We start from the raw sequence: 57,671 nt of genomic DNA on the forward strand, positions 1-57,671 counted from the left end.
CGCGACGCTGCGGGCGGGCGCGGGCGCGGGCGCGGGCAGGGGCGGGAGGTCGGGCGCGGGCGAGTGTGGGCAGGCGCGGGCTGCGGGCGGGCCGGTGGGGGACTAGAGCGCGTCGAGCCGGGCGGCCACGTCGGCGGGGAAGCCGCCGGTGCCGATCGGGCTCCAGCGGGTAGGCACGATGCGGATCAGCGACTTGTCCTGCAGGGCCATGGCGGCCCGGTACTCGGCCCAGTCCGAGTGCTCGCCGGCGATGCAGCGGAAGTACTCGACGAGACCGTCGGCCGCCTCGGGCATGTGCAGCACCTCGGCGTCGCCGTCGACCTGGATCCAGCCGCCGTCCCAGTCGTCGGAGAGTACCAGCACGGAGGCGTGCACATTGCGCTCGGCGTTGCGGGTCTTGGCCCGGGACGGGTACGAGGAGATCACGATCCGGCCGTCGGGGTCCACCCCGCCGGCGACCGGCGAGATCTGTGGGCGGCCGTCGGCGCGGGTGGTGGCCAGCAGCATCCGGTGCCGCGGGCGAACGAAGTCGAGCATGCCGTCACGGTCGACGACGGTGGAAGTTGCGATGTCTCTGGCCATGCGTCCAAGGCTACGTCAGCGTCGGGCCGGACCGGACCGGTCTCGCCCGGGTGCGTCCGGCCCCCGATCGGGACTCGCTATGCTCGCAGCGTGAAGGTCATCCAGGAACTCGAAACCCGCATGCACCCCGACTCCATCGCGGGCTTCCGGCTGGTGGTGGCGGAGGCCCGGGTTACCGACACGATTCTGCTGCACGAGCGGGCGATGCGCCGGATGGTGGGGCATGTGCAGTGGATGCTGCGCCGCGTCGGCGCGGACGGCATCCGTTTGACCGCGGCCGGCTTCCTCCCTCCCGCGATCGTGGTCGAGGCCACCACCGAGCTGGACTGGGGCTGGCCGGTGGCCGTGAACCGGGAGGTGCACATCCTGCCGCTGCGGGAACTGCGCGAGCACCTGGTCAGGGTCGGCCTGCTGCGGGTGACCCGGGGCAGCCTGCTGCAGACCAGCCGGGGCCGGGCGCTCGCCGAGGCGCCGCGTGAGCTGTGGTGGCATCTCGCCCGCACCATCCACGTCAGCCGCTCCGCGGTGGAGACGGATGCGATCAACCTGCTGCTGCTGCTGATCGCCCGGCGGGGCTTCGACGAGAGCGAGCTGTTCAAGGAGATGCTGGCCCTCAGCCTCGAAACCGTCGGCTGGGTGCAACCGGACGGGGAGCCGCTCTCCGGCGCTGCCGCGTTCGCCCTCGTGCTGACGAAGTGGCGGCTGCTCCACCAGTTGGGCGTGATCGACCGCAGCGACGATTACCTGCGGTGGGCCATCACGCCCGGCGGGGCCGCGTTCGCGCGGGCGGCCCTGCAGACAGAGGTGTGAGGCAGACCGGCAGACCGGCAGACCGGCAGACCGGCAGACCGGCAGACCAGACCGGGCTACCGCTGCACGTCGGAGACGCCGGCGGCCTGGTCTGCGGCCTGCTGCGTGGCGGCATTCTCCATTCCCGCCAGGTCCATCCAGAACGCCTCCCAGAGGTGCCCGTCCGGGTCCTGGAAGCTGCGACTGTACATGTAGCCCTGGTCGTCGGGGGGATTGGAGGCGCTGCCGCCGGAGGTGAGTGCCTTGTCGGCGAGGGCGTCGACCGCCTCCCGGCTGTCGGCGCTGAGGGCGAGGATGGCCTCGGTGCCCTCGCGTGCGTTCACGATCGACTTGCGGGTGAATCGCTTCATCATCTCCGTGGTGAGCAGCATCGCGTAGACGTGGTCCTGGTCGATGACCAGGCAGGCGGCGTTCTCATCCGTGAACCGGGGGTCGAAGGAATAGCCGAGTGCGCTGAAGAAGTCGGTGGACCGCTTCAGGTCGGCGACGGGCAGGTTGACGAAGATCATCGTGGACATGGTTTCCTCTCTTGGCGTCCATGGGTGGAGTCGGAACGTATGAAGGTGAAGTCCCCTCCAGTACACGCCGGGGTGCGGGTGCCTGCAAGGCCCGCGCAGCATCCGCCGCAGCCTCGGACCAGGGTCGGCCGCTAGGGTCCGAGCGGGAAGTCGCGGGTCTGTCCGGGGGAGAGGATCGCTTCGCGGCCCTCGACGCGCACCCGGATCGGGGTGGCGCCGCCGGCGTGCAGGTGCAGCCTCAGATTCGTGGGCGTCAGCTCCAGCCGGATCGGCTGCTCCCGGTAGTTGATGCCGAACGCCACCCAGGTCAGTTCAGCCGGGAGCACCGGGTGCAGCCAGAGCATGTTGTCCCGGATCTCCAGCCCGGTGTAGCAGCGCACCACCATGTCGACCGAGCCGGCCATCGCCCCGAGGTGGATGCCTTCGTGCGTGGTGCCACCCTGGATGTCCGCGAGGTCGCTGTCGAGCGCCTGGTTCAGGAACTGCCAGGACCGTTCGCGGTCGCGGCGGGCCTCCAGCCAGGAGTGCACGACATTGCTCAGGGTCGACCCGTGGGTGGAGCGGGCGGCGTAGAAGTCGACGGTGCGCACCACGGCCTCGGGCGGCAGGGAGTAGCCCATGCCGCCGAGCAGCTCGCGCAGTTCCTCGGCGGAGAACAGGTAGAGCAGCATCAGAACGTCGGCCTGCTTCGATGCCCGGTAGTTGTTGGTGCTGTCGCCTTCGGCATTGAGGATGAGGTCCAGGCGGCCGATCGAACCGTACCGGGCCCGGTAGCCGGCCCAATCGAGCTCGGGCAGGGCCTCGTAACCCTCGAACTGGCTGAGCACCCCGTCGGCCATGAACGGGACCCGCAACCGTGGGCTGATGTGCTCCCAGCGCCTGACCTCCTCCGGCCGCAGGCGCAGCCGGCTCCAGAGCGGGCGGCAGTATCTTCGTTCGAGCAGGGAAACCGTTTCCGCCGCCCGGAGCAGCACCCACGCCGCCATGACATTGGTGTACGCGTTGTTCCGGAGGCCCTCCCCGGGGGCGTCCGGGTAGCCGTCATGGAATTCGTCCGGCCCCATCACGCCCACGATGTCGTAGCGGTCGTCGGCCTCGTCGTACCGGGCCAGGCTGGCGAAGAACCGCGCCACCTCGAGCAGAAGCTCGGCGCCCTGGTGGATCAGGAAGTCGGTGTCGCCGGTGGACTGGTAGTACTGCCAGACGCTGTACGCGACGGCGAGGCCCACATGCCGCTGCAGCCGGGTGTTGTCGGGCATCCACTCGTCGGTGCGCACGTTGAGGAATTCGGTGGGGGTCACCTCCCGCCCGTCGATCCCGCTCTGCCACGGGAACATCGCCCCCTCGAAACCGGCTTCGCGGGCCGCGGCCCGCGCCTCGTTCAGGCGGCGGTAGCGGTAGCCGAGCAGCACCCGGCTGAGGTCCGGCCGACGCAGGGTGAGGATCGGGTAGACGAACAGCTCGTCCCAGAAGATGTGTCCGCGGTACGCCTCGCCGTGCAGGCCGCGGGCCGGGATGCTGGCGTCCAGGTCGGCGTCGACGTCGGCCAGGGTCTGCAGCACGTGGAAGGTGTTCAGATTGAGCGCGAGCGACTGGCGCGTGCCCGTTTTCAGCTGCACGGCGAACTCGTCCCAGAGGATCTCCCACTCCCGTTCGTGCGCGGCGAGGAGCTCGGCCGGGTCGGTCAGCCGGCGAAGCCAGGTCGTCACCGACCGGGCCGGGGAGGCGATCGCCCGGTCCCGTGAGGTGCTGACGCACACGATCTTCTCCACCCTGACCGGCCGGCCCGGGCTCAGCTGCAGCTCGAATTCCTGCGCGACCCAGCCCGCGTCATCCGTCTGCACCCGGCGTTCCGGGGCCAGGATTTCGTCGCCCGCGAAGGCCCGGGTGCGCGCCGCCATGGCGATGTGGATGCCGGACTGGGTGGTTTCCATCTCCAGCAGCAGGGTGTCCGCGTCGATGGCCACGTTCGTGCGGGGGATGAGGTGGCGGCTCGCGAGGAGCCGGTCTGCGGCCACGTTGCGGTTCGCGATCCGGCCGTCCAGGGCGGACCTGACGGTGATCGGCCCGGACCAGTCCTCGGCCTCGAACGTCGTCTCCAGCACGGCGGCGTGCGGGGCGGCCTGGGAGACGAAACGGCGGGTGGTGACCCGGGTGGTGCGGCCGGCGTCGTCGCGGAACCGCACGACCCGGGTGAGCAGGCCGCGCCGCAGGTCCAGTTCCTGCCGGTAGGTCTGCACCTGGGGGCTGCTCGGCCGGAACCAGTCGTCGTCGGCCACCCGGAACCAGAGCGGCAGCCAATTGGGGGCGTTGACCACGCTCTCGTCCTCGACCCAGTGGGTGCCCAGATCGGTGCGCAGCCGGTTGTAGACGCCGGCAAGGTAGGTGCCGGGGTAGTGCACGTCATCCGCGTCGGTTTCGGGTGCCGCTCCCCGGGTGCCCCAGTAGCCGTTGCCGAGCGTGCAGAGCGCTTCGCGGAGCCCCTCGGTGGCGGGGTCGAAGCCGTCGTATCGGAGCAGCCAGGGGTCGCTCCCCGACTCGCCGCCGGCCCAGCCGCCGGTGGGATCGGTCGTGGGGTCGGGCGTGGGGTCGGCTGCCGGGTCGGCCCGGTCCGCCGGTTCATCCGGGTTGGCCGGCTGGCCTGGTGGCTCGGTGATCGTGCCGTTGAACTCGGCCAGGTCCAGCCCGGCCGGGTCGAGGTCGCCGAGCCCGGAGACCACGAGGTCGGCGCCTGCGTCCCGCAACCGGTCGCCCGTGTTCGTGCGGTCGAGGCCGATCACCAGTCCGAAGCCGCCGCGCGCCGCGGCCCGGACGCCCGCCTCGGCATCCTCGATCACGGCCAGCAGCGGCGGAGGCACGCCCAACCGGCGGGCGGCCTCCACGAAGAGGGCAGGATCGGGTTTTCCGGGCAGCCCCAGGCGGGCCGCGTCGGCGCCGTCGACTCGCACGTCGAACAGGTCTGAGATTCCCGCGGCGGCGAGCACGGCAGCGCCATTGCGGCTCGAGGACACCAGTGCGCGCGGAATCCCCTCCGCGCGAAGCCGACGGATCAGGGTGACCGCGTCGGGGAAGGCGAGCACCCCCGAGACCTCGAGGAGCTCGTGGAACAGCTCCTGCTTGCGCTCGGCCAGGGCGGCCACCGTCAGCCCGGCTTCGGCCCGGTCTGCGGGCCGTGCTGCGGCCGCCGGCCCGTCGGGCGCTGTCAGGCCGCGGGACGCCAGGAAGGAACGGATGCCGTCCTCCCGCGGGCGCCCGTCGATGAAGCCCCGGTAGTCGTCGGAGTCGAACGGGCGCTGGGGGGTGGCGGAGAGGCCGGGCAGCACCTCGTCGAAGAGGGCCTTCCAGGCCGCCGCGTGCACCGACGCCATGTCGGTGACCACCCCGTCGAGGTCGAAGATGACCCCGGCGCACGCCACCCGGGGCGGTGGGCTCTCAGTCACGGGTCTCCCAACGGTCGGGGTGCTTGCGGTGCTTCGGTGCTTCGGTGGAGAGAATCGCACCTTTCCGGCCTTTCCGCACCTGACGGAGGGGATGCGGCGGGGACCGGGCGCCCGGCCCGCCCGCCCCAGTGGTTGGATGGATGCATGACCTTCCCGCCAACCAGCGTCGCCACCCACACCGACGATTTCGCCCGCTTCATCACCGCCTCCCCGTCGTCATACCACGCGGCCGCGGAGGTCGCCCGACGCCTGGACTCCGCCGGCTTCAGCCGTGTCGACGAAGCCGAGGAGTGGTCCGGTGAGGCCGGACGGCGCTACGTCGTTCGTGACGGCGCGGTCATCGCCTGGGTGCAACCGGCCGGCGCGGGCCCGACGACGCCGTTCCGCATCCTGGGCGCCCACACCGACTCGCCCGGGTTCAAGCTCAAGCCGAAGCCGACCATCGGGGCCCACGGATGGCTGCAGGCCGGCGTCGAGGTCTACGGCGGCCCACTGCTCAACTCCTGGCTCGACCGCGAGCTCGAGCTCGCCGGCCGGCTGACCACCATCGACGGCTCCGAGCACCTGGTGCGCACCGGACCGTTCTGCCGCATCCCACAGCTGGCCATCCACCTCGACCGTGATGCCAACACGGGCCTCACCCTCGACCGGCAGCGACACCTGACCCCGGTCTTCGGTGTGGGGGAGGCCGGCCAGGCCGACCTGGTCGGGCACCTTGCCGGACTCGCCGGGCTGCGGGGTGAAGAGGTCGCGGGGTACGACATCCTCACCGCCGACACGGCGGCCCCCGCCCGGTTCGGCCTGGACGACGCACTGTTCGCCGCCGGCCGGATGGACAACCTGTCCTCGGTGCATGCCGGCCTGGTGGCGCTGCTCGCCGCGCCGGAGCCCAGTGATCAGATCCTGGTGTTCGCGGCCTTCGACCACGAGGAACTCGGTTCCCAGACCCGCTCCGGCGCGAGCGCACCGCTGCTCGACGACATCCTGACCCGGATCGGGGCGGGGCTCGGGGCATCCGTCAGTGAGCGGTTGCGTGCTTACGCCGGTTCGTGGTGCCTATCGGCCGACGCCGGTCACTCCGTGCACCCCAACTACCCGGAGAAGCACGACCCGGCGAACCGGCCCGTGGCGGGCGGGGGGCCGTTGCTGAAGATCAACGCGACTCAGCGTTACGCGACGGATGCCGGCGGTGCGGCACTCTGGGCAGGTGTCTGTGCCCAGGCCGGCGTGGAATATCAGGAGTTCGTGTCGAACAACAACGTGCCGTGCGGCTCGACCATCGGTCCGCTGACGGCGACGAGGCTCGGCATCCGCACGGTCGACGTCGGAATCCCGCTCCTGTCGATGCACTCGGCCCGCGAACTCTGCCACGTGAACGACCCGTTCGCGCTGAGCGCGGCCATCGCGGCCTTCTTCGCGCCCGTCCGGTAGCCGTTACTCGGCTGCCGCTCGTCGCCCGTTGCCTCGTCGCCGGTTTCCTCGCCGCCGGTTTCCTCGCCGCCCGTTTCATCGCCGAACCGTGAGTTGCGCCCCTGTTTCCGTTCCGGAAACAAGGTCTTCTCACGGTTCGGCGAGGGGCACCAGGGGTAAGAGGCGGTGTTCTGCGACGGGGTCAGTGCGCGAAGGCGCCGGGGTCAGCGTGCGAAAGTGGGCTGCCGGCCGTACACCGACTCGCCGTGCCTCGACTCCACAAGATCCTGCGCGTCGGCGAGTTCGCAGTTGGACTCGTGCACGATGAGCGGCCAGACAATGCGGCGGTCGTTCCCGACGTGGGCTGTACCACCGATTCCGCACTCCCGGCAGTGGACGTTCAGGACCCAGTCGTTTTCTCTCATTCTCAGAGATTTCCTCAAATACGTCCGTGCGGCAAGGGGGTGTACCTCCGCGCCGCAGTGTGCGAGGCCCGGCGGTGTGCACGGCCCGGCATCCGGGCATCCGGACGTCCGGTCCGAGGCTAGGCGGGGTTCGCGGCGGCGAGACGTTTGATCCGGGCCCGGGCCGCGTCCTCCGAGGACGACGAGCGGCCGAGCAGGAACCGCACCGCGCCGAGCACCGCGCCCGTGGCCCAGACCGCGGGCAGCATCGACCGCCGGAGGCCGAGCAGGTCACGGTATTCGCGGGGGATCGACGCGACCGCGCCGGCGAACATGACCCGGTAGAACGGCATCATCGCGGGCCGGAGCGGGGGGTTGCGGATGAAACGCACCGCCTCGGCGACGCGCTCGTCGCTCTTGAGCACGCCGGCATCCTTGAACGCGTCGAGTTGTTGCTTCAGTTCGGCGGCCGACAGCGGCGGGTTTCGCACGCCGACCAGTTCTCCCGCCTTCGCCCATTCGCGCACGTAGCCGTCGGCGCCGCCCGGAATGGCGTCACCCCAGATCGTGTGGGACTGCAGGAAGGCGTCGGTGAAGACGATGTGCACCCAGGCCAGCAGCTCGGGGTCGCCGGCCGCATAGGGGCGTTCGATGCCCTGGGCGTCGCGGTAGGTGCCCGTCACCCGGTCATGGAAGCGCCCCACCCGGGACGATTCGAGCTCGGCCAGCTTGGTGTCGGCGAAGGTCACCGTGACCAGCCACTGGATCGTGCCGGCGAGACGCCCGAGGGGGTCCTCCTGATAGCGCGACCAGTCGTGCACGCCGGCCATGGCGCCCGGGTGCAGGGTCTGCATCAGCAGTGCACGGATGCCGGCGACCATCGTGGCCATCCCGCCGTGAACGGCCCACGAGGCCGAGCCCGGGCCGAAGAACCCCGCGTCGTCGCCGAGCTCGATCTTGTCGACCCAGTTCGGCCGGCCCTCGCTGTTCCCGGAAAATGTCACCAGGAGATGTGACCGCCAGCTGTCTACGAACCTGCCCATGGAGAGAGGCTAACCCGTGGTTGCTGGGCATCGGCTTCGAAGCTCGGCGCTGCTCCTCGAGGGTCGGGCGCGGCGTCCGGCGCCGAACCAATTCGACGGAGATTCTGATCCAAAAACAGGGTTTCAGGCGGTTTGGGCTCCATTCGGGCAAAATCTCCGTCGAATTCGTTGGGGCACTGAGGTGAGCGCCGGCCGCCGGGCAAGGGCGCGTGCAGCGAGGGTGGAGTGGATGCCCGGCGAACCAATTCGACGGAGAAACGGCTCTAAAAAGTGCGATTGCGGGTGTTTGATCCCGATTCGGGCAAAATCTCCGTCGAATTCGTTGGGGCACGGGCACGGGCACCGGCACCGGCACCGGGACCGGCACCGGGACCGGGGGCCGGTGGAACACGGGGCGGGCTCGGCGACCATGGCAGGGCGGGACCGGGTGATCTAGGCTCGGAATCACCATGCCGCCACGCTTCCTGTTTGCCGATCAGCTCGGTCCCCACTTCGATGACGGCGGACCGCTGGTGATGGTGGAGGCCGTGGGGGTGCTCGGGCGCCGCCCGTACCACCGGGCCAAGGCGCACCTGATCCTCAGCGCCCTGCGCCACCGGGCCAGGGAGCTGGGCGACCGGGTGGAATACCTCCGCGCCGATCACTACCGGGACGTTCTCACCGGTCGTGAGCTCGAGGTGATCAATCCCACCTCCTGGGGTTCCCGCGCCCTCGTGCAGGAACTCGGCGCGCACGTGTTGCCCAGCCGCGGCTTCGTCACCAGCGAAGCGGACTTCTCCGCCTGGGCGGCGGGGCGGCCGCCGTCGCGGCTGATCATGGACCAGTTCTACCGCCAGGTGCGCACCGACACGGGACTGCTGATGCGCGGCCCCGACCCGGAGGGCGACCGGTTCAACTTCGACCACGACAACCGTCAGCCGCCGCCGAAGGGCGCGGTGAGCCTGGGCCTGCCCGACCCGTATCGCCCGGTCGAGGACGACATCGACGAACAGGTGCGCGCCGACCTGGACCGGTGGCAGGCGGAGGGGCGCATCCGTCTGATCGGGGACGACGGCCCACGCCGGTTCGCGGCGACCCGCACGGAGGCGCTGGCGGCGCTCGCCGACTTCGTCGAGACGCGGCTGGGCGACTTCGGACCGTTCGAGGACGCCTCCCTGCTCGGCGACGACGCCATGGCCCACTCGCGGTTGAGCGTTCCCCTGAATCTGGGGCTGCTGCATCCGCGCGAGGTGATCGACGCCGTTGTCCTGGCCTACGAGACCGGGGGAGCGCCGCTGCAGAGCGTGGAGGCAGTCGTGCGGCAGATCATGGGCTGGCGGGACTGGGTCTGGCACCTCTACTGGCACCTCGGCGAGGATTACGTGCGGCGCAGTAATTTCCTGGATGCGCAGGTGCCGGTGCCGCGGGAGTTCCTCGAACTCGACGGACAGGGCGTGCGGGCGAAGTGCGTGAGCCACGTGCTCGACCAGGTGCGCCGCACGGGACATGCCCACCACATTCAGCGCCTGATGGTGCTCGGCAACTGGGCGCTGCAACGCGGGTACCGGCCGGCGGAACTCACCGACTGGTTCACGAACGCCTTCGTCGACGGCACGCCGTGGGTGATGCCCGCGAACGTCGTCGGGATGTCCCAGCACGCCGACGGCGGAATCGTCGCCACCAAGCCCTATGCCTCCGGTGGCGCGTACATTTCGAAGATGAGCGACTATTGCGGCTCGTGCACGTTCAACCCGAAGAAGCGACTGGGCGAGGACGCGTGCCCGTTCACCGCCGGGTACTGGGCCTTCCTCGACCGGGTGGAGCCGCGCATCCGCGGAAATCACCGGATGGCGCAGCCGCTCGCCGGTCTGCGCCGCCTCGTCGACCGGGACGAGGTCGTCGCCCAGGAGCGCGAACGCACCGACTGGTGAGGCTAAGACTGGTGAGGCTCAGAGTGGTGAGGCTCGGGCAAACGGTCAGTCGAATTCGGCCACCCGCAGGCTGAGCCACAGGGTCAGGGTGTCGTCCGCGTCATCGAGGTCGATCCCGAACAGCTCCTGAGCCCGGCGTAGGCGGTACCGGAGGGTGTTCTGATGCACCGACAGCCGGCCGGCCGTGACGGCCGAATCGCGCGAACAGTCCAGATAGGTACGCAGGGTCTTGGCGTAGTCGGTGCCCGTGCGGGCATCCGTCTCGAGCACCCGATTCGCCTGCTCGGAAACGAGCCGCGGGGTGCGGCGGAAGATCTCCGCGAGTTCGAGGAGCGTCAGCCGGCTGCGCTCGTCCCTGGCGCTCGCCACGGAGCCGGCTCCCGGGAGAGTCCCGACGAGCAGCAGCACCAGGTCGGCGTCGTGCCGCGACCGGGCGATGCCGGCCAGGGCCGAGACCACCGACCCCACGGATGCGCGCACGGTGATGCCGAATGCCGTGGCCGAGCGGCCCGCGACCCGGGCCGCCAGGGCCTCGACGCCCGTCGGGTCTGACCCGGCCGCGCCGCTGAACAGCGCGTAGACCTCGCCGCCGATCACGACGCATTCGGCGTTGTGCTGGTGGGCCTCGCACTGGATCGCGATCAGGTCGATCAGTCTCAACAGCCGCAGCTCGTCGCCGGTTGCCGCCAGATCCGGCTGGAACGCCAGCACCACGAACGGTCCGGCGGCGTCCAGCCCCAGCTGGGTGGCGAGGAGCCTGGAATCGTCTCCGCCCTCGAGCAGCCGGCGCAGCAGTTCGGCGCGCTGCTGGCGGGCCAGGTCCGCGGTGCTCCGGGCGCGCAGCAGGTGCAGCGCGGCGATGTCGGCGGCCCGTTCGAGCGCACGCAGGGCATCGCTGTCGAGGTCTGCGGCTGCGTCGACGACCCAGATCGAGCCGAGCGGCTGAACGCCGGCCCGGACGGCCACGGCCAGCCGGTCCAGGCCCGGAGGCAGGCCGGGCACCCGCACCGCACCCGGAGCCCGGAACACCGACGCATACTGCTCGGCGTTCTCCGGCAGGTCCGGCACCTGCCGGCCGAGGATGCCCTCCCGTCGATCGTCGTCGATCACCTGTCCCGGCACGGTCGAATAGGCGAGGATGTGCGTCTGGAGGTCCTCGATCGCGGTCGCACCGCCGATCAGGGCGGCGATCGCGTTGGCCAGCGCGAACAGGTCGCCGACCGGGGTGGCCGAGAGGGAGCTGTCGGCCTCACTCGCCGTGGTCAAGGCGGAATTCATGAGCGAGTCCACCTGGCGCCACTCGAGCTCGTCGTCCACGACCAGCAGGGCGATTCCCTCGGCGTCGGCGACGGCCGCGAGGGTTTCCACGCTCAACCCGAGCGACTTCACGACGACCGCGCCGAATCCCCGCCGGGCCGCGTTCCGCACGGCCTCCGCGGATTGCGGCGCGGCCGGGTGCAGACCGATGCCCAGGAGGATGCCGCTGCGCCGGCCGGTCTCGGTGCCGAGCGGGTCGTGCAGCGTCGGACTGGTCAGGGGCAGGCGGATCCGGGTCAGGTGCGAGGCGAGGCGCAGGCCGGAGCCGTCGAGAATCTGCAGCAGTTCGGCGACGCCAATGCCAATGCCCGGTCCAGGCGGATTCGATTGCATCACCCGGCAACCGTAGCGGCTTATTGTGCTGCACGACAATGAATTCACCCAAGCTTCGTGCTGGTCGACGAGGATCGAGCGCCGGGTTCTGACCACACTTGGACCATGTCCCTCAGCCTCGAAGTCAGTCCGCTCGTCCGCCAGGCGCGAGACGCGTCGGCCCGGGCGGCATCAGCGGCCCGGATCCGCGTCGTCGACGAGTCTGACCTGGATCGGCTCCGAGACGTGGAAGCCCTGCTGATCACCGTGTGGGGAACGTCGCCGCACGGAGCGCCGATCCCGACGGATCTGCTGCGCAGCATCAGCCACGCCGGCTGCAACGTCACGGCCGCGTACTCCGAGAACGGGACGCTCTGCGGGGCGGCCGCGGCGATCGTGTCGCCGGGGAACGCGTCCATGTACTCCCTGATCGCGGGCGTGCTGCCGGGCCTCGCCGACAACGGTGTCGGATTCGCCCTCAAGCAGCACCAGCGGGCCTGGGCCCTGATCCGGGGGATCGAGACCATGACCTGGACCTTCGACCCCCTGGTCAGCCGTAATGCCCGGTTCAACCTCACGAAGCTGGGGGCGCACGCCGACGAGTACCTCGAGAACTTCTACGGCCTGATGGAGGACGACATCAACGCCGGCGACCAGAGCGACCGGCTGGTCGCCGTCTGGCCTTTGACGAGCCGCGAATCCGTCGCCTGCAGCGAGGGCGTTCCCCTGGCCACCGTCCTGCCCGGCTTCGGCCCCGCCGACGTGCGCGGCATCGGGCCCGACGGCCGGCCGAGCGTCGCCGAGAGCGCCGGCTCACTGTGGTGCCGCGTGCCCACCGACATCGTCGCCCTCCGCGGCCGCGATCCGGAGCAGGCAGCGGCCTGGCGGGCGAGCGTGCGGGACATCTTCAGCACCGAATTCGGCCGGGGCCGTTCGGCCGTCGGAGTCACCCGAGGCGGCTGGTACCGGCTCGAAACAGGAGGACAGCAATGAGAATCGAGAACATCGAACTGCGCAGGGTCACCCTGCCCCTGGTGAGCCCGTTCCGGACATCGTTCGGAACGGCCACCGAACGGGAGACGACGCTGGTGCGGGTGAGCACCGCCGACGCCGAGGGGTGGGCCGAGTGCGCCGCCGAACCCGACCCGCTGTACAGCTCCGAGTTCCTCGACGGCTGCGACCTCGTCCTGCGTGACCACCTGATCCCGAGGCTCCAGGCGCTCGGCGACCGTTTGACGGCCGAGCACGTTGCCACGGCCCTGGCGCCGGTGAAGGGGCATCCGATGTCCAAGGCCGTGCTCGAAACGGCCATTCTCGACGCCCAACTCAAGGAAACCGGGGTGTCCTTCGGCGGTTACCTGGGTGCGGTGCACGAGACCGTGCCCGCCGGCGTCTCCGTGGGAATCATGGACTCGATCGAGGAACTCCTCGAAGCCGTGGGCGGCTACCTCGACGAGGGCTACCTGCGGATCAAGCTGAAGATCGAACCCGGCTGGGACCTCGTCCCGGTCCGCGCCGTGCGGGAACGCTTCGGCAACGACATCCTGCTGCAGGTGGACGCCAACACCGCGTACACGCTCGCGGATGCCCGTCACCTCGCCCGACTCGATCCCTTCGACCTGCTCCTGATGGAGCAACCCATGGCCGAAGACGACATCCTGGGGCACGCGGCCCTGGCGAAACTGATCAAGACCCCGATCTGCCTCGACGAGTCCATCGAGTCCGCCCGAGACGCCGCCGCGGCGATCACTCTCGGCGCCTGCAGCATCATCAACGTCAAGCCCGCGCGGGTCGGCGGCTACCTCGAGGCCCGCCGCATCCACGATGTCGCCGCGGCGCACGGGGTTCCGGTCTGGTGCGGGGGGATGCTGGAGACCGGCATCGGCCGGGCCGCGAACGTCGCGCTCGCCGGACTGCCGAACTTCGTGCTGCCGGGGGACACCTCCGCATCGAATCGTTACTATGCGCAGGACCTCACCGCCCCCTTCGTGCTGGAGGATGGTCACTTGCGCGTGCCCACGGGTCCCGGCATCGGCGTCGAGGTGCTGCCCGATGTGCTGGCCGACCTCACCACCTCCACGGTGGACATCGCCTTCTAACCCCCCCCGAACATCCTGGACGCACCCGGTCCCGGCCAGCCCGAGCAACACCCCAGTCTGGAGAGCACGAATGAACACTGAAAAACGCACCGGTCCGTCGTGGCTGATGGTGGCATCGATCGGGATCGCGGCGACGCTGGCGCTCTCCGCCTGCGCCACCGCCGACGCGGCGCCGTCCACCGAGAAGGCGCCGTCGACCGCCGACGTGGATGCGACGGCCGCCGCAGCCCTGCCCGCGAAGTACAAGGACGCCGGCATCATCAAGGTCGCCTCCGACATCCCGTTCCCGCCGATGGAGATGTTCGACGAGAACCAGAAACTGACCGGTTTCGACTACGACCTGGCACAGGCCATCGGCGCGAAACTCGGCGTCACGATGGAACTGCAGACTCAGGCCTTCGACAGCATCATTCCGTCCCTGCAGTCCGGCAAGCACGACGTGATCATGTCGGGGATGAACGACACCCCCGAGCGCCAGGTGACCGTCGACTTTGTCGACTACCTCCACGCCGGCTTCTCCATCCTCGTTCCGGCCGGCAACCCCAACAAGATCGCGACCGTTCTGGACCTGTGCGGCCAGGAAGTCGCGGTGCAGAAAGCCACCGTGCAGGCCGAGATCCTCCGCGGCTACGACAAGCAGTGCACGGATGCCGGCCCCGGCCCGATGAAACTCTCCGAACTGCCGCTCGAGACCGACGTGCAGACCGCCGTGCGGGCGGGCAAGGCCGTCGCGGACGTGGTGGACTCCGCCGTGGCCTCCTACGCCGCGCAGACCGCGGGCGACGGGAAGTTCTTCGAGGTCGTGCGCGACCCGGCCAACCCGGCCGGCTACGACCCGGTGTACACCGGCATCGGCGTGCTGAAGAAGGATGCCGCGCTGAGCAAGGCGCTCATGCTCGCGCTGGATTCGGTGATCGCGGACGGGTCGTACGCCAAGATTTTGGGCAAGTACGACATGAGCGACTTTGCCGTTGACGCGGCCGGAATCAACCTCGGGTCCTGAGCGTTGGCGCACGCGACACTGGCGACCCCGGTCGGGGCCGGGCCGGCCACCCAGATCGATCCTGACGACATCGTCGCGGTTCCGCTGCGGCATCCGTGGCGCTGGTTCCTCGCCGTCTTCCTGCTGATCGGCTTCGTCAGCCTCGGGATCTCCCTCTGGCAGAACGAGAACATCAACCACCCCACCATCACCGAGTTCATCTTCAACCCGCGGATCCTAAGCGGCGTCGTGCTGACCGTGGTCCTCACGGTCGTCGCGATGCTGGTGTCCACGGTTCTAGGGGTGCTCCTGGCCGTGATGCGGCTCTCGAACAATCCGGTGATGAACACGCTGGCCTGGCTGTACGTCTGGGCGTTCCGCGGCACCCCGCTGCTGATCCAGATCGTCTTCTGGGGCTACCTCGGCCTGCTCTACGCGCAGATCTCGGTGGGCATCCCGTTCACGGACTTCACGATCTTCTCCATGGAGACCAACACCCTGATTCCGGCGCTAACGGCGGGGCTGCTCGCCCTGACCCTGAACCAGGCGGCCTACTCGGCGGAGATCGTGCGCTCGGGCATGCTCTCGGTCGACGAAGGCCAGTACGAGGCGGCGTACTCGGTGGGAATGAGCCCGGTGTTCACCCTGTTCAAGGTGGTGCTGCCCCAGGCCATGCGGGTGATCATCCCGCCGATGGGCAACGAGACGATCTCGATGCTGAAGAACACCTCGCTGTTGTCGGTGATCGCGGTGCTGGAGCTGTACACGGTCGCCACCCAGATCTCGTCGCAGAACCTTCGCCAGGTCGAGCTCCTGCTCGTGGTCAGCTGCTGGTACCTCTTCCTCACCTCGGTGCTGTCGATCCCGCAGTACTACCTGGAGCGGTATTACGGGCGCGGCAAGGCCCGCACCCTGCCGCCCACGCCCTTCCAGCGGGTGCGCGCCCTGCTCGGACGCCGCCCGATCACCGTTCGCCGGACCGAAAGCCAGGACGCCTCATGACCATCGAAGCTCCCGCCTCAGCGCCCGTCTCAGCGCCCGTCGAACCGTTGCTGAGCGCGCTCAAGGTGCGCAAGAGCTACGGCGGCGTCGAGGTGCTCAAGGGCATCTCCCTCGCCGTTAACCCCGGCCAGGTGATGTGCTTGCTCGGGCCGTCCGGGTCCGGCAAGTCGACCTTCCTTCGCTGTATCAACCACCTGGAGCGCATCGACGGCGGCCGGATCTCGGTCAACGGTGAGCTCGTCGGCTATGCCCAGCGCCGGGACCGGATCTTCGAGATGAACCCGCGGGAGGTCGCCCGTCAGCGCCGTGGGATCGGGATGGTCTTCCAGCGCTTCAACCTGTTCCCCCACATGACCGCCCTGGAGAACATCACGGCCGCTCCGATCGGGGTGCGCCGCATCAACAAGCAGAAGGCCAGGGACCGCGGGCTGGAACTCCTCGACCGGGTCGGCCTCGCCAATCTGGCCCAGTCCTATCCCGCCCAGTTGTCCGGCGGCCAGCAGCAACGCGTCGCGATTGCGCGCGCGCTGGCGATGGACCCCAAGCTGCTCCTGTTCGACGAGCCGACGAGCGCCCTCGACCCCGAGCTGGTCGGCGATGTTCTCGACGTGATGCGCACCCTGGCGTCCGACGGGATGACGATGGTCGTCGTGACGCACGAGATCGGGTTCGCCCGGGGCGCCGCCGACGTCGTCGTCTTCATGGACGGCGGTGTCGTGGTGGAATCCGGACCGCCAGAAGTGGTGCTGGACAACCCGCAGAGCGCGCGCACCAAGGCGTTCCTCGACAGCGTTATGTAGGCGACTGCGACGGCGACGGCGCGGCGACCGGCCCATCGGGGCGCGGCGCGGCGCGGCCCGGCCTGGCCGCGGCGACACCTCGACCTGCGCGGCGACCCGGGGTACCGTGACAGTGGCTGCGGCCCCCGCGGCCGGAAGCCGGAGCCACTATGTCCTCCCTCACCAACTACGGCCAGGCCATCGCCTCGACGACGGTCGCGCTCCTGCAGATGCTCTCCTCGCCGCCGATCGGGCTGGAGGTCACCGCGTACCCGCTCAACGCACCGCGCACGGGCGTGTCCGGCCCGTCCGTCAACCTGTTCCTCTACTACGACAGCCTGATCACCTATCGAGAGGAAACCCAGCGGGGTCCCAGCCGCGTGATCGCGGAGCTGCACTACCTGGTCAGCGCCTACCCCGGCGACGACGGCGACACGGATGCCGGCAGCCACCGGGCATTCGGCACGGCGCGGGCGGCCATCGAGCGCCACCCCGTGCTGAGCGTGCCGCTGGGGTCGGCCGACGTCCTGCAGGTCTGGCTGTCGCCCTCGCCGCTGACCACGGAGGTTCTCACCGCACTCTGGGCGGCCGCTGCCGAGCCACTCCGGCTCTCCTTCGCCGTGATGGCCTCCTTCACCCTGGACGCGTCCGAACGGGTCGCGGTCGTCGGAACCGTGCGCGACGTGGTGAAGCTGGCCGGCGCGGGAGCCATCGCGGTGCTCACGGGAGCGGACGCCGCGGGGAAGGCCGAGGCCGCCGCATCCGTCGCCCGGGAACTGGGCAAGCCGCTGGTGACCGTTCCCGTCACGGACATCGTCGGGGCCACCCTGGCCGAGACCGAGGAGAAGCTGACCCGGCTGTTCGAACAGGCGGAGCACCGCGGGGCCGTCCTGCTGATCGAGGAAGCCGACGCGGTGTTCGGGGTGCGTCCCGAGGTGCTCGATGTCGACGACCCGTACGCCGGGCTGGACATCGGGTCGGTCCTGGACCAGCTCGGGCATGCGCCCAGCGTCGTGATCATCGGGTTAGGTCATCTGGCCAGCGACGAGCTGGCGGACCGGGCGAAGGTCGAGGTGCGGTTCCCGGCCGAGGAAGGGTCGGCTGCTGCTCGGACCTCGGGTTGAGCGCATCCGGCGCGTTGACCACGTCGAGCGAGAGCAGCACCAGCACCAGTTCGAGCAGGCCGAAGCCGAAATAGACGGCCTGCAGGACACTGAACGGGATGATCACCATCTGCACGAACACCCAGATCAGCAGGCCGAACCCGGCCGCCGCGGCCGCTGCCGCCGCCGCCCGGCCGTTGCGGCGCCACAACAGCAGGAACGCGGCGAGGTGGGTGCCGCCGACCACCAGGAACAGGATCAGGCCGGGCACCAGATATGAGTCGAAGGGGGTGCCGGCCAGGTACTCCGGCGGGGGCGTGATGCCGAGCCCGCCGATGGCCGGCCCCAGGATCAGGGCCAGTCCGCCCGCGAACGAGGTGACGGCCAGGAAGGACTGGAGCACCAGGAGTGATCGGCGCCAGATCATGATGTGCCTCGATTCTTCAGATAAATCCAGTGAACAGTGAACCCCTCTTCGCGCCCGGTGGCCACCCGGGGGAGCGGGCACCCTACGCTGGCAGGATGCCTTCGTTCCGCATCACCCTGATCATCGGGGCGCTCCGCCCGGGCGTCACCCCGGACTCCGTTCTGCCCGGCATGACGGCCGCGGCCGCCGAGTTGACGACCGTGGAGGCCTCCGACCTGGCCGTGGTCGCCGGATCGGCGCGGGCGACGGTCAGGTTCACGGCGAATGATACGGGCATGGCTCTGCGGGTCGGCCGCCAGGTCGTCGCGGCGACCCAGGCCAGAGCCGAGCCGTTGTCGTGGCAGGTGACCGAGCGGGTCAAGGCCCGCTGGTACCCGGTGCGCTAGAGCCGCACGGCGTCGACTGTGACGGCGCCGCCGACAGGACGACGGCTTCGCGGCGCTGTTCCGGGCGGGCCGGCGCGATGATGGTGGGCCGGTGCCCGTCGTCCGAGACGGCGTCCCGGGCACCCAGAACCTGGCAGCGCCGGGTGCCCTCCCGCCACCAGAGTGACGCCGTCCAGGCGCAGAGCAGGGCGTCGATCAGGTCTTCGCGGTGCTTGTAGGCCGTGTCGAGCAGGGGCGAGGCCGTCGTGATCAGGGCGTCGGAGACGGGATGCGAGCCCAGATCGAGCGGCGGGGTGGCGCCGGTGAGCCCCCACATCCGCTGGATCAGGTCATCGCAGACGATCGCCCGCTCGGTGCGGCGTTCCCCGAGCGGAAGCGAGGTGCCCATGCGTTTGTACCGGGGACGCCTGTCGGAGTAGCCCAGCTCCTCCGCGCCGACCAGGGTCGTGTACGGGTAGCACTCGAAGAAGCTCGCGGCGGCCGGCGGCACCGCGGAGAGGCCGTCAGTGTAGGTCCAGCCCGCGGCCTCGAGCCGGCGCCGCACCGCGACCCCGGCGAGCCAGGGGAGACCCAGGTTGGAGGCGTTCGCGGCGACGTGCCAGCGACCGTAGCGGCTGCCGGTCTCCCGCTCGCAGAGTCGCATGCCGGAGGGGTTGTCGACCACGAGGGGCGCGTCGATGGCGAGGACGGCCCCCGGTTCCCACATCCGTTCGATCCACCGCACCACGGCATCCGTGCCGCGGGCCCAGCCGGCGTCGAGCACGCGCCCGTTCTCGTCGACGCAGGCGAGGCCGGATTCGTTGGCCTGTTTCGTGGCGCTGCCCTCACCCCAGGCCAGATCCACTCCGAGGAAACGTGTCATGGGTCATGACTAGCACACGGTCATGACCAGCACAGGGCCGTGACCAGCACAGGGCCGTGACCAGCACAGGGCCGTGAACGGCGCTGCGGGCGCGGTGGCCGATTCATCGGTCAGATCAGACCGCGCAGCAGCTCCTCGACGCTGACGCCGAGCGTGGCTGCGCGCCGGGTCAGGCGGGCGTGCGCCTCCGGAGAGAGCTCCAGCGACACTGTGTGCGAGCCGGCCGGCTCGTCGTCGAACGCGAAGAGCTCCGGATGCGCCGGCCCGGCCGGCGGCTTCCGCGCGGCCGGCAGAGCGGTCACGGCAGCCGGCTTCGTGGCCGGTGCGGTCAGGGCCGGCCGTCGCGGCGGCGGGGCGTCGCCCGCCCGCACCCAGCCGGGGCCGGGGTTGATCGGAGCACTGCGTTGGAATGCCTCTGACACGGCGCGGGCGCGGGTGTCCGCGGCCTCGTTGAGGGGATGGTTCGCGTGCCCCTTGACCCACTCGAACCGGTATTTGCGCCCCTTCAGGGCCTCATCGAGTTCCTGCAGCAGGTCGAGGTTCATCACCGGCTTGCCGTCCGCCTTGCGCCAGCCCTTCGCCTTCCAGCCGCGCATCCACTTGGTGATGGAATTGATCACGTACTGGCTGTCGCAGAGCACGAGCAGGTCGTCGTCCAGGTGCGCGGTGGCCCGGAACAGCTCGAGCACGGCCTTGAGCTCGCCCTGGTTGTTGGTGGCGTGCTTCCACCCGCCGGCGGCCCAGCAGGAATCGTCGACGAACCAGGCCCAGCCGGCGGGGCCGGGGTTGCCGAGAGCGGAGCCGTCTGCGGCGGCGATGATAGTCATACGGGCCTTTCGTGGTGCCGGCTTCTGCGGGACCCGTCTAGTCTGCCATCGTGACGAGGGGCCCAGCCCAGCCTCGCGGCTCAGGTTAGGGCCGCCGGCGCAGGCTACAAGCTCCGCCGGCGTCGCTAACCTGCGCCACGAGGCCCGACCACGGGTGCGGGCGGCCATCGTGACGCGGGGCTGCTATTCGCTGATGCAGGCTCCGGAGGACACGGGCGCACGCAGCGCCGCGGCCTGCTCCACCACGGGGTCGACCTCTTCCATGGCGAGGGCGTAGCCGAGGTTGGCGGTCACCGTCGACTTCGCGAAGATGACACCGGAGACGAGACCGGCCTCGCTCAGCAGGGGGCCGCCCGATTCGCCGTGCTGCACATCGGCGGCCAGCGTGTAGATCTGCCGTTGGGAGGGGTCCTGGCCGTAGATGTCGGCCACCAGGGCGGGCGCGACCGCGACCACCTCCGCGGGCCCGGACTCGAACGGGCCGCCGAAGGGATAGCCGTCGCTGACGGCCGGGCTGCCCGGCGCGAGGTTGTCGCCGAGCGGCAGCGGAGGAGCGTCCAGGCCGGAGACGGCGATCACGGCGAGGTCGACGCTCGGGTCGAAGTAGACGACCTGACCCGGCCTGGCGTTGCCGTCGGGGGTCTCGACGACGGGTTCGGCCACGCCGGCGACGACGTGGGCGTTGGTCAGGACACGGTCGGGGGCGATCACGAAACCGCTGCCCGACTGGTTTTGCCCGCAGGCGTAGGCGGTGCCGGTGATCTTCACCACGGATGCCTGTGCCGCGAGCAGCGCGTCGCTGTCCGTTCCCATGCTGGGGAGCGTGGGGGCCGGGCCGTTGAAGGCCTCGATCACCCGGGGGATGCCCTCGGTCACGACGACGGAGCGCAGCTGGGTGAGCAGCGTCCTGACCTGGTCGGGCGTGAGGGAGTCGATCGTGCGGATCACGCTCGAGGAGGCGATCGCCGGGGACAGCACGGGCACCCCGAGGGAGCCGATGCTGAAGGCGATCATGGAGGCGACCAGGGCGGAGACCGTGAGAGCGGCTCCGGCGCCGAAGACGCGGTCGACGGCGTGGAGCCTGGCGCGGGCGCGGCGCGGGCGGAGCGCCCGGCCGATCGCTCCCCCCAGGGAGAGCCCGCCGAACAGGAGCAGGGCCGCGGTCGCGAGCGTGGCCGCCGTGCGCCACTCGGCGGCGGGGACCCAGGAACCCACCAGCGGAACGAAGAAGTAGGCGGCGACGGCGCCGCCGACGAGGCCGGCGATGCCGCTCAGGCTGCCGATCAGACCGCTGCGAAAACCGGAGACGAGGTAGCCGACGAGCACGAGCAGGAGGGTGAGGTCGAGGATGGTGGTGATCGGCATCCGTGGACCTCGTTCGCTAGTCGGTGTGCTGCTTCCCCCACCGGCCGCATCTGTCATCACAGCGTACGTCGTCGGCGGTCGGGTTTGCTGAAGGAAGCCTCCACAGGCGGCGGAGCCCGGAGTTCTTCACCGGTCCCGGGCGGCGCCGTGCCGTGCCGCCGGCCAGGGCAAGGGTTGTCCCATGAATCGGACAATCGTCAAGACCAGGGAAGCCCACGACTTCCTCGCGCTCGTGCCTCAGCTGGCCGGGTTCCTGCCCGAGAACAGCCTGGTGCTCGTCGCCTTCCGCGGCAACCGAACCTGCGGAGCGATGCGCTTCAACCTTCCTGAACCCGACTCCTCCCGTTCCGTGCTGGGACGAGTCGTCTCGTCGCTCATCGGCACGCTCTGCAAGATCCCCGGGGTGGATGCGGTCGTCCCGGTCGTCTACAGCGATGAGCCCATCGCGAGCGTGACCGGCCTGCCCCAGGAACGATTCGCGGAGGTCCTCTCTGCACGCGCACGCCTGTGCGGGTTCCTGGTTCGGGACTCGCTCTGCGTGGCACCCGATGGATGGGGGTCCTACCTCGACCCCGACTGCCCGGCCGGCGGGCATCCGTTGAGCGCCATCGCGGCGTCCGAGGTCAACCGGTCCATTCCCGCCGAGGCGCGCCTCGACCTCGCCACCCTGCGAAGCCGGGCCGACCTGCCGCGGGTCGACCCGGCGCGGAAGGCTCGGGTCGGCCGCAGGCTGGCCAGGTACCAGCGGCTCGGGAGCTCCGCGCAGACCGTGCCGGAACTGCTCGACCTGGCCGGCGACATCATCGACCCGGTCGCCACCGCCGAGGCCGCGCTCGGCTTCGATTCGGAGAACCTCGCCGTGGAGGAAGCCGCCGCGTTGCTCTTCCTCGTGCAGGGACCGGCCTGCCGGGACCAGATGATGCTGCAATTCGCGTTCGGGGAATCGGTCGGGCGCCGAACCTTCGCGCTGAATCTGCACTACGCGGCCCTGCAACGCGCCACCGGGCGCAGCCTCGACGACCTCGTCGCCGAGGAATGCGCGGCATCCGACGTGCCCGATGTGCCGGACGCGCGGGAGACCAGCGACTACATGCTCGGTCTCACGGACGAACGCCCGGACCCCGGCCGAATCGAGCGGGCCGTCCGGCTGCTGAAGGCTGTCGTCGCGCTGGCGCCTCGCGCGTGCCGGCCGGCACCGCTCTGCATGCTGGCGTGGCTCTCCTGGGCGATGGGCCGCGGGTCGGTCGCCGGCATCTTCATCGACCAGGCGCGTTCCATCGACCCCGGTTACGGCATGGCCGAGCTGCTCGACACGGTGGTGTCGAGCGGACACCTGCCGGACTGGGCGTTCGCCGTGCCGCCGGACGAGACCTCAGAAAAATGACCGGGACGCCCTGGCCGTGAAGTCAGGGCGTCCCGGTCGGGTGCTTGCCTAGAGGTACTTGGGTGCCTCGGAGAGCACGCCGTGCAGGATATCGCCGATCTCGCTGAACTCGGCCGGGCCGATGGTGAGCGGGGGAGCGAGCTGCACGACGGGGTCTCCGCGGTCGTCGGCGCGGCAGTAGAGCCCGGCCTCGAACAGTGCCTTGGACAGGTAGCCGCGCAGCAGGCGCTCGGACTCGGCGTCGTTGAAGGTCTCCTTCGTCACCTTGTCCTTGACCAGCTCGATCCCGAAGAAGTAACCCTCACCGCGCACGTCGCCGACGATCGGCAGGTCGAGCAACTTCTCCAGTTCGGCGCGGAAGAGCGGCGAGTTCTCGCGCACGTTCTCGTTGAGCTTCTCCTCCTCGAAGATGTCGAGGTTGGCCATGGCCACCGCAGCGGACACCGGGTGCCCGCCGAAGGTGTAGCCGTGGTAGAAAGTCGTGTCGCCGTGCTTGAAGGGCTCGTAGATGCGGTCGCTGATGATGGTGGCGCCGATCGGCGAGTATCCGCTGGTCATTCCCTTGGCGCAGGTGATCATGTCCGGTTCGATCCCGAAGGTCGTCGACGCGAACATGTTGCCGATTCGTCCGAAGGCCGTGATGACCTCGTCGGCCACCAGCAGCACGTCGTACTGGTCGCAGATCTCGCGTACCCGCTTGAAGTAGCCGGGGGGCGGCGGGAAGCAGCCGCCGGAGTTCTGCACGGGTTCCAGGAACACTGCGGCCACGGTCTCCGGCCCCTCGAACTGGATCATCTCTTCGATCCGGTTGGCCGCCCACAGGCCGAACTTCTCCAGGTCGTCGCCCAGACCGGAGCCCATCTCATCGGCCCGGTAGAAGTTCGTGTTCGGCACCCGGAACCCGCCCGGGGTGACCGGTTCGAACATCTCCTTCATCGCGGGGATGCCGGTGATGGCCAGGGCGCCCTGCGGTGTGCCGTGGTAGGCCACGTTGCGCGAGATGACCTTGTGCTTGGTCGGGCGGCCCTGCAGCTTCCAGTAATACTTCGCGAGCTTGAAGGCCGTCTCGACGGCCTCGCCGCCGCCGGTGGAATAGAACACACGGTTCAGGTCGCCGGGGGCGTGGGAGGCCAGTCGGTCGGCCAGCTCGATCGCGCTCGGGTGGGCGTAGGACCAGATCGGGAAGAAGGCGAGTTCCTCCGCCTGTTTCGCGGCCGCCTGCGCGAGGCGCTTGCGGCCGTGGCCGGCCTGGACGGTGAACAGGCCGCTCAATCCGTCGATGTACTTCTTGCCGTTGGAGTCCCAGATGTGGTGACCCTGGCCCTTGGTGATGATCGGCACGCCGTGGCCGGCTTCGAGCACCGACTGGCGCGAGAAGTGCATCCAGAGGTGGTCCTTCGCCTTCTGCTGCAGGGTGGCGTTCTCGGCATCCGTGTAGACGCGAGGTGTCGCCGTCTCGTCGGTCTGAGCGATGGGTGCTGTGATAGTCATTTTTTACCGTGTTCCCCAGTTGTAGAACTGCTTGTGGAGTTTGAGATAAACGAATGTCTCGGTGGAGGAAACCCCATCGAGACTGCGGATCTGTGAGTTGAGCAGGGTGATGAGTTCGTCGTCGTCCTCGCAGACGACTTCGACCAGAAGATCGAACGAACCGGCCGTGAGCACGACATAGTCGACGGCCGGGATGGCGGACAGCTGCTCGGCGAGAACCCGGGTGTCCCCGGTGGCACGGATGCCGATCATGGCCTGGCGGTAGAAGCCCAGCTGCATCGGGTCGGTGACTGCGACCACCTGCATGACCCCGGCATCCGTCAGCTTCTGAACGCGCTGGCGCACGGCCGCTTCGCTCAGGCCGACCGCCTTGCCGATTTCGGCATACGATCGGCGGCCGTCAGCCTGGAGCTGCTCGATGATCTTCTTCGAGACATCGTCCAGTTGTGCCGTCTTGCCCGCAGCGTTGCGTCCGATTAGAGCCATTCAGCGATTATGACAGCGAGAACACCCTCAGGCAAGCGATTCCGCAGAAAATCAGCTCGAAAGCGACGGAATCGAATGAGAAAGGCCTGGTTTCGTCTGGTTGGGTTTCGGTCGGTCGCCGTTAGGATAAACCCGTCGACGTGGTGCCGTCGGCGATTTGCACCCGGTACCCGGTGCCCGGTGCACTCAACGGAAGGTGGCCTGCCGTGGGACGCGTCGGTTACGAACTTCTGCCCGGACAGGCAGCCGACTGGACCTTTGTGGTGGGGCGCGGCTTCATGGCCGCCCTGCCCGCGGCCACCCCGTCCGGCATCATCGCCACCCTGAACGCGCTGGTAAGCGCACCCCAGGTGGAGGCCGAGGACATCGTCGCGCTCCTGCCGCTGGGTGGCGGGGACGCGGTCGAGAGCTTCGCGGTCATCGTGCAGCGGGCGCCGACGGATGAGGACGGCATCCCGGTGTCCGTGATCGTCCGCGGCGAGGTCGCGGTCGATGTGTTCTCGGTCGGCGGGTCGCGACGGTTCACGGCCGGCGGCATCCGTCCCTGGCACCTCGCGGACTTCCGCGCCGTGATCGGGCTGGCCGTCGGTTCGCCGGAGCGATCCGCCCCCCGGTTGGACCGGCTCGAAGCGGGCCGGGATTTCGGCGTGGGCACGGTTCTGGCGCGCACCCTGTTCTGGTCGCTGGCGGACCTCGCCCAGAGCGAGGAATCGACGCTCATCCGGGTGCCCCGCCCCGATGCGGGCGCGGACGCCGATACCGTCCTGCATCGGCCGACCCTGCCCGCGCCCGCCCCGCAGCCCCAGGCCGAGCCTGCCGACGGGCCCCGGGGCGCGCCCGCCGACCGGCCCCGGTGCGGGTTCCGGCTGCCGGACGGCCAGGAAATCCGCCTGGACACGGTCTGCCAGCTCGGCCGTCGGCCGCGCCCACCGCGCATTCAGCGGTCCGTTCCGGTTCGGCTCGTCACCGTCGCCTCCCCGACCTCCGCCGTCTCCGGAACGCACCTGGAAATAGGGCAGGAGGGGGAGTCGGTGGTGGTCACCGACCTCGGCTCCACCAACGGCACAATCGTCACCGCGCCCCGGGGCCGCGGGCAGCGGCTGCGCCCCGGCGAGTCGCTGGTGGCGCTGCCCGGTACAAAGGTGGACATCGGGGACGGTAATATCATCGAGATCCTCCCCGCGAGCGGCATCACGCCGACTCAGTAAGCGCACGCCGATTTCGGAAGGCACATCCGTGACCCAGATAGGTCAAGGTTCGACCGGCTTCACGGTCGTTCTCCCGTCGGTGCAGAAGACGGTGACCCTGGCCTGGGCCGCCCTCACCGACACCGGGCACCGCCGCCAGGTCAACGAGGACAGCCTCGTCGCCGAACCTCCCGTCTTCGCCGTCGCTGACGGCATGGGCGGCCATTCGGCCGGCGACGTCGCCAGCGCCGCGGTGGTCACCCGGCTCGCCGAACTCGCCGGGACCGACCACCTCGAAGCGGAAGCGATCAACTTCGCCCTCGGCCTCTCGGTCATCGACATGGCCGCCGGCGAAGGCGTGACCGACCTCGGCACCGGAACCACGGTGACGGGCGTGGCAATCGGCATCGTGTCCGGCGCACCCCAGTGGATCGTCTTCAACATCGGCGATTCCCGGGTGTACCAGCTCACCTCCGGCGTGCTCGAACAGGTCACCACCGACCACTCCGTTGTGCAGGAACTCGTCGACGCGGGACGCATCACGCGGGACGAAGCCGACGTGCACCCGCACGGCAACATCGTCACTCGGGCCGTGGGCTTCCACGAACCGCCCGTTCCCGACTACCGCATCCGCCCGCTGCAGGCCGGAATGCGCCTGCTGATCTGCTCCGACGGCCTGACCAAGGAGCTCACGGCGTACGGCATCCGTCATTTCCTCATTTCCAACCCGCGGGCGGATGACGCGGCGGAGGCACTCCTGGACGCGGCCCTCGACAACGGCGGTCGGGACAACGTCACCGTGATCGTGCTCGACGTTCTCGCCGTCGAAGACTCCTCAGCAACCGAAGACACCGCAGCAGCCGAAGGGTCCGTACCCCCAGAGTTGGGGTGATTCCCCGGCCCCGGTTCGGGAAATCCCGTGCCTAGACTTAAAACCACGCCCGTCGATAAACCCGGTCGCCGGCATGGGTCCACGCACGAGATGCATCGATGACACGGGAGGCGACAATGGCCAGACGCTTACCGTCGACGCCCCCGAACCTGCCCGGGTTCTCCTACCTGCGCGTGCTCGGTTCCGGCGGTTTCGCCGACGTCTTCCTTTATGAGCAGAACATGCCCCGGCGTCAGGTCGCGGTCAAAGTGCTGCTGGCGGAGATCGTCAACGACCACGTTCGCCAGCTGTTCCAGGCCGAAGCCAATCTGATGGCCCAGCTCAGCTCGCATCCGTCCATCCTGACGGTCTTCCAGGCGAGCGTCTCCGCCGACGGGCGACCGTATCTGGTGATGGAGTACTGTTCCTCCACCCTCAGTCAGAGCTATCGCGTCGAAGCGCTCTCGGTGCCGGAGACCCTGCGGGTGGGAATCAAGATCGCCAGCGCCGTCGAAACGGCGCACCGGGCCGGAGTGCTCCACCGGGACCTCAAACCCTCCAACATCCTCGTCACCGCGTACGGACACCCGGTGCTGTCCGACTTCGGAATCGCCGCCACGCTCGGCGAGGCCGAGAATTCCGACGCGATCGGGCTCTCCATCCCCTGGTCGGCGCCCGAGGTGCTGCTGAACGAGATCTCCGGCTCGGTGGCCTCCGAGGTGTGGTCGCTCGGCGCCACGCTCTACTCCCTGCTGGCCGGCCGCTCGCCGTTCGAATTGCCCGGTGCGGACAACGGCTCGGCCCAGATCATGGGCCGGATCCAGAAGGCCGGGATTCCCCCGCTGAACCGCACCGATGTGCCCGGCCGGCTCGAACTGATCCTCGCCAGGGCGATGTCCCGGCGCCCGGAACTCCGGCAGCCCAGCGTGCTGGAACTCATCCGTGAGCTGCAGTCGGTCGAGGCGGAGCTGGGGCTCGCGCAGACCCGCCTCGAGGTCGCGGTGGACGACTGGGCGACGAGCACGCTCGCGGACCAGGACGACAAGACCCGGATCACGGCCATCAACTCGATCGACGCCTACGCCGGGCGCCGGCGCCGGAAGCCCGTCCCGGCCGGCGCCGCACCGCGGTCCACGACCAGGGCCGGAACGGGCAGCGGCACACCGGGGGACACCGTGACGACCCTGCCCCGCACGCGCAAGCGAGCGCTCACGCTCGTGGCGCTGCTCACGGCGGCGGTGCTCATCCTCGGGCTGGCCGCGACGGCGGTCGCCTTCCTCATGCGCGACTCCGGGAACGCGATCCCCGGCGTCAGCGATGTGTCCGGCGAACTCCGCAACGGGACGGTCGTCTTCAGCTGGCCCGACCCGGGGGTCAGGGACGGCGACAACTTCGTGGTCGCCCTCCGCACCGGCGAGAGCAGCATCCAGCGCGGAACGGAATTCGCGGTCGACCCGCAGGGCGAGGAGCGGGTCTGTGCGACCGTGTCCGTCAGCCGGGACGGCCAGGCCGGCACTCCGAGCGGCGAGAAATGCGTCGACACCACCGGTGGCGGCCCGTGATCCGTCGGTGGCTCTCCGCCCACCGTTCCCTGTTCGTCACCACGCTCAGCGGCACCGTCGTGGTCGCCGTCATCGCCGCCGTGGCGATCGTCTCCGGCGGCTACACGGCCCAGCGCCTCGACCTCGGCGACGCCGCCGTCTGGGTGACGAACGAGACCCGGCAGGTCGTCGGTCGGGCCAACACGGCGGTGTTCGAGCTCAACACCGTCGTCACCGCCGGGAGCGGGAACCTCGATGTCGTGCAGCAGGGCGCCACCGTCCTGGTGCTCGATCGCGGCAACAGCGCGCTCGACATCCTCGACCCCGCGACCGCGGAGGTCGCCGACAGCGTGGCGCTGCCGCCCACCGCGCCCACCGTGTTCCTCGCGGGGGACCGAGCGGTGATCGCGTCGGATGGCAACGTCTGGAACGTGCCCGTCAGCCGCCTGGACGGCTTCGACGCGGCCGCGGAACCCACGCTGGCCTTCGGCGCCGGATCCGTCGTCAGCGTGGACGCCGACGGGGTGCTGTACGCGTTCACCCCGTCCACCGGCGAGCTGTCCCGGGTGGACCTGCTCACCGCCGGTACTGTCACGGACACTCTCACCCTGGCCGCGGGCGCACCGGAAGACCGCTACCAGCTGACCAGCGTCGACGACCGGTGGGCACTGCTGAACGAGTCAACCCGTCGCCTGCACCTCGAGAGCGGCGAGGTCGACCTGACCGGGATCATCCGTTCGGGGGACGGGCCACTGCTGGCCCAGCCGAGCGTGCGCGGCGACCGGGTGCTCGTCTCCCACCGGGAGGGGCTCGTTTCCGTGAGCCTCGAGGGCGGACCGCCGGCCGCGGTGGTCACCGGTCGCAGTGGGGCCGCTGCCGCCCCCGCGTCGGATGAGGCCTGCTCCTACGCGGCCTGGGCCGACGGCACCGTCTGGCGCCAGTGCGCGAACGACCCCGCCGACGGCACAACGGCCACTCTGACCGGCCTCGCCGGGGACGCCCGGCTCTCGTTCCGCCGGAACGGCACCGGCCTGGTGCTGAACGACGCGCGAGACGGCGCGGCCTGGGCGGTGCAGCAGGGCAACGAACTGATCGACAACTGGGCCGACCTGATCGACGCCGACCAAAACCAGCAGCAGGTCGAGCAGAACACGGATGACGCCACCCCGGAGTACGAGAAATCCCAGGCTCCCCCGGTCGCCGTCGACGACGAATTCGGGGCCAGGCCCGGCCGAACCGTGACGCTCCCGGTCCTGCTCAACGACTTCGACCCCAACGGCGATGTGCTGGTGATCGACGCGGTGACCCCGTTGCCGGCCGAAACCGGCCGGCTCGCCCTCGTCGGGAACACCCAGCAGGTGCAGCTCGCGCTGACACCGGAGGCCACCGGCACGGTGAGTTTCGGCTACACGATCAACGACGGGCGCGGGGGAAGCGCCTCGGCGACGGTGACTCTCACCCTGCGCGGCGACGACGAGAACTCAGCCCCCGTGCAGGCCCGCACCACCAGCACGACCGTGCGGGCGGGCGGGCGGGTGACCAGCCAGGTGCTCGGCGACTGGGTCGACCCGGACTCCGACCCCTTCTACCTGACCGCAGCGACGATCCCCGCGCCCGACCTGGTCAGCTTCACGCCGGCCGGCAGCGTCGTCTACACGGATGCCGGAACCGAGGCCGGTGCCAAACAGGTCACCCTGTCGGTCACGGACGGCCGGGACACCGGCACCGGATCGCTCTCGGTCACGGTGCGGCCGAGCGGGTCGGTCCCGATCGTCGCGGAATCCTTCGTGGTCCTGGCCACCGCCGGCAGCGAGGTCACCGTGGTGCCGCTCGAACACGCCCGCGGCGGCTCGGCGCCCCTCCGGCTGAGCAGCGTGCCGGCCAAACCCGATGCGACCATCACCGCCGACTACGACGGCGGCAGTTTCCGGTTCGAGAGCGCCGTGGTGGGCGTGCACGAGGTCGAATACGCCGTCACGGACGGCCAGCTCACCGGGACCGGTCGGATCCGGGTGGAGGTCGCCCCCGCGCCCGACGCCAACACCGCGCCGGTCACGGTGCCGCACACGGCCTTCATCCGCGGCCAGCAGGCCACCCTGGTCGATGTGCTGGCCACCGACTCCGATCCCGCCGGCGGTGTTCTGCTGGTGACCGGCACGATGGATGTCCCCGCCGACAGCGGCCTCCGGGTCGAGATCCTCGACCAGCGGATCCTGCGGGTGACCCTGACGCAACCGCTCGAGAACGCGACGGCCGTCTTCGGCTACCGCGTCAGCAACGGCCTCGCCGAGGCGACCGGCACGGTCACCGTGATCGAGATCCCGCCGCCGGCGCAGAAGCAGGCTCCCATCGCGGTGCCGGACACGGTCTCGGTGCGGGTGGGCGATGCCATCGACATCCCGGTGCTGGCCAACGACGAGCACCCGGACGGCGACACGCTCACCCTCGACCCGACGCTGGCGACCCCGCTACCGGCCGGTTCCGGCCTGCTCTTCGCCGCCGGAACGAAGCTGCGCTTCCTGGCGCCGAAGACGGCGGGGAACTTCACGGCCGTCTACCGGGTCAACGCGCCGGATGGCCAGTTCGCCAACGCCGAGGTGCGGATCGCGGTTCGGGAAGCGGACCCTGATTCGAACAACCCGCCCGTGCCGAAGACGGTGACCGCCCGCGTGCTCGCCGGCGACACGGTGAGCATCCCGATCCCGCTGTCCGGGATCGACCCGGACGGGGACTCCGTGCAGCTGGTCGGCCAGGAGACCAATCCGGAGAAGGGGTCGGTCACCATCCGTGGCGCCGATTCGATCGAGTACACGGCGGGGGAGTACTCGGCCGGCACGGACACGTTCACCTATTCGGTGGTCGACGCCCTCGGCGCCCGCGCCGTCGGCAGCGTGCGCGTGGGCATCAGCCCCCGCCTGGACGGTGCGCGGAACCCGGTCGCGGCCCCCGACGAGGTCGCCGTCCGCCCCGGCAGCACGGTCGCCGTGCGGGTGCTCGGCAACGACTCCGATCCCGACGGCGGAGACCTGACCATCACCCGGGTCGAGGCGACCGGCACCGCCGGTTCCCGCGGGCGCGCCGTCATCGACGGTGACGTCGTCTCCGTCAGAGCACCGGCGCAGGAGGGGCGCTACGGGTTCATCTACGAGATCCAGAACGCGCGGGGCGGCACGAGTTCGACCTTCCTCACCGTCGTGGTGCGCGCGGACGCCCCGCTCTCCAAACCGGACGCCCGTGACACCCACGTGGCACTCTCCGATGTGCTCGACGCCCGCGGCACGATCGACGTCGACGTCCTCGCCAACGTCTTCTTCGCGGACGGCCCGGTCAAGAGCCTGGGGCTGAGCGTGCCGGCGAGCTTCTCGGGCGTCGCCGAGGTGACGGATGCCCGGCGCATCCGGGTCAGCGTCGGCGACGCCGGCCAGATCATTCCCTTCTCCGTGAGCAACCCGGATGACCCGAGCATCGTGTCCTACGCCTTCATCTGGGTGCCGGGCACCGACGACGCCCTGCCCCAGCTACGCAAGGGTGCCCCGAGACTGACCGTGTCGAGCGAGTCCCTGCTCAGCATCGACATCAACGACTACGTCGTCGCGGTCGGCGGCAAGAAGGTGCGCCTGACCGACCGGAGCCTGGTGCAGGCCACCCACGCGGACGGCGCCGACCTGGTCAGCTCCGATTCCGCCCTCGCCTACACCAGCGCCGACCAGTATTACGGGCCGGCCTCGATCTCGTTCGAGGTGACCGACGGTGCCGGCGCGGCCGACCCGGACGGGCGCACCGCGACGATCGTGCTGCCCATCACGGTTACCCCCCGCAAGAATCAGCCGCCCGCCTTCGACGGCGCCGTGCTGGACCTCGAGCCGGACCAGACGAAGGTCATCGACCTGACCAGGCTCACCTCCTACCCGTATCCGAAGGACCAGGCCGAACTGGCCTACACGGTGCTCGAACCGCTCCCGACCGGGTTCACCTATTCCCTCGACGGCCAGCAGCTGACCCTCCGAGCCGCGGAATCCACGCCGAAGGGCGACCGGAGCGCGATCACCATCGGCGTGCGCGACAGCGTCACCGCGGGCAAGGCGGGCCGGATCGACCTGGGCGTGGTCGCCTCCACTCGACCGCGGGCGATCCCGGTCGCCGACACGGCCATCGCCCCACGCGGACGCACCACCGTCGTCGACGTCCTCGCGAACGACGACGCTACGAACCCCTTCCCGGCGGTGCCGCTGCGGGTCGTCGCCGTGCGCGGCCTCGACGGCGGCAGCGTCCCCCGCGGAGTGACGATCACGCCCAGCGCCGACAAGAGCAGGCTCACGGTCGTGGTGGCCCAGGACGCGGCGCCGGCGGACACGAACCTCCAATACCAGGTCGCCGACGCCACCGGAGACCCGAACCGCTACGCCTGGGGCACGGTGCGGATCTCGGTACAGGACAAGCCCGACGCGCCGACCGGCGTGCGCGTGACCGGCTTCGCCGACCGCGGACTGTCCGTGGCCTTCAACCCGGGCGCCTTCAACAACTCAGCCATCACCGGTTACGAGATCACCCTGCTCGACGCGTCCTCCGGCGCCCCCCTCGGCACCACCCCCTGCCAGGCCACGACCTGCGAGGTGGCGACCCCCGGCAACGGGCAGGGCAACGCCCTGCGGGTGTCCGTCGCCGCCCGCAACGCCATCGGCCTGTCCGACCCGGCCGTGCTCGCCGACCGGGTCTGGTCCGACGTGGTGCCGCCCGCTCCGACCGGGCTGGCCGCCGAACCGCTCGACGGCGGGTTGCGCCTGCGCTGGAACACCGTGGCGGCGCAGGGCGGCGGGACGGCCATCCGTGGCTATGAGGTGACCGTGGGCGGAACCGGCCGCGGCGAAACCAGCGCGTCCGGGGCCGACTGCGGCGCGACCTCGTGCAGCATCGTCGTCACCGGACTGACCAACGGAGCGAACACGGAATTCACCGTGAGCGCCCGCAACGACGCCTACCCCGCCCTGGCCGGCTGGAGCAGCGCCTCGGGTGCGGGAACGCCGTTCGGACCCGCCCGGGCCGGAGCGATCTCCGCGAACGCGACGGATTCCAGCGGCTCGGTGGCGCTCACCTGGGACCCGTTCGATGGCCGGGGCGACGCGATCGACGGCTACGTCGTGCAGCGGCTGAGCGCGGACCAGGTGCCCACCGGGGCCCAAGCCTGCAGCGTGTCCAGTCCGGCGCCGGGCACGCTCAAAGCGCCCACGCAGGGCGGAATCGTCGCCGAACAGAAGATCCTCAGCGGCGCGACGACCTCGGCCACCTTCGACAACCTGCTCACCGACAACGGCCGGTACTACTTCATCGTGTGGGGCTACAACCGGGCCGGCTGCGCGCCGACGGACGTGGTGAGCGCCCTTGTGCGCCAGGCTCCGGGGCCTGTCACCGACGTGCAGAGCTCGATGGCGGCGCGAGGCGACGCCTGGGACCTGCGCGTCGACGGGGTCAGCCCGAGCGCCGGCATCAGGGAGTACAACCTCCGGGCGGTCGACGGGTCCGGCAACGGGGTCCCGGGCAGCCAGGTCACCTTCGGCGGGTCGGGCTGGCCCCGGGAACTGCTGGGCCTCCCGTTCGGGCAGACGGTCCGGTACCAGGTGCAGGCCTGTTCGCCCTGGGGTACCTGCGGGCCCTGGTCCGGAACCTACTCGGCGCCGGAGGCATCCGTCAGGTTCACCGTCACCGGGCTCGCCTACGACCCGGTCACGGGCGTGTTCGGCTGGACCAACGGGCCGGACAACAACGGGATCGGCGCCGACTACACCTGCTCCGTGCGCGGTGACCCCGCCTCCTCCACCCGGGGCGGACCGAACTCCTGCGCCCTGGCCGCGCCCGCGCCGGCCGGCACGGTGCGCCTCACGGTGACCGTCAACGGCCACGCCTACAACTACGATCAGTGATTCCGACGAAAGTGACCACCCGATGACGATGACCCCGCAGCAGGCCGCTCAGTTCGCCGATGTGTTCGAGCGCCTGGTGAACGGGGTCGAGCAGGTGCTGCTCGGCAAACACCACGTCATCAAGATGGCGTTCACCGCCCTGCTCAGCGGCGGCCACCTGCTGCTCGAAGACGTGCCGGGAACGGGCAAAACCTCCCTGGCCAGGGCCATCGCGCAGAGCGTGCGCGGCACCAGCAACCGGGTGCAGTTCACCCCGGACCTGCTGCCGGGCGACATCACCGGGGTGAGCATCTACGACCAGCGCAGCGGGACATTCGAATTCCACCGCGGGCCGATCTTCGCCAACATCGTGCTGGCGGACGAGATCAACCGGGCCAGCCCGAAGACCCAGGCCGCCTTGCTCGAGGTGATGGAGGAGGAGCAGATCACGGCCGACGGGGTCACGCACCCCGTCGCATCCCCCTTCATGGTGATCGCCACCCAGAACCCGATCGAGCAGGCCGGAACCTACCGGCTGCCCGAGGCTCAGCTCGACCGGTTCATCATGAAATCCTCGATCGGCTACCCCGACCACGCCTCGACGATCCGCATTCTCGAGGGGGCCGGCCAGCGCGCGCACGAGGCCACGGTCCCGGCGGTGGTCTCGGCACAGACCGTGATCGAGCTCGCGGCCCTCGCCCGCACGGTCTTCGTCGACGCCACCGTCAACGACTACGTGGCCCGCCTGATCGACGCCACGCGCACCAGCCCCGAGGTGCGCCTGGGCGCCAGCGTGCGCGGCGCCCTGGCGCTGGTACGCACCGCGAAGACCCTCGCGGCCGCCAACGGCCGCCACTACGTCATCCCCGACGACGTCAAGGAACTGGCCGAGGCGGTGCTCGCCCACCGCCTGGTCCTCGACCCGGAAGCCGAGTTCGACGGGGTCACGCCGTCCAGCGTGATCGCCCGGATCCTGATCGAGACCCCGCCGCCCAGTGACAGGCAGGCTGCGTGACCCAGCGGATGCCCGGCGAGGGAAGGTTCGGCCGGTTCACTCCGCGCCGGCCCCGCCCGGTGTCCCACGACGGCCTCCTGGCCGAGGGTGTGTCGCGTGGGATGCGCGCCGCCCGGAGGTCCGGCACCGGCGCCTCCGTCGCGGGCGGGTTCATCTCGGCCGTCGTCACCCCGCTCGGCTGGTGCGTCCTGGGTGTCCTCGCCGCCTCCCTGCTGTTCGGCTATGCCCTGGGCTGGACGGAACTCGTCGTCATCGGCTGGACCGCCATGGTGCTGGTCGGGGCAGCGCTCAGTTTCCTGATCGGCCGGAACGCGTACGAGATCCACCTGTCCCTGTCGGTCGACCGGGTGGTCGTCGGGGCACGCGTTCCCGGCGAGGTGAGCGTGCTGAACCCGACCCGTCAGCGGCTGCCGGGCGTGGGCGTGGAGGTTCCGGTCGGATCCGGGCTGGCCGAGTTCGCGATGCCGAGTATCGCGCGCGGCGGCAGCTTCGAGGACCTGTTCATCGTTCCCACCCTCCGGCGCGGGGTGATCCCGATCGGTCCCGTGCGCACGGTACGCGCCGACCCGCTCGGGCTGCTGCGCCGGGAGATCGTCTGGGCCGAGCGGGTCGAGCTGTTCGTGCACCCGCGCACCCTGTCGATCCCGAGCATGAGCACGGGATTCATCCGTGACCTCGAGGGCAACCCGACCAGGGACCTGACCAACAGCGACGTGTCCTTCCATGCGCTCCGCGAGTACGTGGCGGGCGATGAGCGGCGCAGCATCCACTGGAAGAGCACCGCGAAAACTGGCCGCTACATGGTGCGTCAATACGAGGAATCCCGCCGCAGCCACCTGATGGTGGCCTTGAGCCTGTTCGTGGGGGACTTCGCGACCGAGGACGAGTTCGAAATGGCCGTCAGCGTCGCCGGCTCCCTCGGCGTGCGGGCCATCCGTGATGCCCGCACCGTGTCCGTCGTGGCCAGCGCGCCGACACCGGACCTCGCCCGGCGCGGCGCTCCGGCGCTCCGGCCGCTGAGCACACTCACCCGCACCCGGCTGCTCGACGATCTCAGCCGGGTCGAGACATCCGACCGGATGATGCACGTCGGGGCCCTGGCCAAGGCCGCGGCCGACACGGTCGCGGGCATCTCCGTGGCCTTCCTGGTCTGCGGCTCGGCCGTCACCCTGTCCCAGTTGCGCACCGCAGCGAATCGCTTCCCGGCGGGGGTCGAGGTCGTGGCCGTGGTGTGCGACCCGGAAGCCGTCCCCAGCCTCAAGCGCGTGGCCGAGCTCAGCGTGCTCCGGATCGGCTTCCTCGAGGACCTGCCGCACAGCCTCGCCCGATCGCTGGCGGCATGAGCGCCCGCGCCGCCGTCCGCTCCGGCGCCCGCAGCGCCCGCCCGGGCTGGCGTTTCACGGTCGGGAACACCGTCGGGCTGTTGCTGGCGACCGCCGCGGCCGCCACAGCCCTCTGGCCGGTCTACCGCAGCCGTGAATTCGTCGTACTCGTGGGCGTCACCTTCGCCCTGGGGGCCGTGACCGCGATCCTCGGTGCGGTGTTCCGCTGGCCGGCCTGGCTGGTGGCCCTGGCCACGATCGCCGTTTACGTCATCGCAGGCGTGCCACTGGCCATCCCCGGCCAGGCGGTGCGGGGCATCCTTCCGACCGGAACCGGTCTGCTCGAGCTGGTCTCCGCGACCGCGCTGAGCTGGAAGCAGCTCGTCACGATCGTGCTGCCGGTCGGGTCCTACCAGACCCTGCTCGTGCCCGCCTTCATTCTCGTTCTACTCAGCACCGTGATCGGCCTCTCCGTCGCCCTGCGCGCGCGGATCGGCGAACTCGGCGCGCTCGCCCCGGCGGCGCTGTTCATCGCCGGCATCGGCCTCGGACCCACCGTCCCGTCCGCCCCGATCGCCACCGGCCTCGCGCTCTTCGTCGTGCTCCTGTTCTGGCTGCTCTGGTTCCGCGCCGTGCGCCGCGGAGCCGTGGTGCGCCTGGTCGCGCAACAGTCGCGCCGAACGACCGCGTCGACGGCGGATCGCCGTTTCGCGGCGGTCCGCGGACTGGTCGGCGCCAGCGTCATCGTCGCCGTGGCGGTGGCCGCGGGCACGGCGGCCGCGATCGCGCTCCCGGCATCCGCTCCACGTGACGTGCTGCGCGCACGCGTGCAGCAGCCGTTCGACCCGCGGGACTACCCGAGCCCGCTGAGCGAGTTCCGCAGCTATCTTCAGCCCGCCCGAGCCGAGGCCGCACTGCTCGAGGTCGCGGGCCTGCCCGAGGGAGGGCGGCTGCGACTGGCCACCCTCGACGGGTACGACGGCGTCGTGTACTCGGTCGGCAGCGAGCAGGTGAGCAGCGCCTCCGGATCGTTCACGCGCCTGCCCGACCGCCTCGACCAGTCCCGGATCGATGGCGACCAGGTGACCCTGGCCGTCACGATCGACGGCTACACCGGGGTGTGGGTGCCCGGGGCGGGCCAGCTGGAACGGATCCGGTTCAGCGGCCCGACGAGCAGTGCGCGCTCAGACTCGTTCTTTTACAACGACAACAGCGGCACGGCCGCGGTGCTGACCGGGCTGGCCCGGGGCGACAGTTATCGCAGCGTCGGCGTGGTCCCGCGGTCGCCGGATGCGCTGGCCGGCCTGCGCCCGGGCCCCGCCGTCCTGCCGCCGCTCAGCGTCCTCCCGGACGAACTCGAACAGGCCCTGGCCGGCTATGTGAACGCCGAAGACGCCCCCGGCGTGCAACTCCAGTCGATGCTGGACGGGCTCCGAGCGGACGGCTACGTCAGCCACGGCGTCGGCGCGGACGAGCCGGTCAGCCGGTCGGGGCACGGAGCCGACCGGATCAGCCAGCTGTTCACCGACCAGCCCATGCTCGGCGACGCCGAACAGTATTCCGTGGCGGCGGCTCTGATGGCACGGCGGCTCGGTTTCCCGGCCCGGGTCGTGGTCGGCTTCGTTCCCCGCAGCGGAGACGGAGCCGGGGCCGACGCGACCGGCACGGTCACCGTCGTGGGGTCCGACCTCTCGGCCTGGATCGAGGTGCAGTCCACGACCGGCTGGGTCACGCTCGATCCGAACCCTCCGCTGCGCGACATCCCGGCGAAGCAGCCCGACGACCCCACCGTGGTGTCCCGGCCGCAAACCGTGGTGCCACCGGCCATTCCGGAGATCGCGGAACAGCGGGACCCGGCCCCGCCCGAGAACTCGGTCGAGGACCCGCCGGCACCGCTCAGCCCCTTCCTCGCCTTCCTGCTCGCCGCGGCGAAAGTGGCCGGTTGGAGCCTGCTCGGCCTGGCCGTCGTGCTCTCGCCCTTCCTGCTCATCATCGCGGCCAAGGCCCGGCGCCGCCGGCTTAGACGCACCCGTCCGGCGCCCCTGGACCGGATCCGGGGCGGTTGGCGCGAATTCGCCGACGCCGCGCTCGACCATGGCATCTCGGTGCCGGCGGGGGCGACCCGCACCGAACTGGCCCGAACCGTGGGCGGGATGCGGCCACTGGTGTTCGCCGCGGCGGTCGACCGGGCGGTTTTCGCCCCGGACCGGCCGGGCAGTGCCACCGCCGACGAGGTGTGGCTGTTGGTCGCCGAACATCGCCGTGACCTCAACGCGGGGAAGAAGCGCCTCGCCCGGCTGCGAGCCCTCGTCTCCCTGCGGTCACTGGGTCGCTACGCTGGAGGGGCATCCGTTCGACGGTCGGCCCCACGAGGGGGAGGCCGCGGCCCGGGAGGAGTCGGTTCGTGAACTGCCGGATCTGTGGGGCACAGCTGCCCGTCGGCGCCATGTTCTGTGGCGAATGCGGCAGCTCGAGCACGGCAACCCCGAAGACCCGCAAACGGTCAGACCCTCGGCCCAGCGACACCACCATCATCCAGCCGCTGCCGCCGCAGCGGGTCGTGATCTCCGTCCCGATCGGCGCCGACGGGCGCCTCGGGGCGCCGCCGGTCCCGGCTCCGGTCCCGGTCCCGGCTCCGGCTCCCGTTCCAACCACCGCTCCCGTCCCGGCTCCCGTTCCGGCTCCGGTTCCCGTTCCGGCTCCGGTTCCCGTTCCGGCTCCGGTTCCCGTTCCGGTTCCGGTTCCCGTTCCCGTTCCGGTTCCGGTTCCGGTTCCGGTTCCGGTTCCGGTTCCCGTTGCGACTCCCGCCCCGGCGCCCGCGCTGTTCGTGCTCCAGTTCAGCACCGGCGAGACCGTCTCGGCAAACGGGACGGGGCTGGTCGGCCGCCGGCCTCTTCCTCAGCCGGCCGAGCACTTCGATCTGCTGGTGCAGGTCAACGACCTCGGCCGTTCCGTGTCCAAGAGTCACCTCGAATTCGGGCAGCACGACGGCGAATTCTGGATCAGTGACCGCTTCTCGGGCAACGGCACCATCATCCGTCGCCCGGACGCGGTCTCGGTCCGGTGCGAACCGGGCCGCCGCTACCTCGTGCCCCGCGGCTCGCGGGTCGACCTCGCCGACCAGTTCTTTATCCTCAACTAGCGAGTCCCCGAACCAATTCGACGGAGATTTTGCCCAAATCAGGCCCGTACGCCCACGAATAGCTGTTTTAACGGAGAATCTCGGCTCTCCTGCTGCATCTGTGGGTCTTTCGGAGCGCCTTAACGGCCGCACGCCGCTTCCTGTCTAGGTTTCTGACTGTCAAGGAAAGAAACTTTATAGGCGGGAAAACGGCGTGCGATCTCTAACAATATGGCGGACCTTGCTCGGTGTCGACAAGACGGTGGTCGAGGACGTTGATCTCGACCCTGCGACGGGCGTTTTCGTCGCTTCGGTGCGACTGACCAGGTCGATGCGGAACCGGTGCGGGAGCTGCCAGAAGCGCAGCCCGCGCTACGACGACGGGGCGGGGCGCCGCCGGTGGCGGAGCTTGGATTTTGGCACGACCCAGGTCTTTCTGGAGGCGGATTCCCCGCGGGTGTCGTGCCGGGAGCATGGTGTGATCGTGGCTGCGGTCCCGTGGGCCCGGCACCAGGCCGGCCACACGCGCCACTTCGATTCCTACGTCGCGTGGCTGGCCACGAAAACATCCAAGGCTGCCGCGACTGAGTTGATGCGGATCGCATGGCGCACGGTCGGGTCGATCATCACCCGGGTTTGGGCCGACACGGAGGAGCTCCATGATCCCTTCGCCGGGCTCACCCGGATCGGGATCGATGAGGTCTCCTTCAAGCGCGGCCGGAAGTTCTTGACCGTGGTCGTCGACCACGATTCGGGGCGTCTGGTCTGGGCAGCTCCGGGCCAGGACAAGGCCACTCTCGGCACGTTCTTCGATGCCCTCGGCGAGGAACGATCAGCCCTGATCACGCATGTTTCCGCGGATGGGGCCGGCTGGATCGCGACCGTGGTCGCGGCACGCTGCCCGAACGCGGTCCGCTGCGCGGACCCGTTCCACGTCGTCAAATGGGCCACGGAAGCCCTCGACGAAGTCCGCCGGGCAGCCTGGACCGAGGCTCGGAAACAGGCCCGCTTGAACGAGTCCCGAACGGTTGGCCGGCCCGCCCGCGACGCTCCGGCCCGGCCTCACAGCGAGCACGCGAAGTTGATGATGAACTCCCGCTACGCGCTCTGGAAAAACCCGGAGAACCTCACCGAGAAACAACAGATTAAGCTGGCTTGGGTCGTTCAAACCAACCCGGCCCTGGGCCGGGCCTACTACCTCAAAGAAGGCCTCAGACTGGTCTTCAAACTGCCCCACGACGACGCCGCCGAGGCCCTGGACAAGTGGGTCGGATGGGCACGCCGCAGCCGAATCCCATCGTTCGTGAAACTCCAACGCTCCATCGTCAAGCACCGCGCCGCGATCCTCGCCTCGATCGAACACGGCCTCTCAAACGGCCGCATCGAATCCGTCAACACCAAAATCCGACTCATCACCCGAATCGCCTTCGGCTTCAAATCATCCGACGCCCTCATCGCCCTCGCCATGCTCAGCCTCGGCGGCCACAAACCAGTGCTCCCCGGCCGGGTTTAACCCACGGTTACGACAGGAGAGCCAGAATCTCCGTCGAATTGGTTACAGGGTCGACACGGTGGCCCGACTCGGGGTGAGCCTGCGCGGGCGGGGCGGCCGGTTCCTCCCCAGCGGGCGGGGGCGGCGAGAGTGCACGGATGCCGCCTCGGCGCGAGCCGGGGATTCGCCCGGGTGCTGAGCTTGCCGGGTGATCCGAGCCCAGGTACCCCTGACCCTCCCGCCCCGGGCGGCTGACCCTCCCGCGGCCGGGTTTCCGGTGATCGCGAGCCTGGCGCCGCTGGCCGTGGCCGGCATGATCTGGATGATCACCGGCTCGGCCTTCGTTTTGCTGTTCGCCATCCTCGGGCCGGTGATCGCTGTGGCGAGCATGCTCGACGCCCGTCGCACGAATCGTCGGGGCCGGCGCCGGGCCGCGACCGACGAGAGAGAGGCCCTTGCGGCCCTGCGGACGGAAATCTCAGTGCGGCACGATCTCCTGCGCCACGACCGGTGGCAGCGCACCCCCACCGCGGACAGCCTCGCGGTCGCCCCGAACCCGGGAGCGGTGGGCACGGGTACCGACGGGCTGGTCGCCCTGGGCTCCGGCCCGGTGGAGAGCGGCCTCCGGCTGGAAGGAGGGGCCGGCCTGGACGAACACCGCGAGCTGCGGGACACGGCCGCCACTCTGGCAGACGCTCCGATCACCGCCGAGGCGGTTGCGGGCATCGGCATCGCCGGTCCGCTCCCGCTGACGCGTGCGCTGGCCCGCGGGCTCCTGGTGCAACTGGTCTGCGGGCTGCCGCCCGACCAGATCGTGCTGGCCGTGCCGCCGGGCACCGGCTGGTCCTGGGCGCGGGCGCTGCCTCAGGGTACCCCCGGGGCGGCCCCCCGTCCGGAAATTCTGGTCTGCGAGGCTCCGGCTCAGCCCGCCCCGGCCCCGGCCGGCTCCCGGATGATCCTCGCTCTCGCCCCTACGCCGGGCGAACTTCCCTGGGGCTGCGACACCATCGTGCGGGTGCACGGTCCGGGCCGGGCCGAGATCCTGCGGTCCGGGCGGCACGCCCGGGGGCTGGGATTCCAGCCCGAACTGGTCAGCGTCGAACAGGCCGCCTCGGTCGCCGCACGACTGCGCGAGCGCGCCGCGGCGGCCGGGCTGGGCCGCAGGCAACCGTCGGTTCCCGCCACGGTTCGCCTGTCCGATCTCCCCGGCCACCGAGTCTCTGGCACCCGTCCCGTGCTCGAACCGGGCCGGGGCGACGGCCCCGGACCGAGCTTTCCGGCCGGGCTGAGCTGCCCGGTCGGATTGGCGATGCACGGCGAGGTGTCGCTGGACCTGGTCGGCGCCGGCCCGCACGCCGTGGTCGGCGGCACCACGGGCAGCGGCAAGAGCGAGCTGCTCGTGACCTGGGTCGCCGCGATGGCGGCGGCGTTCGTGCCGAGCGAGGTGACGTTCCTGCTGGTCGATTTCAAGGGCGGCGCCGCGTTCGCGCCGCTCGGCGCCCTGCCGCACTGCGTGGGACTGATCACCGACCTCGACGGGCGCCAGGCCGCCCGGGCGCTGGCCAGCCTGGCCGCCGAACTGCGCCACCGCGAACGCGTGCTCCGCGGTGCCGGCGCCCGCGACCTGGTCGAGCTGGGGAAGAGAGGCGGGGCCGCGGCGCTCCCGCGACTCGTGATCGTGGTGGACGAATTCGCGACCATGCTCACGGCTTTCCCCGAGCTGCATGCGCTCTTCGTCGACATCGCCGCCCGGGGCCGGTCGCTGGGAGTTCACCTCATCCTCTGCACGCAACGCCCGAACGGCGTCGTCCGCGACGCCCTCCTGGCCAACTGCACCCTGCGGATATCCTTGCGGGTCAACAACCGCGCCGACAGCGTGGCCGTGCTGGGAACGGATGCCGCGGCGGCGCTGTCCGCCGAACACCCGGGACGCTGCCTGATCGCCACCGCGGCGGGCGCGCCGGTGCTCTGCCAGATCGCCACGACCTCGGAGAGCGAGATCCGCGCCATCGCCGACCGGGTCCTCGACCACGTCGACGGCGCGCCAGCCCTGGACGGACCCGCCCCGCGGCGACCGTGGCTCGACGTGCTGCCGGTCACGGTGACCCGCGAGGATATTTGGGCGGTGGAGGCCGCCAATGCTGCGGAGTCCGCCGAGTCCGCCGAGTCCGCCGAAGATGCAGAGTCCGCCCCGTCCACCTCGCCGGGACGGGCGCCGGAATCCCGACCAGGCCCCGGACCGACGTCTCTGCTGGGGTTGCTCGACGAACCCGAGCGGCAGCGCTACCGGGTGGCCCGCTACCAGCCGTTCCTCGGCGGAAACCTGCTCGTGCTCGGCGCTTCCCGCGCCGGCAAGACCGGCGTGCTGGCATCCCTGGCCGAGCAGTCTGCGTCCGCGCCGGACGCACCGTGCCAGGTTGAATTCGTCCCGCCGCACGTCGAGGGAGTGTGGGACGCCCTCGACCGTGCTCGGCGCCTCCTCGACAGCGACGTCGGTCCGGCCGGGCGCCTGCTGCTGATTGACGACTTCGATTCCGTCTACGCCCGCTGGGATCAGGACTACCGCCCGGCCGCGCTCGAGTTGCTGGCCGGACTGCTCCGCGACGGCGGAGAAGGCGGGCTGCGGGTCGTCGTCGCCGCCCAACGGCTTGCCGGGGCGTTGCAGGTGCTGCCCTCCTTGTGCCAGAACAGGCTGCTCCTGCGGCTCGCCGATGTGGCCGAACACGTCGGGGCCGGGGGAACGGCAGCCTCGTTCGACGACACAATGCCGGCGGGCGGAGGCACGTGGCAGGGCCACCGCATCCAGCTCCTCTGCCCGGAACCGGGCGCCGTGGCCCGCTGCGTGGCACTCGCGGCCCGCGGCGCCGAGGCGGGAGTCGCCGAGCACCTCGCCACGGGGCCCGACCGCACACTGCTTGTGGTTTCGGGTTCCCCGCCCCGCACGGCCGCTGCGTTCCGGGCCGCCGGTGGCGCCGAAATCGTGGATCTCGGCCGAATGACGGATGCCTCGCAACTGCGGGCGACGCTTCCCGGGGCCGGAACCGTCTTCGTCGGTGACGTGGACGCGTGGCAGACGCACTGGTCCCTGCTCGCGTCCCTCAAGCCGCGCGCGGAACTCGTGTTCGACGGCTGCAGCCTCGCCGACTACCGGATGATCAGCCGCCGGCGGGACCTGCCGCCGCCGCTCGCTCCCGGACGGGGGCGGATGTGGGCGATCCGCCCGGATGGAACGGTGCGCCGGGCCGTGCTGCCGGCGGGCTCGTGACGGGCGACGCGGGAGAGGGAAGACGCGGGAGAGGGAAGACGCGGGAGAGGGAAGACGCGGGAGAGGGAAGACGCGGGAGAGGGAAGCGGAGGACCGGGCAGGCCCGGGTCAGCCGAGCGCGTCCGAGAGCGCGCGCAACTGAAGCCCGTGGGCGCTGGCCACCGGGGCGCTGGTGACCAGCCCGCCGACCGTGTTCAGGCCCAGGGCGAGCGCGGCATCCGCGAGCACGGCATCCTTCCAGCCCCGGTTCGCGATCATGCGCACATAGGGCAGGGTCGCGTTCGTGAGGGCGTAGGTCGAAGTGTTCGGCACGGCGCCGGGCATATTGGCGACACAGTAGAACAGCGACCGGTGCACCATGAACGTGGGGTCCGCGTGCGTCGTCGGGTGGGAGTCGGCGAAGCATCCGCCCTGATCGACCGCGATGTCCACGAGCACACTCCCCGGCTTCATCCGGGAAACGAGTTCGTTGCTGACCAGCTTCGGGGCTTTCGCCCCGGGGATCAGCACCGAGCCGATGACCAGGTCGGAGTCGAGGAGCGCCTTGTCGATCTCGTAGCTGTTGGAGGCGATCGTCTGCACGCGGCCGAAGTACAGGGCGTCGAGTTCGCGCAGACGGAACAGGTTGGTGTCGAGCACCGTGACCTGCGCGCCGAGCCCGAGTGCGACCTGCATGGCTGCCGTGCCGGCCACACCGCCGCCGAGCACGGTGACCCGTGCCGGGTGGGTGCCCGGCACGCCGGGGACGAGCAGGCCCGGGCCGCCATTGGGCTTGAGCATCGCGTTGGCGCCGACGATGGGGGCGAGGCGACCCGCGACCTCGCTCATAGGTGCGAGCAGCGGAAGCGTGCGGTTGGGAAGCTGCACGGTCTCGTACGCGATGGCCGTGACCCCGCTCGCCAGCAGCGCGTGGGTGAGTGCCGGCTCGGCGGCGAGGTGCAGATACGTGAAAAGAAGCAGGTCGGGGCGGAAGTAGCCGTATTCGGCGGCGACGGGCTCCTTGACCTTGAGCAGCAGGTCGGCGGCGGCCCAGGCGGACGCGGCATCCGGTATGAGGGTCGCCCCGGCCGCGCCATAGCTCTCATCGGTGATGGACGAACCGAGGCCCGCCCCCGTCTGAATCAGCACCTCGTGGCCGTTGGCCACCAGATCCTGCACCCCCGCGGGCGTGATCGCGACCCGGAATTCGTTGTTTTTGACCTCTGCGGGGACTGCGACCTTCATGGTGCTCCTTCCGGCTGCTGTGGACCCCAACGTCCATGCCCGAAATCCTACCTTCGCCCAACCGCCCTTTTCGAGTGCGTTTCTGCCGGGGGAGTGCTGATTCCGTGAGAAACCGCGGCGACAATTAACGATTTGGTCACTCTTGGGTGAAGAAACGGCCGTCCTGTGCGAGTATCTAGCAACTCGCTAAGTTGTGTGTGTTAGATCCCCGCTGAAAAACGCAAGGAGACCCGAACATGTTGCCCAGGCCGTTGCCCGCCGATCCCATGATTCAGCAGCTCATCCGTCAGGCCCAGCAGGCCAAAATGGGGCGTCGCACTCTCCTGGCCGGCGCGGGCGGCGGAGCAGCCGCCCTCGCCCTCGCCGCCTGTTCCAGCGGGGGCGCCAAGAGCAAGCCCACGGCAGCTGCGGACAAATCCGCCACCAGCAAACTCGTGCGCTGGGACAACTGGGCTCTCTACATCGACGTCGACGACGCCGGCAACTACCCCACCCTCCAGGCGTTCGAGGCCGAGACCGGCATCAAGGTCGAGTACACCGAGGCGGTCGACGACAACAACACCTACTACGGCAAGGTCAAGGACCAACTGGCGCTCGGCAAGGACATCGGCGCGGACACCGTCTGCCTCACCGACTGGATGGTCGGCCGGATGATTCGGTTCGGCTACACGCAGGAACTGGACCACGCCAACATCCCCAACCTGAAGAACCTCTTCCCGTCCTTGAAAGACGTGGGATTCGACCCCGGCCGCAAGATGAGCGTGCCGTGGCAGGGCGGGTTCGCCGGCATCTGCTGGAACAAGGAGAAGCTGCCGGGTGGCCTGACCTCGGTGCAGGACCTCTGGGCCCCCGAGCTCAAGGGCCGCGTCGGCGTCCTGTCCGAAATGCGCGACACCATGGGCCTGATCATGCTCGACCAGGGCGTGGACATCTCCGGGGACTGGGGTGACGACGAGTACAACGCCGCGATCGACGAGCTGTCCAAGCAGGTCTCGGACGGCCAGGTTCGCAACATCAAGGGCAACGCCTACAAGGAGGACCTCATCAACGAGGACACCCTCGCGGCCATCGTCTGGTCGGGCGACATCGTGCAGCTCAACGCCGAGAACGGCGACAAGTGGGGCTTCTCCGTGCCGGAGAAGGGCGGCACGCTGTGGAACGACAACTTCCTGGTGCCGATCGGTGCCACCCACAAGAAGAACGTCGAGACACTGATCAACTACTACTACGACCCGGCCGTCGCGGCCGAGGTCGCGGCGTACGTGAACTACATCACGCCCGTCGTCGGAGCCAAGGAAGCCGCCATGGCGATCGACCCGGAACTCGCGAACAACCAACTGATCTTCCCGGACGAGGCCACCCTGAAAAAGGCGAAGGTCTTCCGCAACCTGTCCGGCGCCGAAGAGCAGAAGTACGACGCGGCGTTCCAGAGCATCCTGCTGGGTTCGTAGGAATGGCAACCGGCGCGTTCGCCAGCGCGGGGGCCGACCTGGAGCTGGTGGGCATCCAGAAGCGTTTCCCCGGCTTCACCGCGATCGAGCACCTCGACCTGAAGATTCCCGCGGGGTCGTTCTTCGCCCTGCTCGGCCCGTCGGGTTGCGGCAAGACCACCACCCTGCGCCTTGTCGCCGGGCTGGAGGAGCCGACGGCCGGACGGATCCTGATCGGCGGCACGGATGTCACGCACCAGAAGACGTTCCAGCGCCCGGTGAACACGGTGTTCCAGAGCTACGCCCTCTTCCCGCACATGACGGTGCTGGAGAACGTGGCGTTCGGGCTGCGCCGGCGCCGCATCGACGACCCGGTCGCCAAAGCCCATGAGGCGCTCCGCCTGGTGGAGCTGGACCACCTGGCGTCGCGCAAACCGCAGCAGCTGTCCGGTGGGCAGCAGCAGCGGGTGGCCCTGGCCCGGGCGATCGTCAACCGGCCGGCCCTGCTGCTGCTCGACGAGCCGCTCGGTGCCCTCGACCTCAAGCTCCGGCGCCAGATGCAGCTCGAGTTGAAGACCATCCAGGAGGAGGTCGGTCTCACCTTCCTGCACGTCACCCACGACCAGGAGGAGGCCATGACCATGGCCGACACCGTCGCGGTCATGAACAAGGGCCGGATCGAGCAGATGGGCGCCCCCGAAGAGCTCTACGAACTGCCGAGAACGGCGTTCGTCGCCAACTTCCTCGGCCAGTCGAACCTGTTCACCGGCCCGGTGGTCGGCAGCACCAGCGAGGCGATCTCCGTGGACGTGGCCGGGCAGCGGGTCGTGGTCCCGGCCGCCCGGGCGCACCGGCACGCCGGGGAGGTGACCGTCGGGGTGCGCCCCGAGAAGCTGAGCCTGCACGTCGAGGCACCCGCGGACGACGTCAACCGCAACATCGTGGGCCCCGGCCGGGTGGTGGACGTCTCGTTCAGCGGGGTGAGCACCCAGTATCTGGTCGAGGTGCCCGGCCTCGGCACCCTCGTCGTCTTCGCCCAGAACATGGCCTTCGGCCCGGTCGCCGGTGAGGGCGACGAGGTCTGGATGAGCTGGAACATCGAGCACGGCTTCGGACTCGACGACGACCCGTCGGACGAACCCCGTTTCGAGGCCGACACCTCCACCCGCAGCATCGCCACCCAGAAACGCGATTCCCTCCTCTCGGAGCTCGGGGGGGCCTAGATGGCATTCGCGGCCTTTGCCACCACCACCGCGCCCGAGCCGGCGGCTCGGCGCAGGAGCCCGATCGCCCTGCTCCTGCTGCTTCCGGGCATCCTGTACCTGGTCCTGTTCTTCCTCGCGCCGCTGGTGTCGCTGCTGCTGACGTCCTTCCAGAAGCCGACCGAGTTCGGCGACATCGGCCAGTTCGACTACGCCTTCAGGTGGGAGAACTACGTCGACGTGGTCCAGGCGTATTGGCCGCACATCGTGCGTTCGTTCGGCTATGCGCTGATCGCCACCGTCCTGGCCCTGCTGTTCAGCTACCCGCTGGCCTATTTCATCGGGGTGAAGGCCCGGAAATGGCCGCTGCTGCAGAGCCTCATGCTCGTGCTGGTGATCGCTCCGTTCTTCATCAGCTTCCTGCTCCGCACCCTGGCCTGGAAGCAGATCCTGTCCGACGAGTCGTTCATCATGACCTCGCTCAAGGCGCTGTCCCTGATGCCCACGGATGCCCATTTCACCGGCACCCCGATCGCCGTGATCTTCGGGATCACCTACAACTTCATCCCGTTCATGACCCTGCCGCTGTACACGACGCTCGAGCGGCTCGACCTGCGATACCTCGAAGCGGGCAGCGACCTGTACGCGCATCCGTTCGAGGTGTTCCGCAAGATCACCATCCCGCTGTCGATGCCGGGGATCGTGGCGGGGACGCTGCTCACGTTCATCCCGGCGGCCGGTGACTACATCAACGCGAGCCGGGACTTTCTCGGCGGACCGGACACCCAGATGATGGGGAATGTGATCGAGGCCAACTTCCTCGTTCTCCAGAACTTCCCGGCGGCGGCGGCGCTGTCGATCATCCTGATGTCGGTGATCCTGATCGTCGTGGGCATCTATGTGAAGCGCGCGGGCACGGAGGAACTGCTGTGAAGATCTCACTGGGCAAATGGCTGCTCCCGCTGTACACGGTTCTGGCGCTGACCTTCCTGATGGTGCCGATCGTGTACACCTTCGTCTTCTCGTTCAACGACTCGCTCAAGTCGAACATCACCTGGCGCGGGTTCACCTTCGACAAGTGGCTCAACGTCTGCGCCGTGCAGAACGGCGCCGTCTGCGAGGCGTTCGCGAACAGCATCATCATCGGCGTCGTGGCGACCATCGTGGCCACCGCCCTTGGCACCATGATCGCGATCGCGATCGTGCGGTACCGGTTCAAGTTCCGGTCGCAGACCAGCCTGTTCCTGTTCCTGCCGATGGCCACGCCGGAGGTCGTGCTCGGTGCCGGGCTCGCCGCGCAGTTCCTGTCGATCGGGGTGCCGAAGGACATGCTCACGATCATCCTGGCCCACATCATGTTCTGCATCAGCTTCGTGGTGGTGACCGTCAAGGCGCGCGTCTCCAGCCTGGACCCGGCGCTGGAAGAGGCGGGGCGCGATCTCTACGGCTCGCCGACGCAGGTGTTCATGCGAATCACGTTCCCCCTGCTGCTGCCCGGGATCCTGGCCGCCGCACTGCTGTCCTTCGCGCTGAGCTTCGACGACTTCATCATCACGAACTTCAACTCCGGCGCCGTGACGACCTTCCCGAAGTACATCTACGTGTCCGCCGCCCGGGGGATCCCGGCCGAGGCGAACGTGATCGCATCCGCGGTGTTCATTTTCGCCCTGGTCATCGTGGTCACCACGCAGGTGTCCCAGGCGGCGCGGGCGAAGCGGCTGGCCAAGCAGGCCTGACGCAGCGAACCCGACCGGCCCCGACGAAAACGCCGGGTCCGGTCGGGTTTCAGCTGTGGTCGCGCACGGGGGCGGCTAGATGTAGCTGGCGCTGACCTGGCCGACCGGCCGGCCTCCGCCGTACACGGTGAGGCTGAGGTCCGGCAGGATGGCCTCCACGTCGGTGTGCGCGATCGCGCCGGCATCCGCCAACAGGCGCAGGGCGACGATGGTCGCGGCCCTCAGGTTGCCGTCCAGCATCTTGAGGGCGACGGTGACGCCGTTGGCGGCCGAGGCCACCATGATCCCTTCGGCGCCGGTCTTGATGAACAGGCCCAGACGCTCGATCACGATCGTGTCCGGCAGACCGGGTCCGGCCACGACCCAACCATGCTGGCGCACGGCCTCGGCCAGGAAACCGGCTTCGCGGTAGATCGCGAACGGGGAGTTGGACTTGGACGTTGCGATGCGGGCGATGCCGCGGGCCAGGGCGGTCAGCGACAGGGCGTGCACGGGCGCGCCGCAGCCGTCGATGCCGGTGGCGGAGGGGCGCTCACCGGTGAACCGCTCGACGACGTCGAGGATTCTCTTCTGCAGCGGATGCTCCGGCTCGAGGTAGCCGGACAGGGCCCAGCCGTTCTGCTTGCAGGCCACGAGCATGGCCGCGTGCTTGCCAGAGCACTCCATGTAGACCGGGGCCTTGCCGGCGCCCAGGCGCACCAGGGCGTCGCGCGTGGCGGAATCGTTCGGCCAGGCGGCCGGGCAGGCTAGCGCCGTCTCGGGGATCCCCGCGCGGGACAGCAGGGCGCGCACGAGATCCGCGTGCCGCTGTGTGCCGCTGTGGCTCGATGTCGCGATCGCGGCGTCCTCGCCTCGCAGCGTGACCCCGCTGGCCATCACGGCGATGGCCTGGAACGGCTTCATCGACGAGCGCGGGAAAACCGGGCTCGTGACGTCGCCGAGGGCGCGGAGGACCGCGCCCTCGCTGGTCAGGACGACCGCCGACCCGGCGTGCCGGGACTCGATGAAGCCGTTGCGTTCGATCGTCGCCAGTTCGACCGCGTCGCCGACCGTGAAGGTGTGGGCGGGGGCGTCGGTGAGTGAGTCGTGTGTGAGGTGCACGGGTGCGAACGCCTAGAGCGCGGCGATCGCGTCGTCGATGACCGCGAGGGCATCGGCGAGGAGGGCGTCGGTCACGGCGAGGCTGGGCAGGAAGCGCAGCACGTTGCCGTAGGTTCCGGCGGTGAGCAGCAGCACACCGTGCTGAGCGGCGTAGGTGGCAATGGACGACACGGCGGCGGCGTTCGGCGCCTTGGTGGTGTCGCCGGTACCCGGCTGCACCAGTTCGATGGCGATCATGGCGCCGCGGCCACGGATGTCGCCGATGATGTCGTACTTGTCCTTCAACGCCCCGAGACCGGCGCGCAGCGTGTTCTCGATCCGCACGCCCTCGGCCAGGAGGTCGTTGCGTTCGATCGACTCGAAGACGGCGATCGCGGCCGCGCAGGAGACCGGGTTTCCGCCGAAGGTTCCGCCGAGCCCGCCGGGCTGGGAGCCGTCCATGATCTCGGCGCGACCGGTGACGGCGGCCAGCGGCATTCCGCCGGCGATGCCCTTCGCGGTGAGTACGAGGTCGGGGGTCCAGCCGAAGTGCTCGCTGGCGTAGTACTTGCCGGTGCGGGCCATGCCGCTCTGGATCTCGTCGGCGATCATGACGACCCCGTTGGCCGTGCACCAGGTCTGCAGAGCGGTGAAGAAGCCCTCGGCCGGAACCATGAAGCCGCCCTCACCCTGGATGGGCTCGACCACCAGGCAGGCCAGGTCGCTGGCGCCAACGACCTTCTCCAGGTACGCGATCGTGCGCGCCGCGGCATCCGCGCCACTGAGTCCGTCGTGATAGGGGTAGGAGCTGGGGGCGTGGTAGACGTCGCTGGCGAGGGGGCCGTAGCCGGTGGCGTAGGGCATGGCCTTGTAGTTCATGGCCATGGTCAGCACGGTGCGGCCGTGGTAGGCGTGGTCCAGTACGGCCACGGCGCGGCGGCCGGTGTACTTGCGGGCGATCTTGACGCCGTTTTCGACGGCTTCGGCGCCCGAGTTGATCAGCACCGATTTCTTCGGGAAATCGCCGGGGGTGTGCTCGGCGAGCAGCTCGCAGACGCGCACATACTCCTCGTAGGGCGTGATGGTGAAGAGGGTGTGGATAAAGTCCTGGGTCTGGGCGACGGCGGCCGCGACGACGCTGGTCTCGGTGTGGCCGATCGTGGTCACGCCGATGCCGGCGCCGAGGTCGATGAACTGGTTGCCGTCGACGTCGACGAGGATCGCGCCGTTGGCCTGGGCGATGTAGACGGGCAGGGCGCTGGCGACGCCGCCGGACACGGTGGCCAGTCGGCGCTTCTGCAGTTCGGCCGATTTCGGGCCCGGAACCGCGGTCACGATCCTGCGTTCCTGCGTCACCGTGTAAACCGGTGCGGCGGGGGTGGACGGGGTGGTCGAAGGCGTCATCGTGTCAGTCATGGTGTGACCAGTTTACCGATCCGGTCCACGCCCGGCGCGGCGTTTTGCTGCGAGAATCGGTTCCCAGGGCTTGAGGTCTGCTTCAGAATCCAAAAGGAGGCGCCGTGATCGGTGCACATCGCTACGCCGTGAGTGTCGCCTGGACCGGCAACCGGGGCACCGGCACCAGCGGCTATCGCGACTACGGCCGGGAACACCTGATCGAGGCGGCCGGCAAGGAGCCGATCAGCGCATCGGCCGACCGCAGCTTCCACGGGAACGCAGACCGGTGGAATCCGGAGGAACTGCTGCTCGCGGCCCTGAGCGAGTGCCACCTGCTGTCGTTCCTGCACGTGGCGGTCCGGTACGGCGTCACCGTTGTCGCCTACACGGATGACGCGGTCGGCTCGATGGTGCAGACCCCGGATGGCGGCGGCCGCTTCACCGAGGCGATCCTCCGCCCGCAGGTGACGGTTTCCGATCCCGGCCAGTTGGAACTCGCCCAGTCCCTGCACGCCGAGGCGGCGCGCCTGTGCTTCATCGGCGCATCCGTAAACTTCCCGGTCACGCACCAACCGGTCACGGTAGCCGTCACCCACTAAGCCACCACGCGCCCACCACCCGCCCACCAAGCGCCGAGCCACCACCCGCCGAGCCGTGAGCTTGACTCCCATTTTTTCAAGAAAATGGGGCGAAACTCACGGCTCGGCGAACGGATGCGACGGGGTGACGGGGTGACACGACCGGGAGAGGCGACCGGGGGAGGCCGCGCCGGAAGGGACTACAGGCCGGACAGGGCGGCGAGGGTCTCCTCGATTACGGTGGCGGCGTCGTCGATCAGTTCCTCGGAGATGACGACTGACGGCATGATGCGCAGCACGGAGTCCCAGCTGCCGGCATCCAGCACGATTACACCGTTGGTGGTGGCGTGCTTGATGATGGCGGTGAGTGCCTCGGGGTACGGCGTGGTCGTGCCGGGGTGCACGAGCTCCACGCCGAACATGGCGCCCTTACCGCGCACGTCGCCGACGACGGAGAACCGCTGGGGCCAGTCGCCGATGCGCGCCCAGAGCGCCTTCTCGACCCGCTGCGCCTCGCCGAGGAGGTCATCGCGCTCGATCAGGTCGAAGACCGCGAGGGCCGCCGCGGTGGAGACCGGGTTGCCGCCGAAGGTGCCGCCGATTCCGCCGGGCTGCACGGAATCCATGATATCGGCGCGGCCGGTGACCGCGGCCAGCGGGAATCCGCCGGCGATGCCCTTGGCCGTTGTGACCAGGTCGGGCACGACGCCGTGGTGCTCGATGGCGTACCAGGTGCCGGTGCGGGCGATGCCGGCCTGGATCTCGTCGGAGACGAAGACGATGCCGTTCTCTGTGCAGAATTCGCTCAGCCGCTTGAAGTAGCCGGGGGCGGGGATGACGATGCCGCCGTCGCCCTGGATCGGCTCGATGAAGAAGGCTGCGATCTCGGAGGCGCCGATGTGGGTGTTGATGTAGTCGATGGTCTTCTCGGCGGCTTCTTCACCGGTCAGGCCGTCTCGGTAGGGGTAGCTGGTCGGCACGCTGTAGATCTCGCCGGGGAAGGGTCCCATGCCGGCTCGTTCCGGCCAGGGGCGGTAGGTCATCGCCATGGTCAGGTTGGTGCGGCCGTGGAAGGCGTGGTCGAGCGCCACGATGGCGCGACGGCCGGTGAACTTGCGGGCGATCTTCACGGCGTTCTCGACGGCTTCGGCGCCGGTGTTCACCAGGACGGAGCGCTTCTCGAAGTCACCGGGGGTGATCTCGGCGAGCTTCTCGGCGACCGCTACGTAGTTCTCGTAGGGAGTGACTGTGAACAGGGTGTGCGTGAGCTTGGCGGCCTGCGCGGCGGCGGCCGCGGCCACGTCCTGGTTCGCGTGGCCGATGGTGGTCACGCCGATGCCGCAACCGAGGTCGATGATCTGGTTGCCGTCCACGTCAACGAGGATCGCGCCGGCTCCGTGATCCATGTAGATATTGACCAGCGTGCCGGCGCCGCGAGACACCGAGCGCAGGCGACGTTCCTGCAATTCGACCGATTTGGGGCCGGGGAGGGCCGTGACGAGTTTGCGTTTTTGGGGTACCGAATACTCTGCAGACATGACTCCAGCTTAGGTCGCGCCCATTTCCGCGGTGTTTCCGACCGGCCGGAGAGCGGCGAGACGGGCCCGGACGGCAGCCGGAGTCAGACGCGTTCGCGCGGGAAGACGCGGTCGGCGAGCTTCTGCAGCGTGCCGGACGGCGGCGATTCGTTGTACTTGCCGGCCAGTTCCTGATGGGACAGGGAGTGGATGGCGGCCATGACCTCGTCGGTCGCGGCGCGCCGGGCCTTGCCGGACTCGGGGGAGCCGTGGCGACGCAGGTCGAGGGGCTCGCCGAAGGCCACGGTGACCTTGCGGATGCGGGGAAACCTCGCCCCGACCGGCTGGATTTCCTGCGTGCCGATCAGCCCGACGGGCACGACGACCGCTCCGGTGGTGAGAGCCAGCCAGGCCACCCCCGTGCGCCCCTTGTACAGACGGCCGTCGAGAGACCGGGTCCCCTCCGGATAGATCGCGAAGGCGCTGTCGGACTCCAGGATGCTGCGCCCGGCGTCCAGGGCATCCTGCGCCGCCTGCCCGGCCCCGCGCTCGACTCCGACCGCGCCGATCGAGGTGAAGAAGGTGCGGCAGACCCAGCCCTTGAAACCCGTGCCGGTGAAATAGGTGGACTTGGCCAGGAACTGCACGCGCCGCGGCGCAGACAGCGGAATCACGATGCTGTCGATGAAGGACAGGTGGTTGCTGGCGAGGATGACGGGACCGGTCCGGGGGATGTTCTCGCGCCCGGTGATGGTGGGACGGAAGACCAGCCGGGCGATCGGCGCCATGATGCCGTAGCCGAGGAAATAGACGAATCCGGGCCGTTTCGTGGCTTCCGGTTCATCGGCGACCGGTTCGACGTGAGGCTTGTCCTGGGGTTCGTCGTGAGCTTCGTCCTTGGCACCGGTCATCCGACGACCCTACCGCCACGGTGCCGCCCGCCACGAAAGGACGGCGTCGCGCGCCCCGGCCGGGGGCCCGGGGCTCTGGGCGGACCGGGCTCCCGGACGTAACATGGAAAGGTGCGCAGACGAGTAGTTATTCTCGGGTCCACCGGCTCGATCGGAACCCAGGCCCTCGACGTGATCAAGCGGAATCCCAGCTGGTTCGAGGTGGTCGGGCTGTCCGCGGGCACCAATCGCACCATGCTCGACGAGCAGGCGGCCGAGTTCGAGGTCGAGCACACGGCGCTCGGCGCCGACGAGGCCGAACAGCTGGTGCGCGATGTGGAGGCCGACGTCGTGCTCAACGGCATCACCGGTTCGGTGGGTCTCGGGCCGACCCTCGCCGCGCTGCGGGCCGGGCGAACCCTCGCGCTGGCCAACAAGGAATCGTTGATCGTCGGCGGAGACCTGGTGAAGTCCCTGGCGGCGCCGGGGCAGATCGTGCCCGTCGACTCCGAGCACTCCGCCATCGCCCAGGCACTGCGCTCCGGCACTGCCCGTGAGGTGCGGCGCCTGGTGCTGACGGCATCCGGGGGGCCGTTTCGCGGTCGCAGCCGGGGTCAGCTGGCGGGTGTCACCCCGGCGGAGGCACTCGCCCACCCCACCTGGGACATGGGCCCGGTGGTCACCACGAACTCCGCGACGCTCGTCAACAAGGGCCTCGAGGTGATCGAGGCGCATCTGCTCTTCGACGTCGGGTACGAGCACATCGACGTGGTCGTGCACCCGCAGTCGGTGGTGCATTCCATGGTCGAGTTCATCGACGGGTCCACGATCGCCCAGGCCTCACCGCCCGACATGCGCCTGCCCATCTCCCTGGGCTTGTTCTGGCCGAACCGCGTCTCTGCGGTCGGCGTGCCGATCGACTGGACCACCCCGCACAGCTGGACCTTCGAACCCCTCGACACCGCGGCCTTCCCGGCGGTCGACCTGGCCAAACAGGTGGGGCGTGCGGGATCGACCTACCCGGCCGTGTTCAACGCGGCCAACGAGCAGGCGGTCGCGGCGTTCCATGCGGGCGCCATCGGCTTCCTCGGCATCGTCGACACCATCCAGCGGGTCGTCGAGGCGCACGAGCAGGACGGCCCGCTCACCCGCGAGTCGCTCGCCGCGGCCGAGGTCTGGGCGCGGGCCGCGGCCGACGCGCTCATCGCCGGCTGACGGCGAGCCCGGCCGCAGGCACGCTCACTGCGACACGGTGACGGATGCCGCGGCTCAGGTCGCGGCGCCGGGCCGCCGGTAGCTCTCCGCGGTCGTGCGAAGTGCCTGCGCCCACGGGGTCGCGGAGACGCCCAGTTCGCGCTCGGTCTCGGTGGAATCGATCAGATAGGGCACCAGGAACTGGTAGCTCGAGGCCCAGATCTCGCGCATCATCGGGTTCATCGCACCGAGGGAGCGCAGCAGCAACTGGGGGTAGCCGCGCACCCGGCCCCGACTGCCGTAGCGGCGGTTCAGCTGGTCGGCGATCTCGGAGCGGCTGATCGCGGCGCTCGGCACATGCCAGAGCCGGCCCCAGTCGCCCGCACGGTCGGACGCGGCCACCAGGGTGGTCACGATGTCCGGCAGGTAGCTCCAGCTGTGCACCAGGCCTGGCAGGCCGACGACCCTCGCCGTTTTCGAGCCCAGGATCGCCGTGAAGAACCGGTCTCCGAGATGGGCCGTGCCGACGACATCCGGGCCGAAGTAGTCGCTCGCGCGCACCTCGACGGCCTTGATCTCGCCTCGTTCGTGGGCTTCGCGTACGAGCCGCCAGCCCTCACGGCGCACCACACCCTTCGTCTCGGTCGTGGTCTCGGGGGAATGCTCGGTCATCGGCCCGTCGGGCAGGCCGTACGGGTAGAGGTTGCCCATCACGACCAGGGCAGCCCCGGACGCCGTCGCCGCCTTGATCGCCGCATCTATCACCGGCGGC

At 69.8% G+C, this 57,671-nt stretch carries 45 protein-coding genes (1 of these 45 running past the window's edge); 27 read left to right on the plus strand and 18 right to left on the minus strand.

Going from position 1 to position 57,671, the window contains the following annotated elements:
* Positions 1-102 precede the first annotated feature (102 nt).
* A complete protein-coding gene (locus E3T24_RS13025; RefSeq protein ID WP_134366909.1) occupies positions 103-582 on the minus strand; it encodes a PPOX class F420-dependent oxidoreductase in 480 nt (159 codons plus the stop codon).
* Between the two features lie 90 nt (positions 583-672).
* Between E3T24_RS13025 and E3T24_RS13030 the strand changes: the two genes are divergently transcribed.
* A complete protein-coding gene (locus E3T24_RS13030; RefSeq protein ID WP_134366910.1) occupies positions 673-1,392 on the plus strand; it encodes a hypothetical protein in 720 nt (239 codons plus the stop codon).
* Between the two features lie 56 nt (positions 1,393-1,448).
* On the opposite strand, the gene E3T24_RS13035 is transcribed toward E3T24_RS13030, so the two are convergent.
* Together E3T24_RS13035 and E3T24_RS13040 are read right to left on the minus strand one after the other, a co-directional pair.
* Positions 1,449-1,910: a VOC family protein gene (locus E3T24_RS13035; RefSeq protein ID WP_134402463.1), complete on the minus strand. Its 462-nt coding sequence runs from the start codon at positions 1,908-1,910 to the stop codon at positions 1,449-1,451.
* A 131-nt stretch (positions 1,911-2,041) separates the two neighbouring features.
* Positions 2,042-5,350 carry an HAD-IA family hydrolase gene (locus E3T24_RS13040; protein WP_241975807.1) on the minus strand — a complete coding sequence of 1,103 codons (3,309 nt, stop codon included), beginning with the start codon at positions 5,348-5,350 and terminating at the stop codon, positions 2,042-2,044.
* 144 nt (positions 5,351-5,494) lie between these two features.
* Here E3T24_RS13040 and E3T24_RS13045 point away from each other — a divergent pair, with 144 nt between their 5' ends.
* Positions 5,495-6,781, plus strand: a complete 1,287-nt coding sequence (locus E3T24_RS13045) for a M18 family aminopeptidase (protein WP_134402464.1) — start codon at positions 5,495-5,497, stop codon at positions 6,779-6,781.
* 203 nt (positions 6,782-6,984) lie between these two features.
* Here E3T24_RS13045 and E3T24_RS13050 read toward each other — a convergent pair whose 3' ends face one another.
* Together E3T24_RS13050 and E3T24_RS13055 are read right to left on the minus strand one after the other, a co-directional pair.
* Positions 6,985-7,185, minus strand: a complete 201-nt coding sequence (locus tag E3T24_RS13050) for a hypothetical protein (protein WP_134402465.1) — start codon at positions 7,183-7,185, stop codon at positions 6,985-6,987.
* Positions 7,186-7,304: 119 nt separating this feature from the next.
* The gene (locus E3T24_RS13055) at positions 7,305-8,207 is read right to left on the minus strand and encodes an oxygenase MpaB family protein (RefSeq protein WP_134366914.1); all 903 of its coding nucleotides are present in this window, start codon (positions 8,205-8,207) and stop codon (positions 7,305-7,307) included.
* A 449-nt stretch (positions 8,208-8,656) separates the two neighbouring features.
* On the opposite strand from E3T24_RS13055, the gene E3T24_RS13060 reads away from it, so the two are divergent.
* Positions 8,657-10,117, plus strand: coding sequence for a cryptochrome/photolyase family protein (locus E3T24_RS13060; protein ID WP_134402466.1), 1,461 nt, complete (start codon positions 8,657-8,659; stop codon positions 10,115-10,117).
* A 45-nt stretch (positions 10,118-10,162) separates the two neighbouring features.
* Here the strand turns inward: E3T24_RS13060 and E3T24_RS13065 are convergent, their stop codons facing one another.
* Entirely contained in the window at positions 10,163-11,767 is a 1,605-nt protein-coding gene (locus E3T24_RS13065; protein ID WP_241975812.1) for a PucR family transcriptional regulator, read from the minus strand.
* Positions 11,768-11,872: 105 nt separating this feature from the next.
* Between E3T24_RS13065 and E3T24_RS13070 the strand changes: the two genes are divergently transcribed.
* The 6 genes from E3T24_RS13070 (at position 11,873) to E3T24_RS13095 (ending at position 17,732) form a co-directional block, all read left to right on the plus strand.
* A complete protein-coding gene (locus E3T24_RS13070) occupies positions 11,873-12,739 on the plus strand; it encodes a hypothetical protein (RefSeq protein WP_134434694.1) in 867 nt (288 codons plus the stop codon).
* Positions 12,736-13,845 carry an o-succinylbenzoate synthase gene (menC, locus tag E3T24_RS13075; protein ID WP_134366918.1) on the plus strand — a complete coding sequence of 370 codons (1,110 nt, stop codon included), beginning with the start codon at positions 12,736-12,738 and terminating at the stop codon, positions 13,843-13,845. Before E3T24_RS13070 ends, menC begins: the two co-directional genes overlap by 4 nt.
* Positions 13,846-13,915: 70 nt before the next feature.
* Complete coding sequence (locus tag E3T24_RS13080; protein ID WP_134366919.1) at positions 13,916-14,848, plus strand: ABC transporter substrate-binding protein; 933 nt, start codon at positions 13,916-13,918, stop codon at positions 14,846-14,848.
* Positions 14,849-14,851: 3 nt separating this feature from the next.
* Positions 14,852-15,829: an amino acid ABC transporter permease gene (locus E3T24_RS13085; RefSeq protein WP_241975808.1), complete on the plus strand. Its 978-nt coding sequence runs from the start codon at positions 14,852-14,854 to the stop codon at positions 15,827-15,829.
* Positions 15,826-16,629 (plus strand): amino acid ABC transporter ATP-binding protein, encoded by an 804-nt coding sequence (locus tag E3T24_RS13090; protein ID WP_134405055.1) that lies wholly within the window; start codon positions 15,826-15,828, stop codon positions 16,627-16,629. Before E3T24_RS13085 ends, E3T24_RS13090 begins: the two co-directional genes overlap by 4 nt.
* Before the next feature lie 149 nt (positions 16,630-16,778).
* On the plus strand, positions 16,779-17,732 hold the full coding sequence (locus E3T24_RS13095) for an AAA family ATPase (RefSeq protein WP_134434695.1): 954 nt from the start codon (positions 16,779-16,781) through the stop codon (positions 17,730-17,732).
* On the opposite strand, the gene E3T24_RS13100 is transcribed toward E3T24_RS13095, so the two are convergent.
* A complete protein-coding gene (locus E3T24_RS13100) occupies positions 17,626-18,138 on the minus strand; it encodes a hypothetical protein (RefSeq protein WP_174776555.1) in 513 nt (170 codons plus the stop codon). The genes E3T24_RS13095 and E3T24_RS13100 overlap by 107 nt on opposite strands.
* Before the next feature lie 95 nt (positions 18,139-18,233).
* Here E3T24_RS13100 and E3T24_RS13105 point away from each other — a divergent pair, with 95 nt between their 5' ends.
* Positions 18,234-18,524, plus strand: a complete 291-nt coding sequence (locus tag E3T24_RS13105; RefSeq protein ID WP_134434696.1) for a hypothetical protein — start codon at positions 18,234-18,236, stop codon at positions 18,522-18,524.
* Here E3T24_RS13105 and E3T24_RS13110 read toward each other — a convergent pair.
* The 3 genes from E3T24_RS13110 to E3T24_RS13120 all read right to left on the minus strand — a co-directional run bounded on the left by E3T24_RS13110 (position 18,496) and on the right by E3T24_RS13120 (position 21,578).
* Positions 18,496-19,386, minus strand: coding sequence for a DUF429 domain-containing protein (locus E3T24_RS13110; RefSeq protein WP_134402469.1), 891 nt, complete (start codon positions 19,384-19,386; stop codon positions 18,496-18,498). The two genes, E3T24_RS13105 and E3T24_RS13110, sit on opposite strands and share 29 nt — an antisense overlap.
* Positions 19,387-19,496: 110 nt before the next feature.
* Positions 19,497-20,213: an RNase H family protein gene (locus E3T24_RS18280; protein ID WP_134402470.1), complete on the minus strand. Its 717-nt coding sequence runs from the start codon at positions 20,211-20,213 to the stop codon at positions 19,497-19,499.
* Positions 20,214-20,396: 183 nt separating this feature from the next.
* Positions 20,397-21,578 (minus strand): MarP family serine protease, encoded by a 1,182-nt coding sequence (locus tag E3T24_RS13120; RefSeq protein ID WP_134365393.1) that lies wholly within the window; start codon positions 21,576-21,578, stop codon positions 20,397-20,399.
* Between the two features lie 181 nt (positions 21,579-21,759).
* On the opposite strand from E3T24_RS13120, the gene E3T24_RS13125 reads away from it, so the two are divergent.
* Positions 21,760-22,962, plus strand: coding sequence for a DUF4192 domain-containing protein (locus tag E3T24_RS13125; protein ID WP_134365394.1), 1,203 nt, complete (start codon positions 21,760-21,762; stop codon positions 22,960-22,962).
* Positions 22,963-23,010: 48 nt separating this feature from the next.
* Here the strand turns inward: E3T24_RS13125 and E3T24_RS13130 are convergent, their stop codons facing one another.
* Together E3T24_RS13130 and E3T24_RS13135 are read right to left on the minus strand one after the other, a co-directional pair.
* Positions 23,011-24,453 (minus strand): aspartate aminotransferase family protein, encoded by a 1,443-nt coding sequence (locus E3T24_RS13130; protein ID WP_134365395.1) that lies wholly within the window; start codon positions 24,451-24,453, stop codon positions 23,011-23,013.
* Positions 24,454-24,456: 3 nt separating this feature from the next.
* Entirely contained in the window at positions 24,457-24,939 is a 483-nt protein-coding gene (locus tag E3T24_RS13135) for an Lrp/AsnC family transcriptional regulator (RefSeq protein WP_134365396.1), read from the minus strand.
* Between the two features lie 206 nt (positions 24,940-25,145).
* On the opposite strand from E3T24_RS13135, the gene E3T24_RS17680 reads away from it, so the two are divergent.
* The 10 genes from E3T24_RS17680 to E3T24_RS13185 all read left to right on the plus strand — a co-directional run bounded on the left by E3T24_RS17680 (position 25,146) and on the right by E3T24_RS13185 (position 44,650).
* Complete coding sequence (locus E3T24_RS17680; RefSeq protein ID WP_241975809.1) at positions 25,146-26,147, plus strand: FHA domain-containing protein; 1,002 nt, start codon at positions 25,146-25,148, stop codon at positions 26,145-26,147.
* A 28-nt stretch (positions 26,148-26,175) separates the two neighbouring features.
* Complete coding sequence (locus E3T24_RS13145; RefSeq protein WP_134365397.1) at positions 26,176-27,018, plus strand: protein phosphatase 2C domain-containing protein; 843 nt, start codon at positions 26,176-26,178, stop codon at positions 27,016-27,018.
* 116 nt (positions 27,019-27,134) lie between these two features.
* Positions 27,135-28,559 (plus strand): serine/threonine-protein kinase, encoded by a 1,425-nt coding sequence (locus E3T24_RS13150; protein WP_134365398.1) that lies wholly within the window; start codon positions 27,135-27,137, stop codon positions 28,557-28,559.
* Positions 28,556-34,456 (plus strand): fibronectin type III domain-containing protein, encoded by a 5,901-nt coding sequence (locus E3T24_RS13155; RefSeq protein WP_241975810.1) that lies wholly within the window; start codon positions 28,556-28,558, stop codon positions 34,454-34,456. Before E3T24_RS13150 ends, E3T24_RS13155 begins: the two co-directional genes overlap by 4 nt.
* A gap of 22 nt (positions 34,457-34,478) precedes the next feature.
* Complete coding sequence (locus E3T24_RS13160) at positions 34,479-35,450, plus strand: MoxR family ATPase (RefSeq protein ID WP_134365400.1); 972 nt, start codon at positions 34,479-34,481, stop codon at positions 35,448-35,450.
* Complete coding sequence (locus E3T24_RS13165) at positions 35,447-36,793, plus strand: DUF58 domain-containing protein (RefSeq protein ID WP_241978705.1); 1,347 nt, start codon at positions 35,447-35,449, stop codon at positions 36,791-36,793. The genes E3T24_RS13160 and E3T24_RS13165 overlap by 4 nt, the downstream gene beginning before the upstream one ends.
* On the plus strand, positions 36,790-39,180 hold the full coding sequence (locus E3T24_RS13170) for a transglutaminase-like domain-containing protein (protein WP_134365401.1): 2,391 nt from the start codon (positions 36,790-36,792) through the stop codon (positions 39,178-39,180). The genes E3T24_RS13165 and E3T24_RS13170 overlap by 4 nt, the downstream gene beginning before the upstream one ends.
* Positions 39,177-39,914 (plus strand): FHA domain-containing protein, encoded by a 738-nt coding sequence (locus E3T24_RS17550; protein ID WP_174776556.1) that lies wholly within the window; start codon positions 39,177-39,179, stop codon positions 39,912-39,914. Before E3T24_RS13170 ends, E3T24_RS17550 begins: the two co-directional genes overlap by 4 nt.
* 193 nt (positions 39,915-40,107) lie before the next feature.
* Entirely contained in the window at positions 40,108-41,406 is a 1,299-nt protein-coding gene (locus E3T24_RS13180) for an ISL3 family transposase (RefSeq protein WP_134434697.1), read from the plus strand.
* Positions 41,407-41,593: 187 nt separating this feature from the next.
* The gene (locus E3T24_RS13185; protein ID WP_134365402.1) at positions 41,594-44,650 is read left to right on the plus strand and encodes an FtsK/SpoIIIE domain-containing protein; all 3,057 of its coding nucleotides are present in this window, start codon (positions 41,594-41,596) and stop codon (positions 44,648-44,650) included.
* Positions 44,651-44,758: 108 nt separating this feature from the next.
* Here E3T24_RS13185 and ald read toward each other — a convergent pair whose 3' ends face one another.
* The gene (ald, locus tag E3T24_RS13195; protein WP_134410845.1) at positions 44,759-45,874 is read right to left on the minus strand and encodes an alanine dehydrogenase; all 1,116 of its coding nucleotides are present in this window, start codon (positions 45,872-45,874) and stop codon (positions 44,759-44,761) included.
* A 236-nt stretch (positions 45,875-46,110) separates the two neighbouring features.
* On the opposite strand from ald, the gene E3T24_RS13200 reads away from it, so the two are divergent.
* From E3T24_RS13200 to E3T24_RS13215, 4 genes are read left to right on the plus strand one after another with little or no spacing between them, the layout of a single operon-like run.
* Entirely contained in the window at positions 46,111-47,325 is a 1,215-nt protein-coding gene (locus E3T24_RS13200) for a spermidine/putrescine ABC transporter substrate-binding protein (protein WP_134410843.1), read from the plus strand.
* A 2-nt stretch (positions 47,326-47,327) separates the two neighbouring features.
* Positions 47,328-48,527, plus strand: coding sequence for an ABC transporter ATP-binding protein (locus E3T24_RS13205; RefSeq protein ID WP_134365405.1), 1,200 nt, complete (start codon positions 47,328-47,330; stop codon positions 48,525-48,527).
* Positions 48,528-49,439 (plus strand): ABC transporter permease, encoded by a 912-nt coding sequence (locus E3T24_RS13210; protein WP_134365406.1) that lies wholly within the window; start codon positions 48,528-48,530, stop codon positions 49,437-49,439. It begins immediately after the preceding gene.
* Positions 49,436-50,242 (plus strand): ABC transporter permease, encoded by an 807-nt coding sequence (locus tag E3T24_RS13215; RefSeq protein ID WP_174235674.1) that lies wholly within the window; start codon positions 49,436-49,438, stop codon positions 50,240-50,242. Before E3T24_RS13210 ends, E3T24_RS13215 begins: the two co-directional genes overlap by 4 nt.
* 75 nt (positions 50,243-50,317) lie before the next feature.
* Here E3T24_RS13215 and E3T24_RS13220 read toward each other — a convergent pair whose 3' ends face one another.
* Both E3T24_RS13220 and gabT read right to left on the minus strand, forming a co-directional pair.
* The gene (locus E3T24_RS13220; RefSeq protein WP_134434698.1) at positions 50,318-51,343 is read right to left on the minus strand and encodes an asparaginase; all 1,026 of its coding nucleotides are present in this window, start codon (positions 51,341-51,343) and stop codon (positions 50,318-50,320) included.
* Positions 51,344-51,355: 12 nt separating this feature from the next.
* Entirely contained in the window at positions 51,356-52,738 is a 1,383-nt protein-coding gene (gabT, locus tag E3T24_RS13225) for a 4-aminobutyrate--2-oxoglutarate transaminase (protein WP_134405069.1), read from the minus strand.
* 104 nt (positions 52,739-52,842) lie between these two features.
* On the opposite strand from gabT, the gene E3T24_RS13230 reads away from it, so the two are divergent.
* Complete coding sequence (locus E3T24_RS13230; protein ID WP_134365409.1) at positions 52,843-53,319, plus strand: OsmC family protein; 477 nt, start codon at positions 52,843-52,845, stop codon at positions 53,317-53,319.
* Positions 53,320-53,498: 179 nt separating this feature from the next.
* Here the strand turns inward: E3T24_RS13230 and E3T24_RS13235 are convergent, their stop codons facing one another.
* Positions 53,499-54,836: an aminotransferase class III-fold pyridoxal phosphate-dependent enzyme gene (locus tag E3T24_RS13235; RefSeq protein ID WP_134365410.1), complete on the minus strand. Its 1,338-nt coding sequence runs from the start codon at positions 54,834-54,836 to the stop codon at positions 53,499-53,501.
* An 83-nt stretch (positions 54,837-54,919) separates the two neighbouring features.
* The gene (locus tag E3T24_RS13240) at positions 54,920-55,603 is read right to left on the minus strand and encodes a lysophospholipid acyltransferase family protein (RefSeq protein ID WP_241975814.1); all 684 of its coding nucleotides are present in this window, start codon (positions 55,601-55,603) and stop codon (positions 54,920-54,922) included.
* Between the two features lie 234 nt (positions 55,604-55,837).
* Here E3T24_RS13240 and E3T24_RS13245 point away from each other — a divergent pair, with 234 nt between their 5' ends.
* Positions 55,838-56,920, plus strand: a complete 1,083-nt coding sequence (locus E3T24_RS13245; RefSeq protein WP_134365412.1) for a 1-deoxy-D-xylulose-5-phosphate reductoisomerase — start codon at positions 55,838-55,840, stop codon at positions 56,918-56,920.
* A gap of 54 nt (positions 56,921-56,974) precedes the next feature.
* Here the strand turns inward: E3T24_RS13245 and E3T24_RS13250 are convergent, their stop codons facing one another.
* Positions 56,975-57,671, minus strand: the 3' portion of a protein-coding gene (locus E3T24_RS13250) for an NAD-dependent epimerase/dehydratase family protein (protein WP_134365413.1). It continues 233 nt past the right edge of the window; 697 of the gene's 930 nt are visible here — the last part of the coding sequence; its start codon lies beyond the right edge, outside the window; the stop codon is at positions 56,975-56,977.

The organism is Cryobacterium sp. TmT2-59, from assembly GCF_004403545.1.
GTDB classification, from domain to species: Bacteria; Actinomycetota; Actinomycetes; order Actinomycetales; family Microbacteriaceae; genus Cryobacterium; species Cryobacterium shii.

Bases quoted from the DNA above. Each gene is read 5' to 3' on its own strand.
- E3T24_RS13025 (WP_134366909.1), bottom strand. From the start codon at position 582: ATGGCCAGAGACATCGCAACTTCCACCGTCGTCGACCGTGACGGCATG.
- E3T24_RS13035 (WP_134402463.1), bottom strand. From the start codon at position 1,910: ATGTCCACGATGATCTTCGTCAACCTGCCCGTCGCCGACCTGAAGCGG.
- E3T24_RS13045 (WP_134402464.1), top strand. From the start codon at position 5,495: ATGACCTTCCCGCCAACCAGCGTCGCCACCCACACCGACGATTTCGCC.
- E3T24_RS13050 (WP_134402465.1), bottom strand. From the start codon at position 7,185: ATGAGAGAAAACGACTGGGTCCTGAACGTCCACTGCCGGGAGTGCGGA.
- E3T24_RS13055 (WP_134366914.1), bottom strand. From the start codon at position 8,207: ATGGGCAGGTTCGTAGACAGCTGGCGGTCACATCTCCTGGTGACATTT.
- E3T24_RS13060 (WP_134402466.1), top strand. From the start codon at position 8,657: ATGCCGCCACGCTTCCTGTTTGCCGATCAGCTCGGTCCCCACTTCGAT.
- E3T24_RS13065 (WP_241975812.1), bottom strand. From the start codon at position 11,767: ATGCAATCGAATCCGCCTGGACCGGGCATTGGCATTGGCGTCGCCGAA.
- E3T24_RS13070 (WP_134434694.1), top strand. From the start codon at position 11,873: ATGTCCCTCAGCCTCGAAGTCAGTCCGCTCGTCCGCCAGGCGCGAGAC.
- menC (WP_134366918.1), top strand. From the start codon at position 12,736: ATGAGAATCGAGAACATCGAACTGCGCAGGGTCACCCTGCCCCTGGTG.
- E3T24_RS13080 (WP_134366919.1), top strand. From the start codon at position 13,916: ATGAACACTGAAAAACGCACCGGTCCGTCGTGGCTGATGGTGGCATCG.
- E3T24_RS13090 (WP_134405055.1), top strand. From the start codon at position 15,826: ATGACCATCGAAGCTCCCGCCTCAGCGCCCGTCTCAGCGCCCGTCGAA.
- E3T24_RS13095 (WP_134434695.1), top strand. From the start codon at position 16,779: ATGTCCTCCCTCACCAACTACGGCCAGGCCATCGCCTCGACGACGGTC.
- E3T24_RS13100 (WP_174776555.1), bottom strand. From the start codon at position 18,138: ATGATCTGGCGCCGATCACTCCTGGTGCTCCAGTCCTTCCTGGCCGTC.
- E3T24_RS13105 (WP_134434696.1), top strand. From the start codon at position 18,234: ATGCCTTCGTTCCGCATCACCCTGATCATCGGGGCGCTCCGCCCGGGC.
- E3T24_RS13110 (WP_134402469.1), bottom strand. From the start codon at position 19,386: ATGACACGTTTCCTCGGAGTGGATCTGGCCTGGGGTGAGGGCAGCGCC.
- E3T24_RS18280 (WP_134402470.1), bottom strand. From the start codon at position 20,213: ATGACTATCATCGCCGCCGCAGACGGCTCCGCTCTCGGCAACCCCGGC.
- E3T24_RS13120 (WP_134365393.1), bottom strand. From the start codon at position 21,578: ATGCCGATCACCACCATCCTCGACCTCACCCTCCTGCTCGTGCTCGTC.
- E3T24_RS13125 (WP_134365394.1), top strand. From the start codon at position 21,760: ATGAATCGGACAATCGTCAAGACCAGGGAAGCCCACGACTTCCTCGCG.
- E3T24_RS13130 (WP_134365395.1), bottom strand. From the start codon at position 24,453: ATGACTATCACAGCACCCATCGCTCAGACCGACGAGACGGCGACACCT.
- E3T24_RS13135 (WP_134365396.1), bottom strand. From the start codon at position 24,939: ATGGCTCTAATCGGACGCAACGCTGCGGGCAAGACGGCACAACTGGAC.
- E3T24_RS13150 (WP_134365398.1), top strand. From the start codon at position 27,135: ATGGCCAGACGCTTACCGTCGACGCCCCCGAACCTGCCCGGGTTCTCC.
- E3T24_RS13160 (WP_134365400.1), top strand. From the start codon at position 34,479: ATGACGATGACCCCGCAGCAGGCCGCTCAGTTCGCCGATGTGTTCGAG.
- E3T24_RS13170 (WP_134365401.1), top strand. From the start codon at position 36,790: ATGAGCGCCCGCGCCGCCGTCCGCTCCGGCGCCCGCAGCGCCCGCCCG.
- ald (WP_134410845.1), bottom strand. From the start codon at position 45,874: ATGAAGGTCGCAGTCCCCGCAGAGGTCAAAAACAACGAATTCCGGGTC.
- E3T24_RS13200 (WP_134410843.1), top strand. From the start codon at position 46,111: ATGTTGCCCAGGCCGTTGCCCGCCGATCCCATGATTCAGCAGCTCATC.
- E3T24_RS13205 (WP_134365405.1), top strand. From the start codon at position 47,328: ATGGCAACCGGCGCGTTCGCCAGCGCGGGGGCCGACCTGGAGCTGGTG.
- E3T24_RS13210 (WP_134365406.1), top strand. From the start codon at position 48,528: ATGGCATTCGCGGCCTTTGCCACCACCACCGCGCCCGAGCCGGCGGCT.
- gabT (WP_134405069.1), bottom strand. From the start codon at position 52,738: ATGACTGACACGATGACGCCTTCGACCACCCCGTCCACCCCCGCCGCA.
- E3T24_RS13235 (WP_134365410.1), bottom strand. From the start codon at position 54,836: ATGTCTGCAGAGTATTCGGTACCCCAAAAACGCAAACTCGTCACGGCC.
- E3T24_RS13240 (WP_241975814.1), bottom strand. From the start codon at position 55,603: ATGGCGCCGATCGCCCGGCTGGTCTTCCGTCCCACCATCACCGGGCGC.